Here is a 56,703-nt window from a genome sequence, read left to right as displayed (position 1 = left end):
ATGCCCCGGACGCCCCAGCACGCCAAGGGGATTCGCGCGCAATGGAAACACATGACCCGGCCTGGAAAGCTGATCGGCGGTGGTCCGGGGGTCGGCCAGCACCCGCATGGTCTGCGCGCGATCGGCGGCCGAAATCCCGGTGCCGACACCGGAAATCGCATCCACCGACACGGTATAGGCGGTGCCTTTCGGGTCCTGGTTCACCGCCGTCATCGGCGGCAACCGCAGCCGGTCACAGTCTTCCCCAGCCATGGGCACGCAGATCACCCCGCTGGTGTGCCGCACCAGGAACGCGATATTCGCCGCGGTCGCGTGCTCGGCCGCCAGGATCAGATCGCCTTCGTTCTCGCGATCCTCGTCATCCACGACCAGTACCATGCCGCCGTTGGCAAGGGCGGCAACCGCCATCGCGATGGTGTCGAGTTCACCGGTCATCGTCGACCGCTCGGTCATCATCGAGAACCTCCTCCGGCCGCACGGGCTGTCGGCCTATTTCCAATCGAAATATGACGGCCGAAGAACAACGAGGTGAGGTCCCGCTCAGTGGTCAGCGATGAGCACAGAACGGCCCGAAGACGAATCGCCTCCGGGCCGTCGCGACCGACCACTACAGCTAGTGTGCCGCACCGCCCGTCGCCGCAGTGCGTCCATGCTTCATGATCAGCGCCCCGACCAGCGCCACCGCCGCCGAGATCGCCACGAAGTAGAAGCTGACCTCATACCCCTTGTCCGAGTACAGCAGTGGAATGTCCTTGGTGACCGGCGCCGCGCCCGTCACCGACACCACCGCCTTGACCGGATTGGCATTCAGGAACGCCGTCGCCACCGCGAGCCCGATGCCCGCGCCCATGGCCTGCATGACACCCAGCATGCCCGCGCTGATGCCCTGCTGTTGGGCCGGAACACCTTCCACGATGAGGTTCGGCGTCGAGGCGTAATACAGCGCGAACGCGATGCCGTACACCGCGCTGATCAGCGCCTGCGTCTGCCAGCCGTGCGAGAGCGCCGCGTAGGCGAAACCGCTGCCCACGAAGATGACCAGCGCCGTCACCAGCGGCCACCGCGCACCCGAGCGTCGAATCCAAAGTCCGCCCAGGAAGCCGAACAGCATGGCGATCAACGACTGTGCCAGCGTCACATGCGTGGCGAACTTCAGCAGCGAGAAGTTGTCACCGTAGCTGTAGCCCGGCTGCAGATCCACCTTCACCATGTCCGGCGGCAGGTGTTGGTACACCGCTTCCGGCGGCACCTGCGCGTTCACGACCTCCGGGGTCACCTGTGCGTTCACGGTGTCGGTCAGCTGCTTGACCACCTCGGGCGGCAGTTCCACACCCGGCGGCATGGCGGCCTTGGCCTGCGCCTCGGCCTGGGCGAGCCCCTGGGCCCGTGCCTGGGTGAGGGCCTGCGCCTGCGCCTGGCTCAACGCACCGGCCTTCACCTGATCCCAGGTGGCCGACTTCACCTGCGCCACAACCTGATCCGACGGCGGCGACTGCGTCATGTACCCGGTCGCGTACGACTGGTAGCCGATCATGAACGAGGCCAGCAGGCCGATGAACAGCACCGCGCTCACCCGCGGCGTGAACAGCAGCTTCATATCCATGATCGGTTGCTTCGCACGCCGTTCCACGAGCGGGAACAGCGCCAGCAGCACCAGCCCGCCGATCAGCCAGGCCAGCGTGGCGGGCCTGGTCCAGCCCCAGTCCTGTCCCTTGTCCAGGTACAGCAGGGTGAGCGTCGCGCCCGCGCCGAGCAGCAGCGCGCCGACCAGGTCCAGTCGTTGCGGCGTGCGCAGCTTGGACTCCGGCACCACGATGATCAGCAGCGGAATCATGATCAGCGCAAAAACGAACAGGAACCAGAACAGTCCGCGCCAGCTGTAGTGATCGGTGATGTAGCCGCCGATCAGCGGACCCGCGAGAGCCGACACACCCAAACCCGTCGAGGCGATGCCGAGACCGATGGGCACCATCCGGCGCGGCATCAGATCACGAATCAGACCGTAGGACACCACGGTGGTCGCGATGGCAGTCGCCTCCAGCGCACGACCCACGAGGAACAGCGCCCAGTTGCTGGTGACCGCGCACAACACCGTGCCGAAGAGGAACAGCACCCCGCAGACCAGGAACATCTTCTTCTTGCCCCAGATGTCGCTGAGCTTGCCGATCAGCGGGGACACCGCGGCACCGAAAATGCCGAAAACGATGATGGCCCAGTTGATATTGGCGCCCTGGTCGGGGAAGGTGGGCGCGATCTGACGCAGGGCCGAGGCGACCATCACGTACTGCATCGGGGAGACCTCGGTGAACAGCACGATGACGGCGAGGACCGACCAGATCCTCAGATTCGACGCGCCATCGAGGCGGCCGCTTTCGTCAGGCGCGGCGCCGGGTGGCACCGCGGTGTCGACGGAGGTGGACATTGTGCGTCCTCCAGGGTGAGCAGTAACACGATGGTGTGAACCGTGTCACGACCGTTTCCCGTCGACTATGAGTAAGTCCGTTCAGTGGGAATCGTTGGAATTCTGCTTCTTCGCAGGTCTGCGGCGGCTACGCTGTCTCGCCAATTTGTCCAAATCCTTCAGCAGGTCCTCGGCGAATTCCTTTTCCGCCTCGTAATGCTTGACGCACCAGCGCAATACCGCGCTCGGATACGCCCAGTCCGGATTCACCTCCGCGCCGTCGGCGTCGGCCAGGGCGCGTCGCCGCATGGTCTCGGTGTATTCGATGTGCTGGGTGAGGATTTCACGCATGCGCTCGGGTTCGGCGAGGTGCCCGAGCCAGGCCCGCAGCATCACACTGTGTTTGAGCACCGGGGCCTCGACGGGGGAGTGATTGACCCACTGCGCGGCCGCGTCGCGCCCACTCTCGGTAATGGCGTACATGCGTTTGCCGCGCATGCCGTCCTCGGAGACGACGGTGCGCGAGGTCGCGTAGCCGTGCTTTTCCAAACGTTTGAGTTCGGCGTAGATCTGGCTGAACGACGGGCTCCAGTAGAAGAATTGCAAACTCCAGTCGGCCCATTTCTTCAGGTCGTATCCGGAGAGTTCGTCGGCGTGCGAGAGCATTCCCAGGACGGCCCACGCCGTGGTCGGCAGCTCCGGAATCGCCTGTGCCGCATCGGCGGGCCCGCCATCGGTCATCATCGAACTGTATCGCCCCCGCATGCCCCGACTCCCCTCAACGCCAGTGGGCGCGACGCGGGAACAGGGTGCGACCGGCCTCGTGCGCGACCTCGAGCACCACGCGGGCCAGCCGGTCGTAGCTCATGCCGTCGGCGCGACCGGAGAGCGAGAGCGCGGCGGGCGCGGTGCCCCGGCCCCGCAAGGGCGCTGCCACACAGGCGATTCCGGCCACGGCCTCCTCGCGGTCGATGGCCACGCCCTGACGCATGCGGATCTGGGTGAGCTCCCGGGTCAGCGCCTCGGGCTCGCAGATGGTGCGCGGGGTCAGGCGCGGCAGCCGGGTGCGCAGCGCGGCCTCGGCGATATTCGGCTCCAGACAGGCGAGCATGGCCTTGCCGAGAGCGGTTGCGTGCGCGGGCATTCGGCCGCCGAGGCGCGTGGGCAGGCTCGCGGCGAAGCGGCCGCCCGCCTTGTCCAGGTACACCACGTCGCGCCCGTCGAGCACGGCCAGGTGCCCGACCATGCCGGTGCGCTGGCTCAGCTCGTGTAGCAGCGGGGACACCGCGTCGCGAATCTCGTTGTGGTCGGCGGTGAGTCCGCCGAGTTCGAGGGCGCGCATGCCGAGCCGGTAGCCGCCCGAGGTGTGGGCCAGCCAGCGCAGCTTGATCATCTGGTCCAGGATACGGTGCACGGTGGACCGCGGCAGCCCGGTGCGCTCGACCAGGCCGAGCAGGGTGAGCGTGGGGGTGGAGGCATCGAAAGCGTCCAGGATCAAGGTCATCCGCTCGATCATCGAGACGGGGACTTCGGCGCTGGCGCGGGAATCCTTGGCGCGCATGGGGTTGTGGCTGGGTCGAGCTTCCGCCGGGGGCAGCAGGGCGACGGACATGGGTACCTCCGTTGGTCATATCCAGTCTAGGTCTATTCCGATTAGGCATGTGCCTGGTTCGGAGCGTGTGCTACCAGTCACAGTGCCCTGCGCCACACGCCGGGGAATCGGGGGAACTACGTAAAAGCTACGCATACGGGTCCCGATCACCGAACCACGGAGTTGACGGCTCCGGTCCACGACCTGCTGTCATGACTTCTAGCTATATTTCGGATCGAAATAAGGAGGGCCCGTGGACCCGGTCCTGGACCTGTCTCCGGCCATCGACGCGACGGCTTTCAAGACCGTGCTGGGGCGCTTCGCCTCGGGAGTCACCGTGATTACAGCCCTTGACGAGGGTGAACCCGTCGGCTTCGCCTGCCAATCGTTCGCCTCGCTGTCCATCGACCCGCCGCTGGTGAGCTTCTTCCCGGCGCGTACCTCGAGCACCTGGCCGAGAATCCGTGCGGCGGGCCGGTTCTGCGTGAACATCCTGGCCGATCACCAGGACGAGATCTGCCGTCAGCTCGGGCGGCCGGGGCCCGACAAGTTCGCCGGAATCGAGTGGACGGCTTCGGCGAACGGTTCGCCCCTGCTCGCCGGGGCCCTGGCCTCCATCGACTGCGACCTGCACGACGAGGTGGACGGCGGCGACCACACCATTGTCATCGGCCGCGTGACCGGCCTGAACGAGCATTCCGAGGCGCGCCCGCTGCTGTTCTACCGCGCGGCGTTCAACCGTCTCGCAGACCAGTAGCAACCTCCCGGCCAGTGAGACTGCGCTGTCGCCGCCGTCACCTCGGCCGCAACCATTTCAAGCAAGGCAAGGGAGAGGAATTCACATGACCACCGCGGAATCCGAAGTGCGCGTCATCGATTCGGGCAAGCCCCCGACGCGATTCGCGCGCGGCTGGCACTGCCTGGGTCTGGCCGAGACCTTCCGCGACGGAAAGCCGCACACCGTCAAGGCTTTCGGCACCGAGATCGTGGTGTTCGCCGCCGAGGACGGCACCCTCAATGTGCTCAACGCCTACTGCCCGCACATGGGCGGCAACCTGGCCGACGGCACCGTAAAGGGCGACTCCATCGCCTGCCCGTTCCACGACTGGCGCTGGAACGGCAAGGGCAAGTGCACCGGCATCCCCTACGCGCGCCGCGTGCCGCCGCTGGCCCGCACCAAGGCGTGGCCGACCATGGTCGAGAACAAGATGCTGTTCGTCTGGAACGATCCGGAGGGCAAGCAGCCCCCGGCCGAGCTGGCGATTCCGCGCATCGACGCCGCCTTCGACGACGAGTGGACCGACTGGACCTGGAATTCCATGATCGTGGACGCCAACTGTCGCGAGGTCGTCGACAACGTGGTGGACATGGCACACTTCTTCTACGTGCACTACGGCTTTCCGACCTTCTTCAAGAACGTCTTCGAGGGCCACACCGCCAGCCAGTTCATGACCTCGGTCTCGCGCGAGGACATGATGGGTGAGACCGCCAAGGCGCTGGGCGGCAAGAACGTGCTGCATTCGGAGGCCGCGTACCACGGGCCGTCCTACATGATCGATTACCTGAAGAGCGAGAGCCCGAACGGCCTTGTCGTCGAGGGTTATCTGATCAACTGCCACTACCCGGTCAACGAGAACCAGTTCGTGCTCATGTACGGCGCGATCGCCAAGAAGCCCTCGGGGGTGACGCCCGAGCAGGCGCAGGAGATCGCCGAGAAGTTCGTCGGCGGACTGGGCAGGGGCTTCGAGCAGGACGCGGCCATCTGGAAGCGCAAGTCCCGCATCAACAATCCGCTGCTGTGCGAGGAGGACGGGCCGGTCTATCAGCTGCGTCGCTGGTACGAGCAGTTCTATGTGGATGTGGCCGACGTCAAGGACGAGATGACCGATCGGTTCGAGTACGAGGTGGACACCACCCGCGCGGTCACCGCGTGGGAGGCGGAGGTCGCCGACAATCTCGCCAAGCGTGCCGCGAACGCCTGAGAGGCACTGCGATGGACAAGGTTTCGTGCGGGTCCTGCGGGACGTGTGTGCTGGTGGAGAAGTACAGCGATCAGCACACCAGCGTGCAATGGAACAAGACCGCGAGGGCGGATTGCACGGAGCTCGCCGGGAACGGCCCGCGACCGCACACCTGCGGCGCATTGCGGGCCAGCATCGATGGGGCGGTGGCGGCGGGCGCGGTGCATGTGAGCACCCGCGATGTGGATGTGCGTACCCGCGGCCGAACCCTGACCTAGAACGGGGCCGCTGCCCCGGGGGAGGCCGCCCGGCGTCGTCGGCGGTCGGCCCTTGGAAGGGGTTACCCGGGCCGTCCGTGAACAAAACGGAAACCCCTCCGAAACGACTGTGTCACAGGTCACATTCCGGCGGCGGTCGGTGTGCAAACAGCAAGTACAGGAATGGAACTGGTGGAGCGATGACGGTGACGGATATGGACGCGATCGCCGTGCCGGAAAAGGACGCTATCGCGTCGGCGCGGGCCGCGGGCGTCGCGACCGTGCGCATCGTGCGCGTGGTCCGGGAGACCGCGGACGCGGTGTCGCTCGAGCTCGCTCCCGAGTCCGCCGACGCCGAGCGGTTCGCCTATCGGCCCGGCCAGTTCCTGACCCTGCGCATCCCCAGCGACCTGACCGGTTCGGTGAGCCGCTGCTACTCGCTGTCGAGTGCGCCGCACGAGGACGGCCCGCTGCGGGTGACCGTCAAACGCACCGTCGACGGCTACGGCTCGAACTGGCTGTGCGACAACGCCGCCGAGGGCATGACACTGGACGTCCTGCCACCCGCCGGAATCTTCACCCCGGAGTCACTGGACACCGATCTGCTGCTCTTCGCGGGCGGCAGCGGCATCACCCCGGTGCTGTCCATCCTGAAATCCGTGCTCGCGCGGGGCACGGGCCATTGCACGCTGATTTACGCCAATCAGCACGAGAATTCGGTTATCTTCGCCGCACAGCTCGCGGAACTGGCGGCCACGCACCCGGATCGACTGCTGGTGCTGCACTGGCTGCAGTCGGTCCAGGGGCTGCCGAGCGTGGCCGGCCTGGCCGCGTTGGCCCGTCCGTGGGCGGGCCGGGAGGTTTTCGTCTGCGGTCCCGGCCCGTTCATGGACGCGGTCGCGGCGGCCATGGCCGAGCTCGGCGCGCCGCGCAAGCGCGTGCACATCGAGAGGTTCGTCTCGCTGTCGGGCAATCCGTTCGAGAGCGACACCGCCGCAGGCGATGTCGTGATCGACGACGGGGATGCCGCGATCGTGCGGGTCGAGCTGGACGGCGAGCAGCACGAGCTCACCTGGCCGCGGCGGCAAACCCTGCTCGACACCATGCTCGCCGAGGGCCTCGACGCGCCCTACTCCTGCAAGGAGGGCGCGTGCAGCGCCTGCGTCTGCCGGGTCGTCTCCGGTGAGGTGAGCATGCGCCGCAACGAGATTCTCGAAGCGGCCGACATCGCCGACGGCTATGTGCTTGCCTGCCAGGCCGTTCCGGTCACCGACGACGTCACCGTCACCTACGACTGATATTCGCGAGGAGTACACCATGGCCGCATTCGCCTCCCTCGGCTACGTGCGCGCCCACATCGCCGATGTGGACGCCTGGCGCGCATTCGCCTTCGACACCATCGGTTTCGCCGAGGGCACCGGGCCCAACCCGGACTCGATCTACCTGCGCGTGGACGAGCACACCTACCGCTTCGAGCTGGTGCCCGGTGAGCGCGACGCGGTCATCGCCGTCGGCTGGCAGGTCGCCGATCGCCGCTCGCTGCACCTGGTGCGCGAGACCCTGGAGAAGGCAGGGGTCGCGGTGGCCACGCTGTCGGTGGCCGAGGCCGCCAACCGGCATGTCGAGGAGGCCATCTCCTTCGTCGACCCGTCCGGGTTCACCATCGAGGTCTTCCACGGGCCGCTGCTGGATCACTCGCCCGTGGTCGGCAAGTTCGGAAACCGTTTCGTCACCGGCGATCTCGGGCTCGGCCACGTGGTGCTGCCGGTGCGCGACATCGAGGAGGCGCGGCAGTTCTACACCGACGTACTGGGCTTCGCCTCGCGCGGCTCGTTCCGCGTCGGCCCGCCCGAGCATCCCATCTGGATCCGCTTCCTGGGTGTGAACCCGCGCCACCACAGCCTGGCGCTGATTCCGGGCTCGCGGCCGGACGGGCCGGGCATCGTGCACGTCATGGTCGAGGTCGATGCGCTCGACGATGTCGGTCGGGCGCTGGATCGCGTGAACAAGGCGGGCTACCACCTGTCCTCCACGCTGGGCCGCCACACCAATGACAAGATGATCTCCTTCTACGTCCGCACCCCCGGCAACTGGGATCTCGAATTCGGTTGCGAGGGAATGCTGGTCGGCGACGACTATGTCGCCGAGGAAATGACCGCCGACAGCTACTGGGGCCACGAGTGGGCCCGGGGCTGACACCGCCTGCGTCCGGAACGGAAGGACACTCCTATGCGCGCCGTAGTCATGCGCAATCGCACACTCGTGGTGGACGAGGTGCCCGAGCCGGTGCCCGGGCCCGGGCAGGTGCTCGTCGAGACCATCGCCTGCGGGATCTGCGGATCCGATAAGCAGGCCCTCGATTACACCGACGAATTCCTGCAGGCCTCACGGGATTCCGGGGTGCCGACCTTCCTGTTCGACCCGCATCGGGATGTGGTGATGGGGCACGAGCTGGCCGCGCGGGTCATCGGCGCGGGACCGGACACGCCGTTCGTCGAGGGCCAGAACGTGGTCGCGCTGCCGTGGGCCCTCGATACGGCGGGCGGGATTCACGGCGTCGGCTACTCCAATGAGTTCCCCGGCGGCTACGGCGAGCGAATGGTGTTGCAGGCCATGGCCTTGGAACCCATCCCCGAGCACGTGCCGCCGCACGTGGCGGCCATGACCGAGCCGCTGGCCGTCGGCTTCGGCAATGTGGCCCGCACCGGCATCGGACCCGAGGGTACCGGCATCGTGATCGGTTGCGGCCCCGTCGGTTTGGGTGCGGTCGCGGCGCTGGCCGAGCGTGGCGTCGCCCCGATCGTGGCCTCGGATCCTTCCAAGCTCCGCCGCGAAGCCGCCCAGCGCCTGGGCGCGCACCGCATCGTGGATCCCGCCCGCGAGGACCCGATCGAGGTCTGGCGGGAACTCGCCGCACCCGGCCAGAAGCTGCACGTCTGGGTCTGCGCCTCGGTCCCCGGCCTCCTCAATGACCTCATGTACAAGGTCCCCCGCGAAACCGTCATCCTGCAGATCGGCGCCGTCATGACCGACGACGTCATCCGCCCGATCGTCGGCATCTACAAGGACATCTCCCTCCAGATGTGCATGGTCTACCCGCACGAGGAATACGCGAAGACCTTGCACCGCATAGCCGATGGCACCGTGGACGCCGCCTCGCTGATCACCGACGAGGTCGGGTTGGACGGCGTCGCCGGTGCCATCGAATCACTGCGCAATCCGGACGATCACATTCAGATCCTGGTCCGCCCGGAGTTGTGAGCCCGCACCAGTCGGCAGAAGTCGGCGGGGTGCAGGGCGTCGTCGCGCCGCCAGAGGGCGGCGTCGACGGCATCGCGTTGCGAAACATGTGCCGCCACTGTGAAACCGGTGCATTCGAGCAGCGCGGTCACGGTGTCGGGGGAGAAGAAGCTGAGCATGGGTTCGCCCTGCCCGGCGGTGGCGGCCAGGGCGAATTCGGCATAGACGCGGCCGGATTCATCGCGCAGTTCCGGAAGTACCGCGTATTCCATGACCAATTCCGTTCCGGGAGCGAAGCCGGACAGGGTCGAGAGGGTGGTCGCGATGGCAGACTCGGTGAGGTACATGGTGACGCCGAGCCAGCTCACCAGGGCCGGACGCTTCGGATCGAAGCCGTGGGCGGTTAGTTCGGCAGCCAGGTCGTCTCGTTCGAAATCCACACCGACGAATTCGACCGTGGCGGTGTCGATTCCGGCGGTGGACAGCAGCTCCCGTTTCCACGCCTGGGTGGCCGGATGGTCGACCTCGTACACCGCCACCCGCCCGGCCAGCGGTGATCGGTAGGCGAAGGTGTCCAGGCCCGCGCCCAGGATCACGTACTGCTCGAAACCCGCGGCCAACCGGGCCTCGGTGTAGTGGCTGCGGGCATTGACCTGGGCGCGAGTGCCGCTGAGCACCGGGTGATCGCCGGACTCGCGGTGGTAGGCGATGAGTTCGGCGGCCCGGTCGCCCAGCAGCGTCTCGGCCACGGTGTCTCGGAACAGGTGCGGTTCGCGGTCCACGATCAGATGCGCCGCGCGACCGGCCGCCGCCATCATCGCGGTCCGGCTCGGGCCGTTCTCCATCGAATTCTCCCTACGTCATCGGTCGGCTGAATTACCGCGAGAACCGATGGTAGGCAGGAAAATTCGAATTCGCTTTCACCATATCACACGAAAGTAAATTCTCGATTACGGTGAAACGGCTGTGAATTATCGATCCGTGAAGGTGATGCGGACCGTGACCGGGTCGCTCTCCAGGGCCGCGAAGACGCCGCGGGTGAAGGGGGCCAGGGCCGGGTGCGGGGCGAAGGTGCGGGTGCGGGCCACCACGTCGTCGTCGGGGAGTAGGACCGCGGTGCCGGTGCGCCAGCCATCGCCCTGGCGGACACGGACATTCGGGTTGGCGCTGATATTCAGGCCCCAGCCCGAGCGCATGCCGTGCTGGCAGATGGCCCACGCGCCCTCCTCGTCGAAGAGCAGTGACACCGGGACCCGGCGCGGCTCACCGGATTTGCGGCCGATGGTCTCGATCTCGCTGGCGAAGGCGGTGCGCACGCCGATCTTGTCGAGGGCGCGAATCGTCGGATTCATGACATAGCGACCCATGGCGCGCTCCATGCGGAACTTGCGGGCGGCCTTGTCGGCGGCCGACTTGGGAGCGGCGGCGCGCTTGCTGCGGAACGCGTCGAAACCATTGCGGCGCAGCATGGTTACCGCCGTGCGCCAGGGGGAGCGCTCGGGATCGGGATCATTGCCAGCTCCTATCAGATGCATTTGATCGGTGTGCCACTGCAGATCCAGCGCGCCGTCGAAGGACTTCATGCTGCCGTTGGCGGCCAGTCGCGGAGGTAGGCCGAGCGAGATCGCGCGCGGACGCAAGGCATCGGTGCGCTCGGTGAGCAGATCGTCGGCGGCCGAGGTGAACAGCACGGTCGGGCGGCCCAGGCCGACCACGTCGCAGGTGCCACCGGCGATGGCCTCCGACATGGCCTCGCGGGACCGGAACCCGCCCGTCACCGCGATCGGCACCGAACCCGCCGCCTGTCGCGCGGTCTCGGCGTAGTCGAGAAAGTACGCCTCGCGGGCGCGGGTACTGGCCGACACCGTGCGCGGTCGGCCCATCATGGCGGGGGATTCGTAACTGCCACCGCTGATTTCGAACAGATCGATGTGCTCGGCGGAGAGCTGCTCGATCACCGTGCGCGACTCGTCCTCGGTGAAACCGCCGCGCTGAAAATCGGCCGAATTGAGCTTGATGCCGAGCCCGAAGCCCGGACTCACCGCGGCGCGAATGCTGCGCGCGACCTCGATCACGAAGCGCCGCCGCCGCTCCGGGTCACCGCCCCAGGCGTCGGTGCGCCGATTCGACAGCGGCGAGAGGAACTGCGACACCAGATAGCCGTGCGCGCCGTGAATCTGCACGCCGTCGAAACCGGCGGCCTCCGCGACCCGGGCGGCCCGACCGAAGCGCGCGATGATGTCGAGGATCTCCTCCTCGGTCAGCGCGCGGGGCGCGGGGACACCCGGAATGCCCATGGCAATGGCCGACGGCGCGACCGACCGGGTGCGCGTGACAATCGGATTCGCCTGCCGCCCAGGATGATTCAGCTGCACCCAGACCTTGCTGCCGCCGTCCTTGGCGATCTTGGCCCAACGGGTCAGCGCGCCCAGGTGCCGTTCGTCCTCCATGGCCACATTGCCCGGCTCGCCGCAGTGGCGGCGGTCGACCATCACATTGCCGGTCACGATCAACCCGAACCCGCCGCGACTCCAGCGCCCGTACAGCCGTTCCAGCCGCGCGTCGGGCGCATTCTCGGCGTTCGCCAGACCCTCGCTGAGGGCGGATTTCATAATGCGGTTGGGTAGGACCTGACCACTGGCCAGCGGCAGGGGATCGTGCAGGGTCGGCATGACAGGGCCCCGTTTCTTTTCTTTCGGCACGGTCTCGTCGAAGGTCGAGCGGATGACTACACTAGGTAGACCAATTGGTATATCGACGACGGTAGTACACCGATCGGTATACAGCAAGGAGGAACCGTTCATGGGTGCCCGCGACCGCCTCATCGACAGCGCCATCGCCCTGATGCGCTGCAATGGCATCGCCGGGACCGGCATCGCCCAATTGCTCGACCACAGTGGCATCTCGCGCCGGTCCATCTACCTGAATTTCCCGGGAGGCAAATCCGAGCTGGTCGCCGAGGCCACCCGGGCCGCCGGTCAGGCCTCGAGCGCCCTCATGCGGACCGTCCTGGCGAGCACGGACCTGTCCAGTGCCATTGCCGCCTTCCCGGACATGTGGCGGGAGACGCTGGTTTCGACGGACTTCACCTCCGGATGCCCGATCGTGGCCGCGGCCCTCGGGCGCTCGGAGTCGCCGCAGGCCGCCGACGTGGCGGGGGAGACCTTCACCGAATGGGAGGGCATTCTCGCCGAGCGGCTCGAGGTCGAGGGCGTGGCGCCCGATACCGCGCGGTCGTTGGCGACCACCATCGTGGCCGCCGTCGAGGGCGCGGTCGTCATGTCGCTGGCGACCCGCTCCACCGCGCCCCTGGAACGCGCCGGAAAACAACTGTCCGAGCTGGTTGCCCTGCACACGGGCAAGACCTCGGTGGCCTGAGCCTCAGACCAGGCTGAGTCCGCCGTCGATCGTGACGACGGTGCCGGTGGTGTAACCCGACCGGTCCGACGCGAGAAACGCTGCCATATCCGCGATTTCGCGGGTGTGCGCCGGACGGCCGAACGGGAAGTCGGCGGCCATGTCGGCAAAGCGGGGATTGGTTTCGATGAGCGTGACGATGCGGTCGGTGGCGACCGGGCCCGGATTGATGCCCACCACCCGGATGCCGTCACGCCAGCTCTTGCTGCCCAGTGCCCGGGTGAAGGCCATGAGCGCGGCATTGCCGGTGCTGCCCGCGATGTACTCGGCGTCGGGTCGCTCGCCCGCGGAACCGATGACATTCACGATCACCCCGCGCCCCTGCTCCTTCATGCGCGCGTAGACCAGTCGGCTCAGGTCGATGTAGCCGAACACCTTGAGATCCCAGGCGTGCCGCCACGTCCGCGCGTCGATCGAGGCCAGGTTCCCCGCCGGGATATCGCCCGCATTGTTGACCAGAATGTCCGGTGCCCCAATGTCTTCCAGTAGCGCGTCGATATCCTCGGCCGAGCGCAGATCCACCGGATGGGTGAGGACCCGAACCCCGTGCGCGTCGCGCAATTGCTGGGCCAGCTCATCGAGGCGCTGCTTGTTGCGCGCCGCCAGGTGCAGCGCGCAGCCCTCGGCGGCGAGCACCCGCGCGATCTCCGCGCCGATACCCGCCGACGCGCCGGTCACGAGTGCGGTCCTGCCGCCGAGTCCCAGATCCATGCGGTCCATCTCCTGATTCCGTGATTGAACGTGCGTCCAGGTCAACGAGCGGCCGAATGCCGCCGGTTATTCCCGGGGCCGCCCTCGGGCACGAGAAGTCCGTTGTGCCGGTTCACCTGTCCGGCGAGCCGAGCGCTCGCCGAATCTCCTCGAACTCCGGAATCGAGGTGCTGGCACCCAGTTTCGTCGTGGCCAGTGCCCCCGCCGTGCACGCCCAGGCCAGCGCGGTCTCGGGGCCTTCGTGCCAGTGCGCGGCGAGCGCGCCGGTGAACGAATCACCCGCGCCGGTGGTGTCCACGACCCGCACCGGAACGCCGGGATGCGAGAGGGTGCGCCCGTCCGGGCCGCGATAGGAGGCCCCGGCGGCACCGAGCGTCGTGATGACATGGGGAACGTCGGCGAGGTCCGCCTTCAGCCGCGCCGCCTCACCCTCGTTCACGACCGCCACATCGACTTCCGCCCACAATTCGGCCGGAAGGTCTTGCGCCGGAGACGGATTCAACAGCACGACGGTCCCGTTCGCCCGTGCGTGCCGCGCCGCGGCGAGCACGGTCTCGACCGGAATCTCCAGCTGGCACATGAGCACATCGGCGGCCGCGATCGAATCCAGGTCGCCCGCGGTCAATTCCGTCATCCGCCCATTGGCACCTGCCACCACGATGATGGTGTTCTCACCGTCGCCGTCGACCACAATGCTCGCGATCCCGCTCGGACCGTCCACCGCCCGCAGCCGACCAACCCCGATCCCGGCGTCGCTCAACACTTTCCGCAGCGCGGCCGCGAACACATCCCCGCCGACGGCCCCCACGAACTCGACCTCACCCCCGGCCCGCCGCGCCGCGATCGCCTGATTCGAGCCTTTTCCGCCCGGCACCAGCGCGAATCCGTCGCCCGAGACGGTCTCCCCGGCCTCCGGCCGCCGTTCGACGGTCGTCACCAGATCCATATTGATGCTGCCCACCACCACAATCCGCGCTGCGGTCATGCGGGCTCGTTTCCAGCCGCGGGGGAGTGGCGCGGTTCCAGGGGCGGGCTGACGACGGCGGAGAAGGTGCGGCATTCGGGTTCGCACTCGGGTGGGGCGGTGCGCAGGGCGTCGTCGCGAACGGTGAGGAAGGCCAGGGCCGCGGCCGCGACCATGAGGATGACGGAGGTGACGATGGCGACGCGGAAGCCGTGATCGAAGTCGGCGGGGTTGGTGTAGGCGGCGCCGGTGAGTCCAGCCAGCGGCGGAATCGCGGCCACCGCGAGCAGACCGGCGGCGCGGGCCACGGCGTTGTTGACGCCGCTGGCCACGCCCGCGTGCCGCTCGTCGGCGGTGGCGAGGACGGTGGCGGTGAGCGGGGCGACCGCGAGCACCAGGCCGAGGCCGAAAACCAGTGCGGCGGGCAGGACATCGCGCAGGTAGGAGGTGTGCACGCCGATGCGGGTCATGAGCAGCATGCCCGCCGCGGCCACCAGCACGCCGACGGTGATCGGCCACCGCGGGCCGATGCGCTGGGCCAGCGCACCGGAACGGGCCGAGAACAACAGCATGAGCACCGTCACCGGGAGCATGGCCGTGCCCGCCGCGATCGGGCTGAAACCGGCCACCACCTGCAGGGTCAGCACCAGCAGGAAGAAGACCACGCTCATGGCCCCGTACATGACGAAGGTGACCACATTGATGGCGCTGAACTGCTTGGAGGCGAACACGTCCACCGGCAGCATGGCCGAGGGATCGTGCCCGGCGCGCGAGCGTCGCCGCTCCACCACCACGAAGGCCGCTCCGGCCACGACGCCCACAATGGCGCCGCCCCACACCAGTATTCGATTCGCGTCGTGCTCGGGAGCCATGGTCAGCGCATAGGTGATCCCGGCCAGGCAGGCGGCCGCGAGCACCGCGCCCAGCACATCGAATCGCCCGCGCGCCTGCGCATCCCGGGTCTCGGGCACATGCCGGGCCGTCACCGCGACCACCACCGCGGCCAGCGGAATATTGAGCAGGAACACCCACCGCCAGCCCGCCGCCTGCACCAGCCAGCCGCCCAGGAACGGTCCGATGGCACCGGCCACGCCGCCCAGCCCGGACCAGGCCCCGACCGCGCGGGCCCGCTCGTCGGGCCGGAACGAGGCCTGAATGATGGCCAGCGACCCGGGTGTCAGCAGCGCACCGCCGATGCCCTGCAGGGCGCGCGCCGCGATCAGCATCGAAACGTCCTGCGCCGCACCGCACAGGGCCGAGGCGATGGCGAACCACACCACGCCGATGAGGAATACCTTCCGCCGCCCGAACCGGTCGCCCAGCGATCCGCCGAGCAGGATCAGCCCGGCCAGGGTCAGCGTGTAGGCGTTCACAGTCCACTGCAGTCCGGCCATGGACGCGCCGAACTCGTCACCGATCTTCGGCAGGGCCACATTGACGACGGTCGCGTCCAGCATGGCCATCCCCGAACCGAGGACGGTCGCGAGAAGAACCCATCGGCCGGTGCCCGACGACAACCGGATGCTCGCGGTCATCTGCTCACCGTAGCAAGATCCGCAGCGTGCGACCGGCATCTGAAGGTGTCCTGAAGAAGAGACCGGATCGCTGGGGATCTCGCGGCCGTGGGATTTGAATCATGTTCGCGCTCCGCCACTTTCGGAGCGGTCCCCCGAGATGAAGGTGAATTCGGTATGACCACGACCGCCATTCGACGCACCACCACCCGAGGCCTGCTGGTTCTCGCGGTCCTGACCGCACCCCTGGCCACCACGGCCCTGGCCGCCGCCGATCCGGTACCCCTCACCCAGGGCCCGGCCGTGACCGCGCCGTCGGGGCAGTTCGTCGACGCCGACGACTGGCACTGGTGGCACTGCCACATCCAGCGCGAGTACTGGCGCGAGGGCTGCCGCGACTGGTGGGAGGACCACCACGACCGCGATGACAACCTGCCCCCGACCGGCAGCGGAATGTAGTCAGTAATCTGTTCCCATGACTGCTCCCACGACGACCGACCGGGACGCCGTCCGCGAGGTGGTACACGACTCGGCACGCCGGGCTCGAGTGGCGTCGCGGATCCTGGCTCAGCTCACCACCGCCCAGAAGGACGCCGCACTGCACGCCGCCGCCGACGCGCTGCTCGCGGCCAAGAGCGCGGTGCTGGCCGCCAATGCCGAGGACATCGAGACCGCCAAGGCGGGCGGCACCGCCGACTCGCTGCTGGATCGGCTGCGGCTGACCGAGGCCCGCATCGACGGGATCGCCTCGGGGCTGCGGCAGGTCGCGGGTCTGCCGGATCCGGTGGGCGATGTGGTGCGCGGGTCGACGCTGCCCAACGGTCTGGAGATCCGTCAGGTGCGGGTCCCGCTCGGCGTCGTGGGCATGGTGTACGAGGCGCGGCCGAATGTCACCGTCGACGCCTTCGGGCTGGCCCTGAAGTCGGGTAACGCGGCGCTGCTGCGCGGTTCGTCCTCGGCGGCCAAGTCGAACGCCGCCCTGGTGCAGGTGCTGCGGGAGGCGCTCGAGGCGCAAGGGCTCCCGGCCGACGCCGTGCAGCTGCTGCCGTCGGAGGATCGCTCCAGCGTCACCCATTTGATCCAGGCGCGCGGTCTGGTCGACGTGGTGATTCCGCGTGGCGGCGCGGGCCTGATCAACGCGGTGGTGCGCGACGCGCTGGTGCCGACCATCGAGACCGGCACCGGCAACTGCCACGTCTTCATCCACCGCGACGCCGATCTGGACATGGCCGAGTCCATCCTGATCAATGCCAAGACCCGGCGGCCCTCGGTGTGCAATACCGCCGAGACGGTGCTGATCGACCGTGCCATCGCCGATTTCGCGGTGCCGCGCATGATCAAGGCCCTCGAGGACAAGGGCGTCACCATTCACGGCGACCTGCCCGGGCTGGTGTCCGCCACCGAGACCGACTGGGCCGACGAATACCTGTCCCTCGACATCGCTTTGAAGGTCGTCGACGATCTGGACGCGGCCGTCGAGCACATCAACGAGTGGGGCACCGGCCACACCGAGGCCATCGTGACCGGTAACCTGAAGGCCGCCCGCGAGTTCACCTCTCGCGTGGACGCCGCGGCCGTCATGGTCAACGCCTCCACCGCCTTCACCGACGGCGAGCAGTTCGGCTTCGGTGCGGAGATCGGCATCTCCACGCAGAAGCTGCATGCCCGCGGCCCCATGGGCCTGCCCGAACTGACCTCCACCAAGTGGATCGTGTGGGGCGACGGGCAAATTCGCCCGGTTTAGCCCCGAGCTGTTGATGAAAGGACGGGGGCCCGTGGTCACCACCGCACCCAACCAGGAGCCGATCTTCTCGTCGGTCGACGATGTGATCGAGCGGCTGGGCCACACCGGCTACCTGGCCGACAAGGCCACCGCCACTTCGGTTTTCCTCGCCGATCGGCTCGGCAAGCCACTGCTCATCGAGGGTCCGGCCGGTGTCGGCAAGACCGAGCTGTCCAAGGCCGTCGCGCAGGTCGCGGGCGCGGAACTGGTGCGGCTGCAGTGCTACGAGGGCGTGGACGAGGCCCGCGCCCTCTACGAGTGGAATCACGCCAAGCAGATCCTGCGCATTCAGGCGTCCTCGGAGAACGATTGGGCCGAAACCAAGGCCGATGTCTTCACCGAGGAATTCCTGCTGGAACGCCCGCTGCTGACCGCCATTCGGCGCAGCGAGCCGACCGTGCTGCTCATCGACGAGACCGACAAGGCCGATGTCGAGATCGAGGGCCTGCTGCTCGAGGTGCTGAGCGACTTCTCGGTCACCGTGCCGGAATTGGGGACGATCACCGCCACCCGCAAGCCGTTCGTGGTGTTGACCTCCAACGCCACCCGCGAACTGTCGGAGGCGTTGAAGCGGCGCTGCCTGTACCTGCACATCGATTTCCCGGACGAGGAGCTCGAGCGGCGCATCCTGGCCAGCCGGGTGCCCGAGCTGAAGCCCGCCGTCGCCGCGCAGTTGGTGCGGATCGTGCACGTGCTGCGCGGGATGCAGCTCAAGAAGCTGCCGTCGGTGGCGGAGTCCATCGACTGGGCGCGCACGCTGTTGGCGTTGGGCGCGAAGGATCTCGACGACAAGACGGTGCGCGCGACGCTCGGCGTGGTGCTCAAGCATCAGGCCGATCACGTGCGCGCGCTCAACGAGCTGAAGCTGGCCTGATCGTGGCCGGGGCGTCAGGGCCATCGCAGCGCAGGGAGAGCCCGAAGGGCAGAGAGAACTCCTCGCGGGGGCTGGTTTCCGCTGCCATGCGGGCGATCTCGGGTGGGACACCGGCCAAGACCGTGACCGTGCCCGGGCCGACGGCCGAGCACGGGCTGCCCGGGCATCTGGTCGGTTTCGTGGAGGCATTGCGCGGGCGGGGAATTCCGGTCGGGCCGTCCGAAACCGTCGATGCCGGACAGGTTCTCACCGTCCTCGATCTCATGGATCGCGAGGCCCTGCGCGAGGGCCTGGCCTGCGCGCTGCTGCGCCGCACCACCCAGCGCGCCACCTTCGACGGCATGTTCGACCTGTGGTTCCCGGCCGCGCTCGGTGAGCGCATCGGGGCCGAGGAGGTCGAGCTGCCGGTCAAGCCGGACGGCTCGGTCGACATTCTCGAACTGCGGAAGATGTTGGCGGAGTTGCTGATGCAGGATCCGTCCGGGGAGCAGGCGCAGCAGTTGCAGGCGCTGGCCGCGCAGATGGTCGACCAGATGGGGCAGTATCAGGCGGCGGGCGGGCCGTCCTTCTCGGCGTATCAGACCCTGAAGGATGTGCAGCCGGAGCTGCTGGTCAGCAAGATTCTCGCCGGGCTGGCCCGGGGCATGGACACCTCCGATTTCGACCCGTCCGGATTCGACGCCGAAGTCGCCCGGCGCACGGCGCGCCAGCGCATCAAGGACTTTCGGGGCACCGTCGAGGCGGAGACCCGCCGCCGGGTGGCCGAACGGATCGGGCGCGACCGCGTCGCCACCTACGGCGTCGCCCGCCAGGCCGAAGACGCCGACTTCCTGCGCATCTCCCAGACCGAACTCGACGAACTGCGGCGCAGCAGCCAGCGGCTGGCGCGAGTCCTGGCCTCCCGCTTGGCCGCTCGCCGCCGTCGCTCCCGGCGCGGGGAGATCGATCTGCGCAAGACCATGCGCAAATCCATGTCCACCGGTGGCGTTCCGGTCAATCTGGTGACCCGCAAGCCGCGTCCCGGCCGGCCGGATCTCGTTCTGCTGTGCGACATCTCGGGCTCCGTGGCGGGATTCTCCAGCTTCACCATGCTGCTGGTGAACGCCCTGCGCGAACAGTTCTCGCGGGTGCGCATCTTCGCCTTCGTCGACCAGGTGGACGAGGTCACCGGGCTGTTCGACGCCAAGACGCCCTTGGATCAGCTGACCCGCCGCATCTTCACCGAATCCAAGGTGGTCGGCATCGAGGGCCACTCCGACTACGGTTCGGCCCTGGACGGGTTCGCCGACAACTTCCCCGACGCCGTCACCAGCCGCACCTCCCTGCTCATCCTCGGCGACGCCCGCACCAACTACCGCGATCCGGCGCTCGACACCCTGCGCCGCCTGGTCGGCACCGCCAAACACGCCTACTGGCTCAACCCCGAGGCCGAAAAGATGTGGGGCACCGGCGATTCCGCCGCCACCAAGTACGCCGACATCATCGAAATGCACGAATGCCGCTCCGCCCGCCAACTCACCGCCGTCGTAGGTCGCCTACTTCCCGTTTAGGAGAACCCATGGACGTCCTCGCCTACTGCCTGTCCAAACCCGGTGCCTGGGAAGACGAACCGTGGGAGGGCGACGTTGTCGCCAAGGTCGGCGACAAGATCTTCGCCTTCATCGGCAGCGGCGAATCCGTCGGCCTCAAATGCGGCCGGGACCGCGCCGAGGCCGATGAACTCGTCCGCGTCTATCCCGGCGATGTGGAGGCGTCGGCCTACATCGGCCGCTTCGGCTGGAACCGGGTTACCGTCGGCGGCAAGGTGCCCGAGGACGAACTGCGCGAACTCATCGACATCTCCTACGAGGCCATCGTCAGCAAGCTGCCGAAATCCAAACGGCCGCAGGGCTGATTCGCCCAGCCCGTGTCACTCAGCCCGCGAGAAACGACAGCCGCACCTGTCGCTCCGGGTTGTCGACATTGAGATCCACCATCGCGATCGACTGCCACGTCCCCAGCGCCAACTCGCCACCCAGCACCGGGATGGTCGCGTAGGGCGCGATGAGCGCGGGCATCACGTGGGAGCGTCCGTGTCCCCGCGACCCATGGGCGTGCCGCCAGCGATCGTCGGCGGGCAGCAGCTCCCGCAGCGCGGCCAGCAGGTCGTCGTCGCTGCCCGCCCCGAGTTCGATCAGCGCGATGCCCGCCGTCGCATGCGGCACGAACACGTGCAACAGCCCGTCACCGCCCTGCGCGGTCTCGCGCAGGAAGGCCGCACACTGCGGGGTCAGGTCATGAACGACTTCGCTGCGGCCCGTCTTCACTTCGATCAGTGTGCTCTGCATGGACACCATCGTCCCCCGCACCGGTGCGCGCCCGAGGCAATAGCCCCCGGTAAGCTCGCTTTTCGTGCATACGAACGGTCGCCGCAAGCTGGGCGTGATGGGCGGCACCTTCGACCCCATCCACCACGGGCACCTGGTCGCGGCCAGCGAGGTCGCGAATCGGTTCGACCTGGACGAAGTGATCTTCGTGCCGACCGGTCAGCCCTGGCAGAAGGGCGATCGGGCGGTCAGCGCGGCCGAGGACCGGTACCTCATGACGGTCATCGCGACCGCCTCCAATCCGCGCTTCTCGGTGAGCCGCGTGGACGTGGACCGCGGCAAGGAAACCTACACCGTCGACACCCTGCGCGACCTGACCGAACAGCATCCGGACGCGGATCTGTACTTCATCACCGGAGCGGACGCGCTGGCCAGCATCCTGACGTGGCAGGATTGGTCGGAGCTGTTCGAGCTGGCGAAATTCGTCGGCGTCACCCGTCCGGGGTACGAACTGAACATCGACCACCTGGCCGATTTCCTCCGCGATTATCCGGAGGGCACGGTCACGATGGTCGAAATCCCGGCCTTGGCCATCTCGTCGAGCGAATGCCGCCGACGGGCGGGGGAGGGTCGACCGGTGTGGTACCTCGTCCCGGACGGGGTCGTCCAATACATATCGAAACGGCACCTGTACGTGCCGCAAGACAGCGCATCGTAAATACGGACAGTGCATTGTGAGAGTGCGCAGGAAGAGGTAGCAGGGTGGCAGCATCGGCAGAAGCGGTCAAAATGGCGACGGTGGCCGCACTGGCCGCCGACGAGAAACTGGCCGCCGACGTGATCGTGCTCGATGTCTCCGAGCAGCTGGTCATCACCGACTGCTTCGTGATCGCGTCCGCGCCCAACGAACGCCAGGTCAACGCGATCGTCGACAATATCGAGGACAAGCTGCGCGAGGCCGGTTTCAAGCCGGTGCGCCGCGAGGGCACCCGCGAGGGCCGCTGGGCCCTGCTCGACTACGTCGAGATCGTGGTGCACGTCCAGCACGAGGACGAGCGTGACTTCTACGGCCTGGAGCGGCTGTGGAAGGACTGCCCGCAGGTGCCGATCGAGGGCCTCGGGGATCCGCGTGCCCGGGCCGCCGAGGGGACCGAGAACGACGCGACCGCGAACGAAGAGGCCGGGGACGACGAGTGAGCAAGATGGCCGGTGTCCGCCGGTTGATTCTGCTGCGACACGGGCAGACCGAATGGAATGCCACCGACCGCATGCAGGGCCAGATCGATACCGAACTCAGTGATGTCGGCCGACGCCAGGCCAAGGACTGCGCGCCGGAGATGGCGTGCAGCGACCTGATCGCCATCGTCTCCTCCGATCTCAAGCGCGCCCACGACACCGCCCTGGCCGTCGCCGAATGCGCGGCCATGCCGGTGGTCACCGATGCCCGCCTGCGGGAGACCAACCTCGGTGACTGGGAGGGCATGGACCACCGCGAGGTCGACGCGCAGTTCCCGGGCGCGCGCAAGGCATGGCGGCTGGACCCGAAATTCACCCCGCCCAATGGCGAATCCAAACTGCAGGTCGGCGCGCGGGCGCTGCCGGTGGTGCAGGAACTGCTCGCCGAGCGGGAGGACTGGCCCGGCCGTACCATCATCCTGGTCGCGCACGGCGGGCTGATCGCGGCGCTGACCGCGGCCCTGCTCGAGCTGCCCGAGGCGAACTGGCCCGCCCTGGGCGGGCTGGCCAATACCAGTTGGGTGCAGCTGACCAGCCACGGTCCGAGCATCGAGCGGCCCGGCTGGCGGCTCGACGTATGGAACGCGCTCGCGAAGGTAGCCCCCGATGTCCTCTGAGGATTCGACCGACCGACCGGCACCGGCCGCGCCGCAGCGCCGGGTGCTGGTGGTGGTCGCGGATTCGCTGTCCTACTTCGGACCCAAGGGCGGGCTGCCCGCCGACGATCCCCGCATTTGGCCGAATCTCGTTGCGGCCGAACTGGACTGGGATGTCGAGCTGATCGCGCGCATCGGCTGGACCTGCCGCGACGCCTACTGGGCGCTGATCGGCGATCCGCGCATCTGGGCGGCGGTGCCGCGGGCGGGCGCGGTGGTCTTTGCGACCGGCGGCATGGACTCGCTGCCCTCGCCGCTGCCGACCGCGCTGCGCGAGCTGATCCGCTATGTGCGACCGGCTTCCGTGCGCCGCCGGGTGCGCGAGGCCTACACCTGGCTGCAGCCCAAGCTGTCCCCGCTCGGCTGGCCGGTGGCCCTGCCGCCCGCGGTGAGCGTGGACTATCTGGAGCAGTCGCGGAACTCGTTGGCGCAGTTGCGGCCCGAGCTGCCGTTCGTGGCGGTGCTGCCGTCGGTGCATCGGTGCGATGCGTACGCGCGCGTGCATTCCGGGCGGGAACCCATGGTCCAGGCCGTGACGGCGTGGGCGGCGGAGAAGTCCGTGCCGCTGGTGGATCTCGGGGAGGCCGTGCGCGACAACGTGTTCAACGGGCCCGCCAATCCCGACGGTATCCATTGGGGCTGGGAGGGTCACAGTGCGGTCGCGCGGGCCATGGTGAAGGTGTTGACCGAGGCGACGGCATCGACCGAGGCGGCGGCGGACGAGGTTCACACTGCATGACCGTGGTGGTGGTGACCGATTCGTCGGCCAGTCTCCCGGCCGAGCTCACGGCCGATCTCCAGGTTTTGACCGTCCCGCTGCACGTCCTGGTCGACGATCGCGAGATCCGCGAGGGTCTCGACGAGTGCGGCGATATCGACTACGGCTCCTCGCAGGTCACCACGTCGGCCGCCTCGCCCGGTGATCTGCGGGCCGTCTACGAGCAGGCCCTGGAGCTGAGCGAGGGCGACGGTGTTGTCGCCGTGCACATTTCGCGGCAGCTGTCGGGCACCTGGGAGGCCGGTCGGCAGGCGGTTCGCGATATGGACGCCTCCGACCGCATTCGCCTGGTGGACTCGCTCAGCGCGGGCCTGGGCACCGGCCTGCCGGTGCTGGCCGCCGCGCGCCGGGCCAAATCGGGTGAGCCCCTCGACGTCGTCTACGACTCGGCCGTCGCCGCCGCCAGCCGCGGCCGCGCCTTCATCGTCGTCAACCGCACCGAGCAACTGCGCCGCGGCGGCCGATTGAGCAGCGCCGCCGCCTTTTTCGGCTCCGAACTGGTCACCAAGCCGATCCTGCAGATCGTCGACGGCCGTCTGGAACTGCGGGAGAAGGCCCGCACCCGCTCCAAGGCCTTCACCAAACTGGTTGCGGCGGCCGTGGACGCGGCCGGTGAGGACGGCGCGACCGTGGCCGTCCAACACCTCGGCGCCGCGGAGGCGGCCACCACCATCGCCGGTCAGCTCCGCGATCTGATCCCGGGCATCCGGGAGGTCATCATCGCCGAATTCGGCCCCACCCTGGGCGTGCACCTGGGCATGGGAGCCGTTGGCGCACTGGTCGTTCCGGGCGGCTGCGGGTAGCGCACGGTCCCCGCGTACCTAGTGGGGACCCTGCTGGGCCTGCCGATTCGCCAGCTCATCCACGAAAACCTTGGCGCACTGGGCCAATTGGGCCGGGGTCAGGCTCGCGATGTCCTTGCCGCAGTCGGCATTGGCCGGACCCTGCGGCTGGGTGCCCGGGACCGTATCCTCCAGCTTCACCAGCTGCGTCGGGACCGAGCGGCTGGCGCTGATATCGAGCCGGTAGGCCACCCGGCCGTTGAATTCCACGAAACCGCGCCACACATCGCCGTCGACGGGGGTGAATTCGACCAGCTTGCCGCCATTGGACATGACCGTGCCCGCATTGGTGGCCAGCCAGGAGCGCGCGTCGGCATCCAGATTGTCGATATTGATGCGGCGGCGGTCGGTGTCGTCGAGGGCGTAGACCGACTGCTGGTTCAGGTTGGCCCGGTGCACTTCGTCGGCCGGGGTCACCGAGTAGGCGACGAACAGCTCGGAAGTGCTGCCGCGCAACGTCATCGGCGTGACCCACTGCAGGCGGCCGGTGGTCTTGTCGCGGAGCAGGTACTCCGACACATTGCCGGTCTGCGCCTCCGAGGTCGCCGGATCGAAGCCGAAGTGGTTGCGGTTCATGTTCTCCCGGCCCGCCACCCACTTGGTCTGCTCGCGCTGGTAGGCGGTCAGCGACTTCGGGTACACCGGGCCGGGCAGGGTCCCGGCCGTCACATCGGTCAGGTAGTCGAGCTCGACGTGGCCGTGGTCGCCGCGCACGGTGATGACGCCCGCCGGGGCGGTGACGGTGCCGTGCGTCCAGGCCATGGGCATGGTGACCGGCACGACCACGATCGGCTCCTTGCCGTCGCAGTAGCCCCAGACATCGCTCGGGTCGTAGCCGATGAGCGGAAAGCGTTCGCGCAGCAGGTTCTTCAGGCTGTTGCGCCGGGCGCCGCCGAAGGCGCGGTCGATGCCGTAGTCGCCGGTGAACGTGCACTGGGTGGCATTGCCCTGGCCCGACCACATGGCCACCCCACCCAGCGGCACATTGATGCCGCTGCCGTCCAGCACGCCGCTCCACGCGCCGGGGGCGTCGCCCTTGCCATTCAGGTAGGTGATGGTCTCGGTGCGCAGGCTCACCGCCTGCTGGGCCCCGGTGGCGCGGGTGAGGGCGATGCGTGCGCCGTCCAGGGAGCCGACGCGCGGTTCCCATCCGGCGGCGGGCAGATCGCCCTGCCGAACGCAGCCGCGGACGTCGTGGCGGCCCTTGATGGCACAGCCGTCGGTGTTCTTGTCGCCGCCGTCCGTGAGCAGGTGCAGGGAGGCCGGAACCTGGCTCGGGTCATGGACATACAGGGTGGTCGCGCCCGCGTAGAAGCGGCCGACATCCTTGTCCAGGCCGATCGCGAATCGCGCGATCATGGCAATCGACACGATGAGCAACAGCAGCGGGACGGCCGTCCACCGGACGCGGTGGGTGGGTTCGTTCCAGGCCGCCACCGCCAGTGCCGTGATCGCGAAGACGTAGGCCAGCAGCCACCACGGTCCGCTGCCGTGCTGGACGACGTTGAAATACCAGGCCCGCAGGCCGTTCTGGTAGCCGAAACCCGGTGCGATCCATGCCCAGAACAGCCAGTACAGGCCGATCAGTGCCGGTGGCACCGCCCACAGCGCTACCAGGGTGACGACCCGCGACATGATTCGCACTATAGACCGGGTGGCATGTGTCGCGCCCACGGATTTTCCGTGCGATAACCAGCGGAAACGTGTTTGTTCACAATCGAAATCGGTATCCACAGGTTGGCCGAAAGCCCAGGTCGGTGGAGCGGCTCCGACGGGCCTCGCTCCTACCGTGAATCCCATGCCACGACTCGACGAACGCACCCCGCTGGACCGCCTCAGCGGCCGCCCCGGCGCCGAAACCCGCTCCGGAGCACACGAATCCGCCACCGAGTTCACGCCCGGCCGCCCGCATCCGGGCCGCTGGGACGAACCTTCCCTCGATCACCTGGCCGATGCCGATCCCGAGCCGGCACCCACCCCGCCCGCCTGGCTCTCCGAGCCGTGCGGCAGCGTCTCGCTGTGGCACGAACGGCTTGTGCCCGAACGGTTTCGCGGCACCCGCTGGGATCCCGGTCCGCGCGGGGTTCTCGTCATTGCCGCCATCGGTCTGCTGGCGATCCTTCTCGCGGGCTATGTCGCGCTGCGGGAAGAGCCTGTGACACAGCCTGTTCCACCCATCGCCTCGCTCAGCGACACGGTTGCCGCCGAGCCGGGCGCGCAGGCGGCCGACGGGACCGCCGCGTCCTCCGACGAACCCGTTGTGCCACCCGCGTCGCCCGTGGCGACCTCGGTCGCGCCCGCGCCGCCCGGTGCTCGGACCGCCTTGCCGCAGCCCGGTCGTAACCCGGTGGTGCCCACCGGGACCGCGTCAGCGGGCCCGTCGGCCCCGTCCGGTGAGTTGGTCGTGAGCGTCGTGGGCTTGGTGGAACACGGCGGTCTGCGCCGCCTGCTCGTCGGGGCCCGCGTGGCCGACGCCCTGCGCGCGGCCGCCCCGCGGCCCGAGGCCGACCTGTCGACCCTCAACCTCGCCCAGCTCCTCACCGACGGTGATCAGATCATTGTCGGCAAGGCCCCACCGCGTAGCGCCACCGGGCAGGTCGGCACCACCCTCGTGAATTCCGCCCACCCATCGCCGAATTCGCCCCCGACGTCCGGAACGCCGCGGCCCACCGGAACTCCCGCCAAGGTGAACCTCAATACCGCCACCGAAGCCGACCTCGACACCCTTCCCGGCATCGGACCGATCACCGCCAAGGCGATCCTCACCTGGCGCACCCGCCACGGCCGCTTCACCTCCATCGATCAACTCGCCGAAATCGCGGGCATCGGCCACTCCCGCCTCAACCGCCTCCGCGACCGGGTGACGTTATGAGTGGCCGTCTCGAATCGTGCTGCACCGGTATCGGATTGGACTGCGACCAGGAGATGGGAGGTGACGATGATGACTCGGGCCGAGGGGGATCGGGTGACGGCCGCGGACGGGGATGGGCGTGGTCTCGTCGAGACGCCCGAGGTGTTGGATGCGCGGTTGGTGCCGGGGGCCGTGTGCTGCTGGGCCGCCACGGCGGTGGCATTGGTCGCCGGTTGGCGCGGTGGGCTCGGCGTTGCGGTCGGCTGTCTCTTGATCGGATTCGGTGTCGCGGCGCTGATGGTCCGTCGGGTTCGGGCCGGGCGGCCCACCATGCTGGCCTGGGTCTTGTTGGGCGCGTTGCTCATCGGGGCCGGGTTCGGGCTCGCGGGGGCGTGGCACGCGTATCGGGTGGAGACGCATCCCTTGCGGGCGGTGCGGGCGGGGCAGCGGCTGGTCGCGGTGGTGGAGTTGAACGATGACCCGAAACGGGTGTCGGGCAGGCCGTTCGGTGGGCCGAAGGTGATGGTGCGGGCGGGGCTGGTCGAGTATCGGCTGGGTGGGCAGGTGGTGCGGGCCGGAGGGACGGTCATGGTGCTCGCGCCCGCCGGGGGCTGGAAGTCCCTGCTGCCGGGTCAGCGGGTGGAATTCCGTGCCCGCGTGGCTCGCCCGTGGCGGCCGGATCTCACCGTGGCCGTCCTGCGCGCCGATGCCGCGCCCGTCGCCGTGGGCGACCCACCCTGGTGGCAGCGGGTAGCGGGCCGGGTCCGAGGCGATTTCGGCGCATCCGCCCACCGCGCGCTCTCCGACGACGCCGCAGGATTGTTGCCGGGCTTGGTCATCGGCGACACCTCGGCGCTGACCGAGCACGTCCAGGAGAACTTCCGCGAAACCGACCTCACCCACCTCACCGCCGTCAGCGGCGCGAACGTGACGATCCTCCTTGGCGCGGTGCTGGTTTCGATGCGGGCGCTCACCGTCGACCCACGAATCGGCGCGATCGCGGCCGGTGTGGCACTGGTGATGTTCGTGATCCTGGCCCGCCCCTCACCGAGCGTGCTGCGCGCCGCCGTCATGGGAGCCATTGCGCTGCTCGCCTTGTGCACCGGTCGCCGCAAACAGGCACTACCCGCCCTGTGCGGTGCGATCATCGGCCTGCTGGCCTGGTCGCCGAACCTCGCGGTGGACGCCGGTTTCGCCCTCTCGGTCCTCGCCACGGCTGGCCTGATCGTCATTGCCCCGGGCTGGGCGGATTGGCTTCGCGCCCACGGCTGGTGGCGCATCCCGGCGGACGCCTTCGCCGTCGCGGCCGCCGCCTTCGTGGTCACCACTCCCCTGGTCATCGCCATGACCGGCCACCTGAGCCTGGTCGCCATCGCGGTGAACATGCTCGTCGAGCCGGTAATCGCCCCCATCACCATCCTCGGCGCAATCGGCGCCCTCCTCGCCTGCCTCTGGTCCCCACTGGCAACCCTGGTCCTGCACTGCACCGCCCCACCGCTGTGGTGGCTACTCACCGTCTCCGACCGAGCAGCCGCCCTGGGCGCCTCGGTCTCGCTCCCGACCGGCACCCGCTCGGGCCTGCTGGCGGCCATCGTGTGCGGCCTGGTGATCATCGCCCTGCGCCCCCGAGCACTACCACCGCTCCCGTCCCCCGACGCCGACGCATAGTCGATCGGGTGCGGGGTGGTGGGGGTGTCGGGGTGGACTCGTAGGATCGGGGCGTGAATCAGCGACTTGCGCCCCTGCATCTGGTGCTCGGTGAAGAGGAACTGCTGATCGAGCGGGCGGTGTCGGGGATTACCGCGCAGGCTCGGGCGGGGACTCCGGATCCGGATGCGTTGCCGGTGGATCGGCTGCGGGCGGGGGATGCGAGCACCGCGGAATTGGCGGAGTTGCTGAGTCCTTCGCTGTTCGCGGAGGATCGGGTGATCGTGCTGGAGTCGGCGGCCGAGGCGGGGAAGGACGCGGTCGCGGTCATTCAGGACGCGGCCGCCGCACCGCCCGAGGGTGTCGTGCTGGTCGTGCTGCACACCGGGGGTGGGCGGGCCAAGGCGCTTGCCCCGGCCCTGCAGAAGCTGGGTGCGGTGGTGCACAACTGCGCGAAGCTGACCAAGCCGGGGGAGCGGGTCGAGTTCGTGCGCAATGAGTTTCGGGCCGCCAATGTGAAGGTGTCGGCCGACGTGGTGCAGGCCATTATCGAGGCGGTCGGGTCGGACCTGCGGGAATTGGCCGCCGCCAGTTCACAGTTGGCGGCCGATACCGGCGGCAAGGTGGATGTCGCGGCCGTGCATCGGTACTACTCGGGCAAGGCCGAGGTGACGGGCTTCGATGTGGCGGATCTGGCCGTCTCGGGGGATCGGCCCGCGGCCATGGAGGCGCTGCGCTGGGCCATCGACCGTGGCGTTCCGGCCGTCCTGCTCGCCGACGCGTTGGCGGATTCGGTCCACACCATTGCCCGCGTCGGCTCGGCCGGGCGTGGGGACCCGTTCAAGATGGCGGGCGATCTGGGCATGCCGCCGTGGAAGGTGAAGAAGGCCCAGGGTCAGGCGCGCGGCTGGACCGGTGCCTCGATCGGCCAGGCCATGCGGGTGGTGGCGTCGCTCAATGCCGACGTCAAGGGCCAGGCCGCGGATACGAATTACGCTCTGGAGCACGCGCTCTCGCGCATTCTGGACCTGCGCGAGAGCGCCTCGTAGGCGGCGCGCGCCGAACTTGCAGCGCGCGGTCCGGGACTACTCCGAAGGCTTCCAGACGATCTTGCCGCCCTGGAAGTCCTGGGCCTTGCCGCCCTGGTAGTCGTACTCGTCGCCGGTCGGGTAGCCGTAGCGGCCGTTCTCCGCGCCATTGCGCACCCACTCGTCGCGGATGGCGCCCCACACGATGTGGGTGCCGGTCTTCTGCGTGGAGTAGATGGCCCCGCCCTCGAACAGCTGCTCGTGGGTGGTGGTGCTGTTGGTCTTGTTCTCATCGGCGATGGGGAAGCCCAGCGGGCTCGACTCCCAGCCGACCGAGGAGTACTTGTCGCGGACGACGCCGCTGATCACATGCGTGCCCGCGCCCACCGACCAGTAGATCGACCCACCCTGGAAGTGCTGGAAGCGGCCGGGTTTCGAGGTCTGCCCCTCATCGGTGACCGGGTACTTCAGCGAGCCCGACTCGGACCCGGTGCCGCGCCACTTGTCGCGAATCGAGCCGCCGATGGCGTGCGCGTCGGTGGCCGGGGTCCAGTAGATCGAGACATTGTTGGCGAAGTCCTGCTTCTTGCCGCCGCCCGCCGCATCGGTCTCGGGAGTGGTCGGATCACCGAAGAAGTCCGGCCCGCCCGCGGCGTCGTACTCGACCTCGATGGCCCCACCCACCTCGAACGGCCCAATGGGACGCGCGCTCGCCACGCCCATACCGGCGGTCAACGCGACCGCGGCGACGCTGATGGCCAGCGTGCCCCGAGTCCAGGAACGGTTGTCACGACGCAGCGATGCCAAGAGAGTTCTCCCGATACAGATTCCGATTGCCCCCGACGTTCGCCAGCCATCCTGCAGCCAACCGCTCGTCACGGCAAGTCAGCAGTTTTGCGGGCACGACAAAAGCCGCCGTGGTCGTCGTGGCCACGGCGGCTGTATGAAGCATGTTCCGGTAGTTACCGGGGTAGATCAGCCGAGCTTGTTGAAAGCCAGCGAGAGGGCCGACTTCTTGTTGGCGGCCTGGTTGGCGTGGATGACGCCCTTCGAGGCGGCCTTGTCCAGGCTCTTGCTGGCGGACTGCATGAGCTCGAGCGCCTTGTCCTTCTCGCCCGCCGCGGCGGCCTCGCGGAACTTGCGGATCGAGGTGCGCAGCGCGGACTTCACCGACTGGTTACGCTGACGCGCAAGCTCGTTGGTGCGGATCCGCTTCATCTGGGACTTGATGTTGGCCACGCCGGTTTCCTCGTGTTCCTTCGTTTGGTGGGTATGCAGGATGCAAAGTCTTCGTGCGCGCACTACGAGAGGGGAAGTGCCGCGCCGACCGTCGAGGTTACCAGGCAACGCGCGCAGGTATGAAATCGGGCCTGTCCGCTACATGGCTGAAACCAGAAATTTATCGCCGTCCAACTGCGTGTTGCCCCTGCGTGATGGACCATTTTCCCATGACCCCCGCCGCGCCCGCCACGGGTCTTTCGAAGACAGACAGATCCTCCGCCCCAGCCCCTCTCGCCCCCGACCCTGCCGGAATCGCGCGCCCGAAACCGGATAAAACGGGTGTCTTCGCCGGGTATCGGCCCGGGCGCTACGACCGGGCCTACGACGAGATGTTCGATCCCGCGGGCCGCGCGCGTGCGCCCTACCGGGGGATATTCAACGCCCTGGCCACCATTGACGCCCAAGATCTGGCCGCCCGCGCCGAGGCGCTGGACCGCGCCTTCGCCGATCAGGGCATCACCTTCTCCCTGTCCGGGCAGGAGCGCCCCTTTCCGCTCGACCTGGTGCCGCGGGTGATCGCCGCCACCGAATGGACCAAACTCGAACGCGGTATCAAGCAGCGCGTGCGCGCGCTCGAGGCGTTCCTGGCCGATGTCTACGGCGAACAGACCATCCTGCGCGACCGCGTGATTCCCAAGCGGCTCGTCACCTCCTGCGACCACTTCCACCGCGAGGCCGCGGGCCTGGTGCCGCCCAATGGCGTCCGCATTCACGTCGCCGGTATCGACCTGGTGCGCGACGAGCACGGGGATTTCCGTGTGCTGGAAGACAATTTGCGCTCGCCCTCGGGTGTGTCCTACGTCATGGAAAATCGGCGCACCATGGCGCGGGTCTTCCCGGACCTGTTCGCCTCCCACCGGGTGCGGGCCGTCGGCGACTATCCGACCCATCTGCTGCGGGCCCTGCGCGCCGCCGCCGCGCCGAACGAGGCCGACCCGACCGTGGTCGTGCTCACCCCCGGCGTCTACAACTCCGCCTATTTCGAGCATTCGCTGCTGGCCCGGCAGATGGGCGTGGAACTGGTCGAGGGCCGGGACCTGTTCTGCCGCGACAATGTCGTCTACATGCGCACCACCGCGGGCGAGCGGCAGGTGGACGTCATCTACCGGCGCATCGACGACACCTTCCTCGATCCCATGCAGTTCCGCCCGGACTCCATGCTGGGCGTGGCCGGGATCCTGAACGCGGCCCGCGCGGGCTCGGTGGTGCTGGCCAATGCGGTCGGCAACGGTGTCGGCGACGACAAGCTCATCTACACCTATGTGCCCGCCTTCATCGAGTACTACCTGGGCGAGAAGCCGATCCTGCCGAATGTGGACTCCTACCGCTGCTGGGAGCCCGCCGAGCGCGACGAGGTGCTCGACCGGATCGCGGAGCTGGTGATCAAACCGGTGGAGGGCTCGGGCGGGTACGGCATCGTGATCGGCCCGGCAGCGAGCGCGCGCGAGCTGGAGGCCACGCGGCGCAAGGTGCGCGCCAATCCGCGCGGCTGGATCGCGCAACCGGTCGTCCAATTGTCCACGGTGCCCAGCAAGATCGACGGCACGCTCGCGCCCCGGCACGTGGATCTGCGGCCCTTCGCGGTCAATGACGGCGACGACATCTGGGTGCTGCCCGGCGGTTTGACCCGGGTCGCGCTGCCCAAGGATTCCCTGGTGGTGAATTCCAGTCAGGGCGGCGGCAGCAAGGACACCTGGGTGCTGGCACCCAGAACCTCTGTGGCGGAACGGGAATTGGCGGGTTCGCAGTTGGTCAGCGAACTGCAGATCGCCCCCGAACGCGATCAGTCGCGGGAAGCCTCTTCCGCGCGAACCAATCAACAGCAACAGTAGTAATCGGACAGCGGCAGTAATTCCAGAAACATCGGCGGCAATGGTGCTCGGCAGGTGGTTGAAGCGTTAGGTGGTCGGATCATGTTGGCGCGCAATGCCGAATCCTTGTTTTGGATCGGGCGGTACATCGAGCGAGCCGAATATACGGCACGCATTCTGGATGTCGCGGTCCATCAGTTACTCGAGGACGCCACCGTCGATCCGGATCGCACCTCCCGGGTGCTGCTGCGGGTACTCGGCATCGAATCGCCCGAAGAGGAATTGGACGTCTGGTCGGTGACCGAGCTGGTGGCCTTCGGCCGCGACGGCGGTTCGATTGTCGATTCCATCAGCCGGGCCCGCGAGAATGCCCGGGGCGCAAGGGAAGTCACCTCCACCGAAATGTGGGAGTGCCTCAATGCCACCTACAACGGATTGGCGGCGGCCGAACGCGCGGCGCGGGCGCTGGGGCCGCACGAGTTCTGCCACTACATCACCGACCGGGCCGCCATGTTTGCCGGACTTTCCGATTCCACCCTGAGCCGCGACGACGGCTATCGCTTCCTACTGTTGGGCAGATCCATCGAACGCGTGGATATGACCGTGCGGCTCTTGCATTCACGGGCCGGTGATCGCACGTCCTCGCCCGCGTGGGTGACGGTATTGCGGTCGGCCGGTGCGCACGACCCGTATCTGCGCACCCATCGCGGCGTGCTCGACGCCAACCAAATCGCCGAATTCATTCTGCTGGACCGGCTTTTCCCGCGTTCGGTGTTCCATTCCCTGCGCGTCGCCGAGGCCTGCCTCCAGGAATTGGATCAGCGGCCCAACTCCCGATTCGCGGCCCGCTACGAGGCCCATCGTCTACTCGGCCGGGCGCGCAGCGAGCTGGAATTCATTCCGCCCGCGGGACTGCTCGAGGATCTGCCCAGCCGTCTGCTGTGGCTGCAACAGACGTGCCGCGAGGTCGGGGAGGCCGTGGCGCTCCAGTATTTCCACGCCGAATCCTGGGTGGCGTGGACCGGATTGCACGGCCGGGGCGCCGAGCGGGTGGAGGAGTTGGCGTGAGCTGGCGCATGCGGGTGGTGCACACCACGGGATATGTCTACGACGCGCCGGTCACCCGGTCGTTCAACGAGGCTCGGCTGACGCCGCGCGCCGACAGTCGGCAGAACGTGATTCTGAGCCGGGTGGACACGGTGCCGTCCACACGGTCGTATCGATATACCGACTACTGGGGGACGGCGGTCACCGCATTCGATCTGCACGCTCCCCATACCGAATTGGAGGTCACCAGCGCCTCGGTCGTGGAGACCGAGCCCTTCGCCGGACCCGCCGAGGAGCTGTCCTGGGAGGAACTGCGCGACGACGCGATCGCCGACCGCTTCGACGAACTGCTGAACCCCACCGACTACGTGCCCCGCGAACGGCGGCTCGCCCCGATCGCCCGGCAACTCGCACGCGGCGTGCCACCCGCGAAAGCGGTTGTCCGGGCCGCCGAATGGGTGCATCGGGAGATGAACTACCTGGCCGGAACCACCTCGGTGCACACCTCCGCCGTGCAGGCCTTCGCCGAACGGCAGGGCGTGTGCCAGGATTTCGCGCACCTGACCCTGCTGCTGTTGCGCACCATGGGGATTCCCAGCCGCTACGTCTCCGGCTACCTGCACCCCGATCCGGCCGCCGAGGTGGGCGACACCGTGGCGGGCCAGATGCACGCCTGGGTGGAGGCCTGGACCGGGCAGTGGTGGGGCTACGACCCGACCAACAACATTCCGGTCACCGAGCAACACGTATCCGTCGGTGTCGGACGTGATTACGCGGATGTGCCGCCGTTGAAAGGTATCTTCAGCGGGAGCGGCTCGACCGATCTCGAGGTCGTGGTGGAGATAACCCGCCTGGCCTGACATGTTCCGTCGGACAACACGAGCTCCCCTGCGAGCGGAAGGCAGCCGATGTCACCCACAGCTCAGGAAGTCGCCGAGGATCTGACCGACCTGCAACCGCCCAGCCTGATCCGCAAGGTGTTCGCCGAGTTTCTGGGCACCTTCGTGCTGGTCCTGGGCGGCGTGGGCACCATGGTGCTGGCGGGCGACAAGGTCGGCTCGCTCGGCGTCGCGCTGGCCTTCGGTCTGACCCTGCTGTTCCTGATCTACTCCATCGGTCCGATCTCCGGCTGTCACGTGAACCCCGCCGTCACCGTCGGACAGCTGCTGCTGGGCCGGGTGAGCATCGTGGTCGCCGCCGCCTACTGGGTCGCCCAGTTCCTCGGCGGACTCGCCGCGGGCACGGTCATCTACGCCGTCGCCAAGAACCTGCCCTCCTACGACCGCGCCAAAAACGGTCTGGGAGCGAATGGTTGGGGCGCGCACAGCCCGTCCAAGGTGGTGCTGGGCGAGGTCACCACCAATGGCTACGGCTTGGCGGCCGCCGTTACCGTCGAGGTCATCCTCACCGCGCTGCTGGTTTTCGTGGTGCTCGCCTCCACCGACCAGCTCTCGGATATTCCGCTGGCGGGCCTGTCGACCGGTGCCGCGCTGGCCGTGGTCTACCTGATCGCGATCCCCGTCGACAATGGCTCGGTGAACCCGGCGCGCAGCCTCGGCGTCGCGTTCTATCAGGACGGCGCGCCCGCGCAGCTGTGGATCTTCATCGTCTTCCCGCTGATCGGCGGCGTCCTGGGTTCCCTCGTGTACGGGATGATCTACGGCCGCTCCCGCAACATGATTTCCTGATAGCTCTCGATCCCGACCCCCGCTCCGTTCCGGAGCGGGGGTCGGCTGTGTATTGGAAGAGGGCTAGTGCCAGTGGTATTCGGCGCAGAGCCGGTGAGCCACCTTGTCGAAGGTCTTGCGGGGCAGGATCGCGCCCTCGCGGCGGATGCCCATTTCGGGGACGTCGAGGACGCGATCCAGCCGCACCCAGCTGTCGCGGCCCGCGCTGTCCCACGCGCCCGCGCCGATGCCGACCCAGTTGTGGTGGTGGGCGTGTTCGGCATTGGAGGACAGCATCAGTCCGAGCAGGGTTTTGCCCTCGCGGCCGACCACCAGGACGGGGCGGTCCTTGCCGTTGCTCGGGTCCTCCTCGTAGGGCACCCAGGTCCAGACGATCTCACCCGGATCGGCCCGCCCGTCCAATTGCGGGCTGTAGACGATCTGCCGCGCGCGCTCGTGTGAAGGCACACCCGCCGAGGAGGTCGGGCGCACCGAGACACCCGGACCCTGGCGCGGCGTCCCCATGGCGCGCAGCGCGCGATCCCACATGCTCGACTGCCGCACCCGTCCGATCAACTTCGGTGCCTGCTGCGTGACGAGCTGGGTCCCCTGTTCCTTGGCCACGATCCCCAACTGCTTCCCCAGAGCGTTCCACCTGCCAGCCATGCCCGGCAGCCTAACGGCGCGCCCCGGGTTTCTCATCCGCACCGGATCGCCTGCGGCCGGGTATCGGATTCGCCTGCGGCGATTGGCCGTTCGCGTCCGGGGAACGCCCGGGCGAGGACATCCGGTCCAGCACCGTAGACTGGCACGTTGACATGCCGCTGTTTCGCCATGCCGAGGAGTGACTCCGATTAGCAGCTTCGCCGACAAGACGTTCACCGATCCCAGCCGGATCAGGAACTTCTGCATCATCGCGCACATCGACCACGGGAAATCGACCCTGGCCGATCGCATGCTGCAACTCACCGGAGTGGTCGAGGAGCGTGCCATGCGCGCCCAGTACCTGGACCGCATGGATATCGAGCGGGAACGCGGCATCACCATCAAGGCGCAGAACGTGCGGCTGCCGTGGCAGGTCGACGGGGAGGACTACGTCCTGCACCTGATCGACACCCCCGGCCACGTCGACTTCACCTACGAGGTGTCGCGCGCGCTCGAGGCGTGTGAGGGCGCGATCCTGCTGGTCGACGCGGCGCAGGGCATCGAGGCGCAGACGCTGGCGAACCTGTACCTGGCCATGGAGCGCGATCTCACGATCATCCCGGTGCTCAACAAGATCGACCTCCCGGCCGCCGATCCCGACCGCTACGCCGCCGAGATCGCGCACATCGTGGGCTGCGAGCCCGAGGACGTGCTGCGGGTCTCCGGCAAGACCGGCGTCGGTGTGCCGGAACTGCTGAACAAGGTGATCGCCGAGATCCCCTCGCCGGTCGGCGATGCCGACGCGCCCGCCCGCGCGCTCATCTTCGACTCGGTCTACGACACCTACCGCGGCGTGGTCACCTACGTGCGTGTGGTGGACGGCAAGCTCACCCCGCGCTCGAAGATCAAGATGATGTCGACCGGCGCGCAGCACGAACTGCTCGAGATCGGCATCGTCTCGCCCGAACCCAAGCCCACCACGGGCCTCGGAGTCGGCGAGGTGGGATACCTCATCACCGGCGTGAAAGACGTGCGCCAGTCCAAGGTCGGTGACACCGTCACCACCGCGCGCGACGGCGCGACCGAGGCGCTGGCCGGATACCAGGACCCCCGGCCCATGGTCTACTCCGGCCTCTACCCGCTCGACGGCTCCGACTACCCGGATCTGCGTGACGCCCTGGACAAGCTGCAGCTCAACGACGCCGCGCTGACCTATGTGCCGGAAACCTCGGTGGCCCTGGGCTTCGGCTTCCGCTGCGGCTTCCTCGGACTGCTGCACATGGAGATCACCCGCGAGCGCCTGCAGCGCGAATTCGGCCTCGACCTGATCTCCACCGCGCCCAACGTGATCTACCGCGTGGTCATGGAGGACGGCACCGAACACGTGGTCACCAACCCGTCGTTCTGGCCGGAAGGCAAGGTGCGCCAGATCTTCGAGCCGATCACCAAGTGCACGGTGATCGCGCCGAGCGAATTCGTCGGCACCATCATGGAACTGTGCCAGTCCCGCCGCGGCGAGCTGCTCGGCATGGACTATCTGTCCGAGACCCGCGTGGAGATGCGGTACACGCTGCCCATGGCGGAGATCATCTTCGACTTCTTCGACTCGCTGAAGTCGCGCACCCGCGGATACGCCTCACTCGACTACGAGGAGGCGGGCGAGCAGCAGGCCGAACTGGTGAAGGTGGACATCCTGCTGCAGGGCGAGGCGGTCGACGCCTTCTCGGCCATCGTGCACAAGGATGCCGCGCAGGCCTACGGCCACAAGATGACCACCAAGCTGCGCGAACTCATCCCACGCCAGCAGTTCGAGGTGCCGATTCAGGCGGCCATCGGCTCGAAGGTCATTGCGCGCGAGAACATTCGGGCGATCCGCAAGGACGTGCTCGCCAAGTGCTACGGCGGTGACATCAGCCGTAAGCGCAAGCTGCTCGAGAAGCAGAAGGAAGGCAAGAAGCGCATGAAGACGATCGGTCGCGTCGACGTGCCGCAGGAAGCCTTCGTGGCGGCGCTGAGCACGGACTCGGCGTCCGACAAGTCGAAGAAGTAAAACCGAACTCTCGGGACTCTCGTGCCCCGCTGCCTGTCGGCAGCGGGGCACGGTGCTAGCTGGGGTGAGTTGGTGTGGGCCCGCCGATGGGGTCGGCGGTGGGGCACGGTGCTAGCTGGGGTGAGTTGGTGTGGGCCGCTGGTGGGGTCGGCGGTGGGGCACGGTGCTGGCTGGGGAGGTTTGGTGTGGGCCGCGGGTGCGAGCCGGTGGGGTTGGCAGCGGGGCACGGTGCTTGTAGGGTTCGGGAACTTGATCTTCGGCCGGTCAGGCTCCAGGTTCGGTATGCAGGCGGAAAATGGGGCTTCCGTACTGATATGCCGGGTGACAAGCTATGTGACGCACCGCTGTGCACACCGCCCCGGACCTGGTGGATGTGACAGACCGGTTATCCGGAAATAGGGTGTGAAACGAGTTTGGTTCGGTGAACCGCGTGTCGGATCGCCGGAGCCCTGAGAGCGGAGCCCTGTATGACACGTGATCTGCCCTTCGACGACGCCGCCGATACCGAGGACAACGGCGGAGATGCCGCCTATCGCATTGCCAACGGTGTCGCGCGCGTGGCCAGGGCGGGCGCGTATGTCACCGGTGGCGCTCTCATCGCGGCGGGCGGCAGCCGCGGCGGCACCCCGGCCATCACCCACGACTCCCAGAACACGGGACTGGTCAATGATCCGCAGCCGCAGACGCCCAGCCCGACCATCACCTTCCCGGACCTGACGCCGGACTCGATCCCCCCGCATCACGCGCCGACCCCGGTCCAGTCGGTCAACACCCCCTTCGCGCACCTGGACGGTGCCCAGCACGGCACCGACGCGGGCATGTTCCCGACCTCGTTCGACGCGATCCCGCAGCCCGAGGCCCCGGTCAACGGCTTCCACGGACTCGGCCTGCCCGACAACGATGCTCCGGCCATGGGTCTGCCCACCTACGGCACGCACCCGAACTTCACTCTGCCCACCACGGGCAACGAGCAGTCGGACACCGCGACGGCCCAGCCGCACCTGCCGAGCCTGGATCCGCAGCAACCGGCGTTCCAGTTGCCCGGCACCACGACCGGCGGCTTTCACCTACCCGGCACCGACGGTGTGCACCTGCCCGGTCTGCCGGGCGCGCCCTTCACGCCCGGCACGTCCTTCGCCCCCGGCATCGACACCGGCCACGCCTTCGACGGCATCGGCGGGACGCCGGGCCAGGGGACCGGTGTATTCGTCGGCACCGATTGGTCTTTCGACGCGCACGTCGGTCTGGACGGCGCGTGGGTGCACTCCAATCTGTCGGTGAATGTGGGCGTCGGCGCCGTCGGACATCAGCTCGATGCCTTCGGTCAGCAACTGGGACAGGGGATTTCGCACATCCCCGCGAACACGACGCTGCCCAACAATGGCGGCGCGCCCAGCCTGCCGGGCGCCACCACGCCCAAAGACATGGGGACGCCGTTCAATTCGCAGGGCACAAGCGCGCCCGCGAATGCCATTCCGGGACACGGCACCTCCGCCATCCCGGGTTCCGGTAGCCCCGAGTCGTCGACCGCGACCTCGCCGACTTCGGCTGTGCCGGGCGCGAATTCGCCGGTCGCGCCGGTGACCTCGACGGCCGCGCCGGTGACCTCGACGGCCGCGCCGCTGAGCTCGTCGACCTCCCCCGTGGGAGCGCTCGGTGCGTCGAGTCCGGCCGCCGCGCCGTCGAGCCCGCTGAGCCTCGGCACACCCGCGCCCGCGACTCCCGCCGCGCCCGTAACCCTCGCTCCCACACCGGCTCCGGTCGCCGCGCCCGTGGTGCCCGCACCGGTCGCCCCGGTCGCGGTGGCCCCCGTCGCCGTGGCCCAGCCGGTCACCGTGACCCCGCTGCAGACCACCATTCAGCCCGACGCCGCCAACCAGCCGATCGCGAATCTGCTGTCGACGCACGGTGGTCCGTCGCCGCTGACCGCGCCCGCCGCCGTCGCGCCCGCCCTCTTCGATCACGGCCGTCAGCCGGTGCTGGCCAGCAGCGAGCCGAACGCGCCCGGTCATCCGACGACGCCGGTGGACAAGTCCGTCCCGCTGACGGCCGCGCCGACGCCCGCGCCGCACGCGAGCACCCCGGAAAAGGTCGATCCCGTGCCGGTGCTCACCACCGTGCCGGTCCCGACCAAGATCCCGGGCCTGGACACCGACATCACCAAGCCCGGCGGCACCCCGGTGACCACGCCCGTCACCCCGCCGACCAACACCGGCGGCAAGGACGACATCACCACCAAGCCGCACAACCCGACCGACGACGCCGGAACCCGCGGCGGCACACCGACCGTCACCGTGCCGACCGATGACGGCGTGCCGACCCATCAGCCGACCGTCACCAACCCGGCGCACCCGACCCAGCCGGAGGTCTCGGTCCCGACGGTCGCGCCGACCGTGCCGGATTCCTCGGGTCACGGTGGGCAGCCGAGTGTTTCGGTCGCGCCCGTGCCGACCACGATCGCGCCGGTCCCGACGCAGGTACCCCTGACCACCGTGCCGCACGTCGACCCGGTACCGGCCAAACCCATAGCGGACCAGTTCGATTCGAGCCATCACGCGCTGCCGATCGCGGACGATGCGAGCACACATGCCCTCGGCCTGCACGATGGCGGTCTGCTGATGCACGATGCGGGTCTGTTCTCCGCCGTCGCGCCCGATGCGGCGGTCGTCGATACCCACTCCCCGGTGTTCGGTCCGGGCGATCACACGCTGCTGCTGTGAGCGCTGCCGAACGTCAGGTACTGGTGAAGAATCCCGATGCGCTGGGTCCGCTGGTCGAGCTGGTCGACCGGCTGCTCGAACTGACCCACGCCTCCGGCCGTCTCGATCTGTCCGGGCGCCTGGGCATCGCCCGCGCCCGCCTGACCGATCCGCGGGTGCGGCTGGTCGTGGTCGGCGAGTCCCAGAGCGGAATGAGCACGCTGGTCAACAGCCTGGTCGGGGTCGCGGTGAGTGCCACCGAGGGTCGGCCCAGCGTGCCCGTGATCGCGGAGTACGGCCCGAAGGCCGGGGCGACCCTGGTGAAGGCGGGCCCGGGCGGCACCGCCGAGCGCACGGCGGTCGATCCGCAGCAGGCGTTGGTCGAACTGGCCTCCGGTGAGGTGATCCGCGCCGAATTCACCCAGCCCAGCCCGCTCTTGGCGGAGGGCTTCGTGGTGTTGGACGCGCCGGGTTCGCCCGGTGACACCCCGGCCACCTGGTCGCTCATCGCCGCCGCGGACGCGGTGCTGTACGTCACCGACGCGCGCGCCCCGTTCACACCCGCGCAAATCGAACAGCTGCAACGCATTCGGCAGGTGTGCCCGACGGTCGTCTGCGTGCTCAACAAGATCGATCAGTACCCGCAGTGGCCGCAGGTGCAGCAGCACGACCGCCAGCTGCTCGACGACGCCGGACTGGCCTTCGCCGTCGCCCCGGCCTCGGCGCGCCTGCACGAGCACGCCGCCGCGCAGGGCGATGACCAGCTGGATCTGGAATCCGGTGTGCCGCAACTGCTCGAGCATCTGCGCTCGTACGTGCTGGGCCGTGCCGACACGGTGGCCATCCAGGCCGCGGTGCGCGATATCGCGCTCATCACCGACCATCTAGCGCTGGCGTTGCGCAGCGAGGCCGAGACGCTGCGGGATCCGCAGCGGCTCACCGTCATCACCGAACAGCTGCGTCGCACCCGCGAGGAGGCCGAGCAGCTGCGCCAGCGCACCGCCAACTGGCAGGTGACCCTGGCCGACGGCGCGGGCGAGCTGATGGCCGATACCGAACACGATCTGCGGCATCGGCTGCGCAGCCTCATTCGCGACGCCGAGGCCGACATCATGAAGGGCGATCCGTCCAAGGGCTGGGCGGATTTCGGCGCGGACCTGGACGCCAAGATCTGCGAGGCGGTGGAGGAGAACTTCGTCATCGCCCACTACCGCTCGGTGGAGCTGGCCGAGCAGGTGGCGGCCAAGTTCCCCGAGAGCGGCATTCCCACCCCGGACCTCAAGCTGGACAATCCCGGTGACGTGGGCGCGGTGCTGGAACCGGTGGCGGCGCTGGACAAGCTCGACAGCGCCAAACTCGGTATCACCCAACAGGTGCTGACCGCGCTGCGCGGCTCCTACGGCGGCCTGCTCATGGTCGGCCTGATCACCAGCCTGCTGCACATGTCGCTGGTGAACTGGTACTCCGGCGGTGCGGCCGTGCTGTTGGGCGTGAACGCGCTGTGGGACGACCGCAAGGCCCGCCGTCAGCGCCGCCAGACCGAGGCCAAGGTCGCCGTGGCGCGGCTCATGGACGATGTGATCTTCCAGGTGAGCAAGGAATCCCGCTACCGCCTGCGCGCGGTGCAGCGCAGCCTGCGCGATCACTTCACCGAGATCGCCACGGCCACACTGCGTTCGGTGGACGCCTCGCTGCGGGCCGCCGAGGAGGCGGCGACCGTGCACTCGGGTGCGGGTCGCGAGGCCCGGCTCACCGAGATCGAGCGGTCGCTGGTGCGGCTGCGCGAGATCCGGGAGAGCGCCGACGCCATCGGCGAAAGCCCCTCGTACTGAAGGAAATCGGCCGCCTCGGCGGCCGATTTCCTTTTCTCCGTCCTCTTTTCAGCGTCCCGGGTGGGCCGGGTTGAAGGTGCTCGCGGTGCGGGAGTCCTCGGCCCGGATGACGTGCATGACGGCATTGATCAACGCCAGGTGGGTGAACGCCTGGGGGAAGTTGCCCAGGTGCCGCCCGGTGCGCGAATCGATCTCCTCCGCGTACAGCTTGAGCGGGCTGGCGTAGCCGAGCAGCCGCTCGCACAGCTGCCGGGCGCGTTGCACCTCACCGATTTCCACCAGCGCCGACACCAGCCAGAACGAGCAGATGGTGAACGACCCCTCCTCGCCGGAGAGTCCGTCGTCGGTGGTGTCCGTGCGGTAGCGCAGCACCAGGCCGTTCTCGGTGAGGTCGTCGGCGATGGCCAGCACGGTGGCCCGCACCCGGTGGTCGGTGGGCGGCAGGAAGCGGGTCAGCACCACCAGCAGCAGTGACGCGTCCAGGGTGTCGCTGCCGTAGCTCTGGGTGAACACGCCCGCGGCGTTGACGCCATTGTCGAGGATGTCGGCGCGGATCTCGTCGGCGATGTCGTGCCACTTCTTGGCGTAGTCGAATTCCCCGTGCAGCTCAGCGAGTTTCGCGCCGCGGTCCAATGCCACCCAGCACATGACCTTGGAGGAGGTGAAGTGTTGCGGCTCGCCGCGCACCTCCCAGATGCCGCGATCGGGCTTGCGCCAATTCTCGATCGCCGCCTGCACCTGCCGTTCCAGCATGGGCCACAGGGTTTCCGGCACCTGCTGCCGCGATTTCACGTGCAGGTACACCGAATCCAGGATGGTGCCCCAGATATCGTGCTGGTCCTGGTTGTAGGCCCCGTTGCCGATGCGCACCGGCCGCGCGCCGTCGTAGCCGGACAGATGCGGCAGCTCGGATTCGGTGATCTCACGTTCCCCGCCGATACCGTAGAGCACCTGCAGTGGAACGGCTTTCCCGTCACCGTCGGTGGCCACGTCGTGCAGGAAGGCGAAGAAGTCGTCGGCCTCGCGATCCAGTCCGAGCGTGTAGAGGCCCCACAGCGCGAAGGTGGAGTCGCGCACCCAGGTGTAGCGGTAGTCCCAATTGCGTTCCCCGCCCGGGGTTTCCGGCAGCGAGGTGGTCGCGGCGGCCAGCAGTGCGCCCGTCGGCGCGTAGGTCAGACCCTTCAGGGTCAGTGCGCTGCGTTGCAGGAACCCCCGCCACGGATGATCCGGGAAGCGGCCCTGGGTGATCCACTGCCGCCAGTATTCGGTGGTCTGCCACATCTTGTCGGCCGCTTCGGCGAAGGTGCGCGGCGGCGGCAGATCCGACCAGGACAGCGCCACGAAGACCTGATCGCCCTCCTTCATGCGAGTGCGGGCCCGCGCCTCCCGGCCCTCCAGCCCGAGCCGCAGGTCGGTGGTGAGGGTCAGCGTGGGGCAGCCCTCGATATCGCAGGTGGCGCTGGCCCGTTCGTAGACGTCACCGCTGTAGTGCCAATTGGCCGGTCCGCGGTGGTAGTCGAAGGCGGGTTCGCAGCTCATCTCCAGCTCGACCACGCCGTTCACGCACTTCACCGTGCGCAGCAGCATGTGCTCGGCATCCCAGTCCATGGGGGTGCGCTTGTGGGTGCGGCTGCGGGCGCGATTGTTGTGCCACGGGCCCAGCACCAGCGCGTCGCGCACGATGAGCCAGCCGGTCTCGGTCTGCCAGGTGGTCTCCACGATCAGCCCGCCCGGCAGGTACCGGCGGGCGGCGGGCACATTGCGGCCGTAGGGGCCGAGGCGGAAGTGCCCGGCGCTGCGGTCGAGCATGGCCCCGAAGATGCTGGGGGAGTCCGGCCGCGGCACGCACATCCACTCCACCGAGCCATTGCGGGCGATGAGGCAGTTGGTCTCGCAGTCGGACAGGAAGGCGTAGTCGTCGATGGGGGGAAACACCGAATGATGCATACCACCGGTGGCCGACGGCAGATAGTTGTCCGAGAGCGAGGGATCGGTGCGATCGATACCCTCGCGCGGGGCGTCTACCGGGGACGGATCGTCATAATCCGTGCTGGGATCGACCCCGAGTTCGCTGCCGAGCGGGCGCTCGGCAGATTCCGGTTCGTCGTACGAATCCATACGAACATGATCTGCCGTACCGGCCCGAATCGTCCACTACCGGTCCGTCGGCGTAGGTTGGGTTCGTGCATGCGATTGCTAATTGGTGGGACAGCGTCGAACTGTGGGTAGCGGGCCTGCCCTTCATTCCCCAGTTCGCCGTGGTGCTGGCCGCCATGGTGCCGGTCTGCCTGGCCATCGCCTACGTGCTGGATCGGACGCTGCGGGTGGTGCTGCGCGCGCTGGGCCGCGATCGGATCGCCGCCCGCGAGGCCACCGTGCCCGCCGCCGCGCAGCCGCGTCGCATCCGGAAGGAAGCCGCCTGAGATGCCGCGTTCTCGTGTCCAGCTTGCCCTGATCGCACTTCTTGTTCTCGTAGTCGTCGCCTGGTTGTTCACTCGCTGAATCGGTTTCGGTACCGCCGCGGCGAATTCTCCGCGTACTGTGCAGACCCATGTCAACAACCGATGAAGGCCTGGAAGTGGAGACCCTGTTGTCCGAAGAGGACTTCGACGACGAGCCCCGTCTGATCGCCACCCACTACTGCGGCCCGGAAGAGGCCATCGAGATGGTGAAGGCCGCTCAGCTGCTCGGCCTGGGCGTCAAGCTCAGCAACCGCATCCGCCCCGACGAGGAAGATGCCGAGAGCGCCACCGAAGAGTGGCTCCTCGACATCTTCGAAACCCCGCCGGTCATCGACGCCGAGGACTAATCGTCCGATCCTCGGATTCGCTTGCCGAGCTTCGAGAGTGTTTCGCTGACTTCCTGACCCACCGTGCCGACCGTCTCGCCGAAATCGCGGCCCAGGTTGCGCACGGTGCGGATCAGGGGGTCCTCGGACTGCTCGAAATTCTCCCGGTACGCCCGCGCCGCGTGTTTGATCTCCTCGCTGAGGCGGGCTTCCTTGTCCTGCTCCCGGCGCGGGTACTGGCCGTCGAGCATGCGGTCGTAGTCGCCGCTGGCGATCCAGCGCCGCAGTTCCGCGGCCCGCAGCACCGAGAACGGGTGGGTCTGCAGCTCCAGGTTGAGCAACTTGAGGACGCCGTCGCGCAGGTCGCCCGCGCGGTCGTAGGCGTCGGCCTGCTCGAGGAAGGCGGCATGGCTCATCTGGTCCACCCGCGACCCGCCCGCCAGCTTCATGTGCACCCGGACCGAGGCCTCGACGTCCTGTCCGACGAGCAGTCCCGCGCGGTCGCCGGAGAGTTCGGACTTGCGGCTCCACTCCATCAGCGCCGCCACGATGGCGCGTAATGCCCAGCCGCCCACCGGCATCCAGCCGATATTGGCCGCCAGCCGCATCAGGTGCATGAGCATGGTCCGGTACACCGCGTGCCCGGACAGCGCGTGCCCGAGTTCGTGACCGACCACGAACCGCAGCTCCTCGGGATCAAGCAGATCCAGCAGCCCGGTGGTGAGCACGATGAAGGGCCGGTCCATGCCGATGGTGAAGGAATTGGCGCTCGGGTGCTGCAGCACGAACATCTCCGGCGAGCGCGGCGCGTCCAGGATCTTGACCGCGTCCTCGCGCAGCTGATGAATGTTCTTGAACTGCCGCTCGTCGACCCGGACCGCGGTCGCCAGATACATGAGCCGGTGCTGCCGCTCCTGCAGCAGTCCCGACAGCGTGCGCAGCAGGGTGTCGAATCCGCTCAGTTGTCGCAGCCCGACCAGCGCGGTGCGGTCGGCCGGATGCTCCCAGGCGCGGGTGGAGATGCCGGGGAACTCCCGGCGGATGCGAGCGGGTGTGGTCATGGATTTCCCCCGTAGGTTTCGGTGCGGCGGCGCGGCGGCGGGCCGCTCGCTACAGTCTGCCGGGTTCTCGCGCGGGCGTCTCGCAGGTTCTCGCGAGGCTTGTGCTCGAGGTGATTCCAACCTCGGCCGGGATTCGCCGCCTGACGTGCCGCTCTGCTAAAGTCGCCGCGTGTCGTCGAGTGTTCTGCCCCGGGTCCGCCATGAATTGGCGTTGATCGCTGTGGGCTGCCTCGCGGTCGCCGACATCCACTGTCGTTGATGGCCGATCGGGCACTGCTGCACGTCTGAGTAGACTTGGCGCGCATTCTTTTCGCAGTTCGTGTTCGTCCCCCCGGCGGCCCTCGGGCCGAGCGCCACCGTCGCGGAGAACAGTCGCGGCGGGTCTACGACAGTCACGTCACTTCCGCCGGACGATGTCCCCCCTCCGGCGGATCGCTCGAAAGGTCCACGCCGATGTCCCGCAATATCCGCCTGTCTCGCCGATCTAGCTTCGCCGTCGCCCTGACCGCGGTCGCCGCCACCGTGCTCACCGCCTGCAGCGGTGGCGCCAGCGACACCAAGGACAGCGGCCCGGCGGCCTCCGGCGGCGGCAATATCAATCTCTACGCCTACTCGGTGGCGAAGGCCGCCTACGACAAGGTGATCCCGGTCTTCAACAACACCGACGCGGGCAAGGGCACCCAGTTCCAGGCGTCCTACGGCCCGTCGGGCGATCAGTCCCGCAAGGTGAAGGACGGCGCGGAGGCCGACGTCGTGAGCTTCTCCGTCGAGCCCGACATCACCCGCCTGGTGGACTCCGGTCAGATCGACCCGAGCTGGAACGCCGACGCCAACAAGGGCGTCCCGTTCGGTTCGGTGGTGGCCATCGCGGTCCGCAAGGGCAACCCGAAGGGCATCAAGACCTGGGACGACCTGCTCAAGCCGGGCGTCGAGGTGGTCACCCCCAACCCGTTCTCCTCGGGTTCGGCCAAGTGGAACCTGCTGGCCCCCTACGCCGCCAAGAGCGAGGGCGGCAAGAACCCGCAGGCCGGTCTGGACTACCTGACCCAGCTGCTGGGCCACGTGCACGTGCAGCCGAAGTCGGGCCGCGAGGCCACCGACGCCTTCCTGCAGGGCACCGGCGACGTGCTGATCAGCTACGAGAACGAGGCCATCTTCTCCGAGGCCAAGGGTGATCCCATCGAGCACTTCGTGCCCGACACCACCTTCCGCATCGACAACCCGGTCGCGGTGCTCAAGAACGCCAAGAACCTGAAGAACGCCACCGCTTTCCGCGACTTCCTCTACACCAAGGACGCCCAGCAGGCGTTCGCCCAGGCCGGGTTCCGCCCGGTCGACCCGCAGGTGCGCGCCGATCACGCCAAGGACTTCCCGACCCCGCAGAAGCTGTACACCATCGACGATCTGGGTGGCTGGAAGGCCGTGGACAAGGAGCTGTTCACCCCGAACACCGGTTCGGTGGCGCAGATCTACGACAAGGCCACCAAGTAGTCGGGTGACCTGCGACACAAGCGATACTCGAAACCGTGAGTGACAGCGAATCGAGCGCCGGGACCGATCTTGGTCCCGGCGCTTCGGTAGACGACAACCCGCCCTCCTCGGCGGGTCGAGGCCGCCTCGGGTCCTGGCTGCGGGTCAGCGGGTCGGTGGGTCCGCTCGGCATCGGCACCTCTGTGCTGTGGCTCAGCATCATCGTGCTGCTGCCGCTGGCCGCGCTGACCGCCAAGTCCTTCGAGAACGGCTGGTCCGGCTTCTGGGACGCGATCACCGCGCCCGGCGCGCTGGACGCGCTGAAGGTGACCGTCCTGGTGTCGATCGTCGTGACGGTGATCAACGTGGTGATGGGCACCCTCATCGCCTGGGTGCTGGTGCGAGACGAGTTCCCGGGCAAGGGTTTCGTGAACGGGCTCATCGACCTGCCCTTCGCCCTGCCCACCATCGTGGCCAGCATCGTGCTGTTGGCGCTGTACGGTCCGCAGTCGCCGTTCGACATTCACCTCAATGCCACCCAGCCCGGTCTGGTGGTGGCGCTGGCGTTCGTGACGCTGCCGTTCGTGGTGCGCTCGGTGCAGCCGGTGCTCATCGAGGCCGACAAGGATGTGGAGCAGGCCGCCGCGTCGCTGGGCGCGGACAACTGGACCACGTTCCGGACCATCATCCTGCCGACGCTGGCCCCCGCCATTGTGAGCGGTTCGGGTCTGGCGTTCGCGCGCGCCATCGGCGAGTACGGGTCGGTGGTGCTGATCGGCGGTGGCATCCCGAAGAAGACGCAGATGGCCTCGCAGTACATCCAGCAGCAGATCGAGGTGGACCGGCCGGTGAACGCGGCCGCGGTTTCCGTGGCGCTGCTGGCGATTTCGCTGGTCACCCTGTTCGTGCTGCGCGTTGCCTCCGACCGCCTGGCGCGCCGGGAGCGGGAGGCGTAGATGAAACTCGGTGTCTGGACCAGGATCTCGCTGCGCACGGTGGCGCTGGCGTACCTGTTCATCCTGTTGCTGGTGCCGCTGGGCATCATCCTGTGGCGCACCTTCGAACGCGGTCTCGGCGCGTTCTTCGATTCGATCTCCACGCCCGCGGCGATCTCGGCGTTCAATCTGACGCTGACCATCGTGGCCATCACGGTGCCGGTGAACGTGATCTTCGGTGTGATCATCGCGATCGCGCTGGTGCGCGGGAAGTTCCCGGGCCGCAATCTGCTGCAGGCCGTGGTGGATCTGCCCATGGCGACTTCGCCGGTGGTGGTAGGTGTTTCGCTGATCCTGCTGTGGGGCGCGAACGGCTGGTTCGGCGGCCTGGACCACCACGGTCTGAAGATCATCTTCAATCTGCCGGGCATGGTGATCGCCACCATCTTCGTGACGCTGCCGTTCGTGGTGCGCGAGGTCGAACCGGTGCTGCACGAGATCGGCGACGATCAGGAGCAGGCCGCGGCCACCCTGGGCGCGTCGGGCTGGCAGACGTTCTGGCGCATCACGCTTCCGGCGATCCGCTGGGGCCTGACCTACGGCATCGTGTTGACCGTGGCCCGCGCGCTGGGCGAATTCGGCGCGGTGATCATGGTGTCCACCGGTCTGCCCGGCAAGTCGCAGACGCTCACGCTGCTGGTGAACGGGCGATACGTCAACGATCACAACACCTTCGGCGCGTACTGCGCGGCGACCCTGCTCATGGGCATCGCCCTCGTTGTTCTTCTGCTCATGACCCTTCTAGAACGCAAGCGGGGCACTGCCAAATGATCACCGTGACCAATGCGAACAAGCGCTACGGCACCTTCGCCGCCCTGAACAACGTCAGCATCGACATCCCGTCGGGCGAGCTGACCGCGCTGCTGGGCCCGTCCGGTTCGGGCAAGTCGACGTTGCTGCGCTCGATCGCGGGACTCGAGACCCTCGACACCGGTGTGGTCACCATCGCGGGCAAGGACGTCACCAATGTGTCGCCGCAGAAACGCGATATCGGTTTCGTGTTCCAGCATTACGCCGCGTTCAAGCACATGACCGTGCGCGACAATGTGGCCTTCGGGCTCAAGATCCGCAAGCGGCCCAAGGGCGAGATCAAGAAGAAGGTCGACGACCTGCTCGAGATCGTCGGCCTGGACGGCTTCCAGCACCGGTATCCCGCGCAGCTCTCGGGCGGCCAGCGTCAGCGCATGGCCCTGGCCCGCGCGCTGGCCGTGGATCCGCAGGTGCTGCTGCTGGACGAGCCGTTCGGCGCGCTGGACGCGAAAGTCCGTGCGGACCTGCGCACTTGGCTGCGTCGGCTGCACGAGGAGGTGCACGTCACCACCGTGCTGGTCACCCACGACCAGGAGGAGGCCCTGGATGTGGCCGACCGCATCGCGGTCATGAACAAGGGCCGCATCGAGCAGGTCGGCAGCCCGGAGGACGTGTACGACCGGCCCGCCAATGAATTCGTCATGTCCTTCCTGGGCGCGGTGGCCAAGCTCAACGGACACCTGGTGCGCCCGCACGACATTCGCGTCGGCCGGGATCCGAGCATGGCGCTGGCCGCGCACGAGGGCACCGCGCAGTCCGCGGGCGTCACCCGGGCGACGGTGGAGCGGGTGGTGCACCTTGGCTTCGAGGTGCGGGTGGAACTGCGCAACGCGGCGACCGGTGATCTGTTCACCGCGCAGGTCACCCGGGGTGACGCCGAGGCCCTGCACCTGGCCGAGGGCGAGACCGTCTACGCCCGCGCCACCCGCATTCCGGAGCTGCCCGTCTCGTAAGTTCGTCCCGTTCAAGCGATTCGACCGGATATCACGACACGCCCATACCGACCGCGATTTGGCGAGTCGCCTCGAGCCGTGTACGCCGGGCCCCGCGCTGCCGTAGCGTGAGGCCGGGAACGTGCAGGTCCAGAGGGGATAATCGGACGTGACGAGTGCGGGCGGCAGGGACAATTTCACGGGCGGACGCGTCGGCGTCATCGGCGCGGGCATCGCGGGACTGGTGACCGCGAAGGTGCTGCGGGACGACGGTTTCGAGGTCGTCGTCTTCGACAAGGAGGACGCCCCGGGCGGTGTGTGGATCGAGGCGCGCACCTATCCGGGGTTGCGCACCAACAATTCCCGGGACACCTACGCCTACACCGACCATCCGTATCCGGAGTCGGCCGATGTGTTCCCGACCGCCGGACAGGTGCGCGAGTATCTCGCCTCGTACGTGGACCGGTTCGGATTGGCCCCGATGCTGCGGCTGTCCACCGAGGTGATTCGGGTGTCCGAGGTGACCGACGGCTTCGAGTTGAAGGTGTGCGGGCCGGACGGCGTCGAGGATCTGCGCTTCGATTTCGTGGTGGTGTGCGCGGGGGTGTTCTCCACACCGCAGGTTCCGGATATCGAGGGCGGCAACGAGTTCGGTGGCGTGCTGCTGCATTCCAGCCAGGCCATCGATCCGGGGCTGGTCGCGGGGCGTCGGGTGATCGTGGTCGGGGCCGGGAAGTCGGCGCTGGACTGCGCGGCGTGGGCGGGGGAGCACGCGCGGGAGACCACGCTGGTGTTCCGCAAGGCGCATCCCATGCTGCCGCGGTTCCTGCCGGGCGGGACGCCGTCGGATCGGACGATTCTGAATCGCTTCGCCGAGTCGTTCTTTCGGTATCACCGGCAGAGCCGGATCGAGCGGTTCCTCCACGGGCCGGGGAAGAAACTCACCGAAAGGTATTGGCGCGTGGTCTCGGCCGTCATGCGCCTGCTGCTGCGGTCGCCGAAGATCATGACGCCCGACGCGCCGCTGCCCGCCGGGATCGAGAACCTCGGTGTCGGCGACGAGTTCTTCCGCATGGCCCGGCGCGGGCGAATCGCCTTGCGGCGCGACAGTATTGCCGCGTTTCCCGGCGGCAGGACGGTCGAGCTCGTCGGTGGTCAGCGCCTCGAGGCCGACGTGGTGGTCTTCGCCACCGGCTGGCGGCAGGAACTGGAATTCCTCGCGCCGGACCTGGAGAAGACCGTTCGGGTCGAGGGCCGCTTTCGGCTGTACCGCCATATTCTGCCGCCGACCCTGCCTCGCCTCGGCTTCATCGGCTACGGGTCCTCCGACGCCTGCCAGCTCAGCGCGGAGGTCTCGGCGCACTGGCTGTCTCAGCATTTCCTCGGCGAGCTGGACCTGCCCACCGCCGACGACATGCACGGCGAGATAACGCGTGTCGGCCAATGGCTCAGTGAGGTCATGCCCGCCCGCCCGGAGGGCTACTACCTCGGTCCCTACCTGGCCCACCACATCGACGACCTCATGCGCGATATGGGTCTGCCCGTGCGCCGCACCGACAACTTCATCTCCGAATACTTCGACACCTTCCTCCCCGGCCGCTACGCCGACCTCACCGAGGAACGCCTGCAGGCCCGAGTGCGCGGCGCACGGCGTCGCCGCTACGTGAGCGCCGGGGGATCCCTCGGGGGAGTAGCGGCAATCACCCTGGCCTACGCGCTCTACCGCCGCCTGCGCGCATCGACGTGACTCACAGGGTGCGAATCCAGCGGCGCGTGTCGGCGGGGTCGATGACGTCGTCGAGTTCGAGAACCGTTGCGGCGGTGAGGGCTTTGCCCGCGTCGTAGGCGGCCTTGACGAGGGCGTCGAAGGCGGCTTGGCGTTGGAGGGGGTCTTCGAGGGCGGCCAGTTCCTTGGCGAAGCCCAGGCGGACCGCGCCTTCCAGGCCCATGCCGCCGATTTCGCCGGTGGGCCAGGCGATGACGAAGCGGGGTGCGCGGAAGGAGCCCGCGGCCATGGCCTGTGCGCCCAGGCCGTAGCCCTTGCGCAGGATGACGGTGCCGAAGGGGACGTCGAGGGCGGCGGAGTCGATGAACAGGCGGCTGAACTTGGTGACGGTCGCGTCCTTCTCGGCGTCCGGTCCGACCATGAAACCCGGTGTGTCGCAGAGGGATACGATGGGCAGGCTGTGCGCGCCGCACAGCTGGAGGAAGGCCGAGAGCTTGTCGGCGGCCGGTGCGTCGATCGCGCCGCCCAGATGGTGGCAGTCATTGGCGATGAGCCCGAACGGGCGGCCCTCCACGCGCACCAGCGCGGTGACGATGCCCACGCCCCAGTCGCGGCGCAGTTCCAGGAACGAGCCGAGATCCACGATGGACTCGATGGCGTCGCGAATCTCGAAGGCCCGCAGGCGATTCTCCGGAACGACATGGCGTGCCAGCCTCGGGTCGGGGGCCTCCCAATCATCCACGGCCCCTTGGAAGTACGACAGGTACCGTCGGGCGACCGACACGGCTTCGGCCTCGTCGGCGGCGACCACATGGATCACCCCGTTGCGCCGCTGCACGTCGACGGGCCCGATGTCCTCGGGCGCGTACACCCCGAGCCCGCCGCCCTCGATCATGGCCGGTCCGCCCATACCGATATTCGCATCGGGCGTGGCGATCACGACATCGCACATGCCCAGCAGTGCGGCGTTTCCGGCGAAGCAGCGGCCGGAGGCAATGCCGATCAGCGGCACCTTCCCCGCGAGCGCGCCCATGGCCCGGAAGGTGGTGACGTCGAGTCCGGAGATGCCGCCGTGGTCGGTGTCGCCGGGCCGTCCGCCGCCGCCCTCGGTGAAGAAAACCACCGGAAGTCGTTGTTCGCGAGCCAGTTCCAGCATGCGGTCGGTCTTGGCGTGATTGCGCATGCCCTGGGTGCCCGCCAGCACCGTGTAGTCGTAGGACATGACGAGGGCGCGCGAGCGGTCCGGGCCGAAGCGGTCGGCATTGATGGTGGCGACCCCGGCGATGAGACCGTCGGCGGGGGTGTTCGCGATCAGGTCCTCGAGACTGCGCCGACTGCGCTGCGCGGCCACGGCCAGGGCGCCGTATTCGACGAAGCTGTCGGCATCGACGAGATCGGTGATGTTCTCGCGCGCCGTGCGTCGCCCGAGCCGGTGCCGCTTGGCGACCGCGGACGCGCGCCGGGCGTCCAGGGTGGTCTCGTGGCGGTCCAGCACCTCGGCCAGGTCGGGACGGATCGAATCCAGGTCCACCACGGTCGATTCCGTCGCCGGACCGTCGTGGTCGGCCGCCGCCCAGGTCACCAGCACGGCATGCGGATCGACGACATCACCGGGCGTGACGGCGTGGCGCAGTACCCGCAGCGGTTCGGTCGCGCGCACCACGTGCTGCATCTTCATGGCTTCCAGCACCGCGACCTCCGCGCCCGCCGCGAGCACGCTGCCCGGCTCGGCGAGCGCGACGACCGTGGCACCCATCGGGGAGCGCAGGGCCTGTTCGCCTTCGGAGAGCTCGAGGGCGGTCGCGGTGGCCCGCTCGGTCGGCTCCGGCGCGGTCGGGTCCTCGAAAGACTCCGCCCGCGAACGCAATTCGTCGAGGTTCTGCTCGAACCACGCGGTGGTGACCGGTTCGCCGCCGCTCAGCTCGGCGAGCGCGGCGCGCAGCAGGTGCAGGTTGGTGTCCACGCCGCGGATCACCGTCTCGGCCAGCGCATCCGAACACCGTTGCAGCGCGGCACGATACGTCGGCGCGGCGGCAATGACCTTGGCGAGCAGCGAATCGAAGCCGACACCCTGCCGCATGCCCACCTGGGCGGCGGTGTCGACTCGCACGCCCGGGCCGGTCGGGGCGTCGAATCGGGCGATCACCCCGGTGCTCGGCAGCACCGAGCCGTCCGCCGCCAAGTGCTCCGCGTTCACCCGCGCCTGCACGGCGTAGCCGCGCGGCTCCTGTTTCGGCAGTTCCAGTTCGGCCAGTGTCGCGCCCCGCGCCAGCTCCAGTTGCAGCGCGACCAGATCCACGCCGGTCACCGCCTCGGTCACGGTGTGCTCGACCTGGAGTCGCGGATTCACTTCCAGGAACCAGACATCCGTGCCGTCCACCAGGAATTCCACGGTGATGACGCCGCGGCAGCCGACGGCCTCGGCGATCCGCACCGCCTCCCGCTGCACCCGATCCCGCACGCCCGCGGGCAGATTCGGGGCGGGCGCGATCTCGATCAGCTTCTGCCGCCGACGCTGCACACTGCAATCGCGATCACCGACCGCCACCGCCGCGAGCCCGTCGGCCACCACCTGCACCTCGATGTGGCGGGCCCGGGTCACGAGCGCCTCCGCGTAGAGGCTGTCGTCGCCGAATCCGGCCAGGGCCTCGGCCCGGCAGCGTTCGACGACCTCGGCCACCTGGGCGGCGTCGAGAACCGTGCGCATGCCGCGGCCGCCGCCACCCGCCGCGGCCTTGACCATCACCCCGTTCGGGTGATCGGCGAGGAAGGCCGCGACCGCGTCGGCGGAGATGCCGGATGCGGTGGCGGGCAGGACCGTCGCCCCGGCCCGTTCGGCCGCCTCGCGCGCGGCGACCTTGTCCCCGAACACCCGCAGCGCCTCCGGGGACGGCCCGACGAAGGTCAGTCCCGCCGCCGCGCAGGCCGTCGCGAATTCGGCGCTCTCACTGAGGAACCCGTAGCCCGGGTGCACGAGCGCCCCCGGCCCGCAGGCCGCGGCGGCCGCGACCACCGCCGGGATGTCGAGATAGCCTGCCGCGCCGCTGCCGGGCGTCACGTACGCCTCGTCCGCGAGCCGCACGGCCAGGCTCCCGTAGTCCTCCGCGGTGTGCACCACCGCGGTCCGGTATCCGAGCTCCCGCGCCGTCCGGATCACCCGGACCGCGACCTCACCACGATTCGCCACCACTACTCGCACGCCGCCAGGCTATGACACCGATCACGCGAGGCGTAAGGCACCGATCACCTGCGGCGTAAGGAACGAATCATTCGCAGAGGTCAGAACTTGGTGAGGTAGCAGTCGTAGTTGCGCTGCGCGCGGATCAGACCGTCGCGAATGGTGAGGAAGGTGGCGATCTCGGCCCGCAGCTCCGCGCCCGCCGCGAGCGCGCCCAGCGGGATCGCGAGCACCCCGGTCCAGGTCACTTCGAGGGCCACCTCGTCACCGGTGGCGACGGCATTGTGAATATCGAAGCGTTGCTCGCGGATGACCCGCTGCCCGCGTTCGGCCGCGTCGAGGATCTCGGGCAGACTCCGGGTCGCCCCGTTGGGCAGCAGGGCATTCGGCAGTTCCCGGTGGACGGCGTCGGGATGGAAGAAGCGGGCGAGGTCGTCGCCGGTGGCTCCGGCCGCGACGGCCTCGTGGTACCGCACCGCCAGTTCGATGTTCGGGTGTACGGGCAGTTCGGCCATGGGCCGATTCTTTCATGGCTGCACCGGCGCGGGTGTCGCTGTCGGTGCGGGAGTGCTTGTGCCCCGGGCGATATCGCCGAGCCGGGTGTGGTTGAAGATCAGGTTCAAGGTGAATGCCGTGACGGCCGCGAGGCTGATG

54 protein-coding genes (2 of these 54 running past the window's edge) are annotated in these 56,703 nt (G+C 68.3%); 35 read left to right on the top strand and 19 right to left on the bottom strand.

The window, feature by feature from the left end; all coding sequences use genetic code 11:
• The 4 genes from VMT40_RS11980 to VMT40_RS11965 all read right to left on the bottom strand — a co-directional run.
• Positions 1-456: the beginning of a bifunctional 3,4-dihydroxy-2-butanone-4-phosphate synthase/GTP cyclohydrolase II gene (locus VMT40_RS11980; RefSeq protein ID WP_326358041.1), read on the bottom strand. 792 nt of this gene lie to the left of the window's left edge; 456 of the gene's 1,248 nt are visible here — the first part of the coding sequence; its start codon is at positions 454-456; the stop codon falls past the left edge of the window.
• A gap of 157 nt (positions 457-613) precedes the next feature.
• Positions 614-2,422, bottom strand: coding sequence for an MFS transporter (locus VMT40_RS11975; protein WP_326358040.1), 1,809 nt, complete (start codon positions 2,420-2,422; stop codon positions 614-616).
• A gap of 81 nt (positions 2,423-2,503) precedes the next feature.
• On the bottom strand, positions 2,504-3,142 hold the full coding sequence (locus VMT40_RS11970; protein ID WP_326358039.1) for a PadR family transcriptional regulator: 639 nt from the start codon (positions 3,140-3,142) through the stop codon (positions 2,504-2,506).
• A gap of 37 nt (positions 3,143-3,179) precedes the next feature.
• Complete coding sequence (locus tag VMT40_RS11965; protein ID WP_326358038.1) at positions 3,180-4,013, bottom strand: IclR family transcriptional regulator; 834 nt, start codon at positions 4,011-4,013, stop codon at positions 3,180-3,182.
• Between the two features lie 232 nt (positions 4,014-4,245).
• On the opposite strand from VMT40_RS11965, the gene VMT40_RS11960 reads away from it, so the two are divergent.
• The 6 genes from VMT40_RS11960 to VMT40_RS11935 all read left to right on the top strand — a co-directional run bounded on the left by VMT40_RS11960 (position 4,246) and on the right by VMT40_RS11935 (position 9,471).
• Positions 4,246-4,749 (top strand): flavin reductase family protein, encoded by a 504-nt coding sequence (locus tag VMT40_RS11960; RefSeq protein WP_326358037.1) that lies wholly within the window; start codon positions 4,246-4,248, stop codon positions 4,747-4,749.
• A gap of 85 nt (positions 4,750-4,834) precedes the next feature.
• Positions 4,835-5,974 carry a Rieske 2Fe-2S domain-containing protein gene (locus VMT40_RS11955; protein ID WP_326358036.1) on the top strand — a complete coding sequence of 380 codons (1,140 nt, stop codon included), beginning with the start codon at positions 4,835-4,837 and terminating at the stop codon, positions 5,972-5,974.
• 11 nt (positions 5,975-5,985) lie between these two features.
• Positions 5,986-6,231, top strand: a complete 246-nt coding sequence (locus VMT40_RS11950) for a hypothetical protein (protein WP_326358035.1) — start codon at positions 5,986-5,988, stop codon at positions 6,229-6,231.
• Positions 6,232-6,425: 194 nt separating this feature from the next.
• Positions 6,426-7,508: a 2Fe-2S iron-sulfur cluster-binding protein gene (locus VMT40_RS11945; protein ID WP_442789976.1), complete on the top strand. Its 1,083-nt coding sequence runs from the start codon at positions 6,426-6,428 to the stop codon at positions 7,506-7,508.
• Positions 7,509-7,527: 19 nt separating this feature from the next.
• Complete coding sequence (locus tag VMT40_RS11940; RefSeq protein ID WP_326311838.1) at positions 7,528-8,406, top strand: VOC family protein; 879 nt, start codon at positions 7,528-7,530, stop codon at positions 8,404-8,406.
• Between the two features lie 33 nt (positions 8,407-8,439).
• Positions 8,440-9,471: a zinc-binding dehydrogenase gene (locus tag VMT40_RS11935; RefSeq protein ID WP_326358033.1), complete on the top strand. Its 1,032-nt coding sequence runs from the start codon at positions 8,440-8,442 to the stop codon at positions 9,469-9,471.
• Here VMT40_RS11935 and VMT40_RS11930 read toward each other — a convergent pair.
• Positions 9,444-10,295 carry a class I SAM-dependent methyltransferase gene (locus tag VMT40_RS11930; protein WP_326358032.1) on the bottom strand — a complete coding sequence of 284 codons (852 nt, stop codon included), beginning with the start codon at positions 10,293-10,295 and terminating at the stop codon, positions 9,444-9,446. The two genes, VMT40_RS11935 and VMT40_RS11930, sit on opposite strands and share 28 nt — an antisense overlap.
• Before the next feature lie 126 nt (positions 10,296-10,421).
• Positions 10,422-12,122, bottom strand: coding sequence for a nitroreductase family deazaflavin-dependent oxidoreductase (locus VMT40_RS11925; RefSeq protein ID WP_326358031.1), 1,701 nt, complete (start codon positions 12,120-12,122; stop codon positions 10,422-10,424).
• A 130-nt stretch (positions 12,123-12,252) separates the two neighbouring features.
• Here VMT40_RS11925 and VMT40_RS11920 point away from each other — a divergent pair, with 130 nt between their 5' ends.
• Positions 12,253-12,828, top strand: coding sequence for a TetR/AcrR family transcriptional regulator (locus VMT40_RS11920; protein ID WP_326358030.1), 576 nt, complete (start codon positions 12,253-12,255; stop codon positions 12,826-12,828).
• Positions 12,829-12,831: 3 nt separating this feature from the next.
• Here the strand turns inward: VMT40_RS11920 and VMT40_RS11915 are convergent, their stop codons facing one another.
• The 3 genes from VMT40_RS11915 to VMT40_RS11905 all read right to left on the bottom strand — a co-directional run bounded on the left by VMT40_RS11915 (position 12,832) and on the right by VMT40_RS11905 (position 16,077).
• A complete protein-coding gene (locus tag VMT40_RS11915; RefSeq protein WP_326358029.1) occupies positions 12,832-13,578 on the bottom strand; it encodes a short-chain dehydrogenase/reductase in 747 nt (248 codons plus the stop codon).
• 112 nt (positions 13,579-13,690) lie between these two features.
• Positions 13,691-14,563, bottom strand: coding sequence for a ribokinase (locus VMT40_RS11910; protein WP_326358028.1), 873 nt, complete (start codon positions 14,561-14,563; stop codon positions 13,691-13,693).
• A complete protein-coding gene (locus VMT40_RS11905; RefSeq protein ID WP_326358027.1) occupies positions 14,560-16,077 on the bottom strand; it encodes an MFS transporter in 1,518 nt (505 codons plus the stop codon). Before VMT40_RS11905 ends, VMT40_RS11910 begins: the two co-directional genes overlap by 4 nt.
• A 156-nt stretch (positions 16,078-16,233) precedes the next feature.
• Here VMT40_RS11905 and VMT40_RS11900 point away from each other — a divergent pair, with 156 nt between their 5' ends.
• The 5 genes from VMT40_RS11900 (at position 16,234) to VMT40_RS11880 (ending at position 20,607) form a co-directional block, all read left to right on the top strand.
• Positions 16,234-16,515: a hypothetical protein gene (locus VMT40_RS11900; RefSeq protein ID WP_326358026.1), complete on the top strand. Its 282-nt coding sequence runs from the start codon at positions 16,234-16,236 to the stop codon at positions 16,513-16,515.
• Positions 16,516-16,531: 16 nt separating this feature from the next.
• Positions 16,532-17,800, top strand: coding sequence for a glutamate-5-semialdehyde dehydrogenase (locus VMT40_RS11895; protein ID WP_326358025.1), 1,269 nt, complete (start codon positions 16,532-16,534; stop codon positions 17,798-17,800).
• 31 nt (positions 17,801-17,831) lie between these two features.
• A complete protein-coding gene (locus VMT40_RS11890) occupies positions 17,832-18,713 on the top strand; it encodes an AAA family ATPase (RefSeq protein ID WP_326358024.1) in 882 nt (293 codons plus the stop codon).
• A gap of 86 nt (positions 18,714-18,799) precedes the next feature.
• Positions 18,800-20,263, top strand: coding sequence for a vWA domain-containing protein (locus VMT40_RS11885; RefSeq protein WP_326358023.1), 1,464 nt, complete (start codon positions 18,800-18,802; stop codon positions 20,261-20,263).
• A gap of 8 nt (positions 20,264-20,271) precedes the next feature.
• Positions 20,272-20,607, top strand: coding sequence for an MmcQ/YjbR family DNA-binding protein (locus VMT40_RS11880; protein ID WP_326358022.1), 336 nt, complete (start codon positions 20,272-20,274; stop codon positions 20,605-20,607).
• Positions 20,608-20,626: 19 nt separating this feature from the next.
• Here the strand turns inward: VMT40_RS11880 and VMT40_RS11875 are convergent, their stop codons facing one another.
• Positions 20,627-21,040: a secondary thiamine-phosphate synthase enzyme YjbQ gene (locus VMT40_RS11875; RefSeq protein ID WP_326358021.1), complete on the bottom strand. Its 414-nt coding sequence runs from the start codon at positions 21,038-21,040 to the stop codon at positions 20,627-20,629.
• 64 nt (positions 21,041-21,104) lie between these two features.
• Between VMT40_RS11875 and nadD the strand changes: the two genes are divergently transcribed.
• The 5 genes from nadD to VMT40_RS11850 are packed head-to-tail and all read left to right on the top strand — an operon-like array spanning position 21,105 to position 24,492.
• On the top strand, positions 21,105-21,737 hold the full coding sequence (nadD, locus tag VMT40_RS11870; RefSeq protein WP_326311851.1) for a nicotinate-nucleotide adenylyltransferase: 633 nt from the start codon (positions 21,105-21,107) through the stop codon (positions 21,735-21,737).
• A 44-nt stretch (positions 21,738-21,781) separates the two neighbouring features.
• The gene (gene rsfS, locus VMT40_RS11865) at positions 21,782-22,216 is read left to right on the top strand and encodes a ribosome silencing factor (RefSeq protein WP_326358020.1); all 435 of its coding nucleotides are present in this window, start codon (positions 21,782-21,784) and stop codon (positions 22,214-22,216) included.
• A gap of 5 nt (positions 22,217-22,221) precedes the next feature.
• Entirely contained in the window at positions 22,222-22,872 is a 651-nt protein-coding gene (locus VMT40_RS11860) for a histidine phosphatase family protein (protein ID WP_326358595.1), read from the top strand.
• Positions 22,862-23,650, top strand: a complete 789-nt coding sequence (octT, locus tag VMT40_RS11855) for a diglucosylglycerate octanoyltransferase (protein ID WP_326358019.1) — start codon at positions 22,862-22,864, stop codon at positions 23,648-23,650. Before VMT40_RS11860 ends, octT begins: the two co-directional genes overlap by 11 nt.
• Positions 23,647-24,492, top strand: a complete 846-nt coding sequence (locus tag VMT40_RS11850) for a DegV family protein (RefSeq protein WP_326358018.1) — start codon at positions 23,647-23,649, stop codon at positions 24,490-24,492. The genes octT and VMT40_RS11850 overlap by 4 nt, the downstream gene beginning before the upstream one ends.
• An 18-nt stretch (positions 24,493-24,510) precedes the next feature.
• Here the strand turns inward: VMT40_RS11850 and VMT40_RS11845 are convergent, their stop codons facing one another.
• Positions 24,511-26,166, bottom strand: a complete 1,656-nt coding sequence (locus VMT40_RS11845; protein ID WP_326358017.1) for a hypothetical protein — start codon at positions 26,164-26,166, stop codon at positions 24,511-24,513.
• Positions 26,167-26,329: 163 nt separating this feature from the next.
• Between VMT40_RS11845 and VMT40_RS11840 the strand changes: the two genes are divergently transcribed.
• The 3 genes from VMT40_RS11840 to holA all read left to right on the top strand — a co-directional run bounded on the left by VMT40_RS11840 (position 26,330) and on the right by holA (position 30,078).
• Complete coding sequence (locus VMT40_RS11840) at positions 26,330-27,403, top strand: helix-hairpin-helix domain-containing protein (RefSeq protein ID WP_326358016.1); 1,074 nt, start codon at positions 26,330-26,332, stop codon at positions 27,401-27,403.
• Positions 27,404-27,469: 66 nt separating this feature from the next.
• Positions 27,470-29,050, top strand: a complete 1,581-nt coding sequence (locus VMT40_RS11835) for a ComEC/Rec2 family competence protein (RefSeq protein ID WP_326358594.1) — start codon at positions 27,470-27,472, stop codon at positions 29,048-29,050.
• Between the two features lie 53 nt (positions 29,051-29,103).
• Positions 29,104-30,078, top strand: a complete 975-nt coding sequence (gene holA / locus VMT40_RS11830) for a DNA polymerase III subunit delta (protein ID WP_326358015.1) — start codon at positions 29,104-29,106, stop codon at positions 30,076-30,078.
• Positions 30,079-30,114: 36 nt separating this feature from the next.
• Here the strand turns inward: holA and VMT40_RS11825 are convergent, their stop codons facing one another.
• Both VMT40_RS11825 and rpsT read right to left on the bottom strand, forming a co-directional pair.
• The gene (locus tag VMT40_RS11825; RefSeq protein WP_326358014.1) at positions 30,115-30,864 is read right to left on the bottom strand and encodes an LGFP repeat-containing protein; all 750 of its coding nucleotides are present in this window, start codon (positions 30,862-30,864) and stop codon (positions 30,115-30,117) included.
• 168 nt (positions 30,865-31,032) lie between these two features.
• Positions 31,033-31,296 (bottom strand): 30S ribosomal protein S20, encoded by a 264-nt coding sequence (gene rpsT, locus VMT40_RS11820; protein WP_033086444.1) that lies wholly within the window; start codon positions 31,294-31,296, stop codon positions 31,033-31,035.
• A 209-nt stretch (positions 31,297-31,505) separates the two neighbouring features.
• Between rpsT and VMT40_RS11815 the strand changes: the two genes are divergently transcribed.
• From VMT40_RS11815 to VMT40_RS11800, 4 genes are all read left to right on the top strand, one after another.
• Positions 31,506-33,170 carry a circularly permuted type 2 ATP-grasp protein gene (locus VMT40_RS11815; protein ID WP_442789952.1) on the top strand — a complete coding sequence of 555 codons (1,665 nt, stop codon included), beginning with the start codon at positions 31,506-31,508 and terminating at the stop codon, positions 33,168-33,170.
• Between the two features lie 81 nt (positions 33,171-33,251).
• Positions 33,252-34,217, top strand: coding sequence for an alpha-E domain-containing protein (locus VMT40_RS11810; protein ID WP_326358013.1), 966 nt, complete (start codon positions 33,252-33,254; stop codon positions 34,215-34,217).
• 8 nt (positions 34,218-34,225) lie between these two features.
• Entirely contained in the window at positions 34,226-35,056 is an 831-nt protein-coding gene (locus VMT40_RS11805; protein WP_326358591.1) for a transglutaminase family protein, read from the top strand.
• A gap of 48 nt (positions 35,057-35,104) precedes the next feature.
• Complete coding sequence (locus VMT40_RS11800) at positions 35,105-35,884, top strand: aquaporin (protein ID WP_326358012.1); 780 nt, start codon at positions 35,105-35,107, stop codon at positions 35,882-35,884.
• 63 nt (positions 35,885-35,947) lie between these two features.
• Here the strand turns inward: VMT40_RS11800 and VMT40_RS11795 are convergent, their stop codons facing one another.
• Positions 35,948-36,529: a type II toxin-antitoxin system PemK/MazF family toxin gene (locus tag VMT40_RS11795; RefSeq protein ID WP_326358011.1), complete on the bottom strand. Its 582-nt coding sequence runs from the start codon at positions 36,527-36,529 to the stop codon at positions 35,948-35,950.
• A gap of 178 nt (positions 36,530-36,707) precedes the next feature.
• Between VMT40_RS11795 and lepA the strand changes: the two genes are divergently transcribed.
• The 3 genes from lepA (at position 36,708) to VMT40_RS11780 (ending at position 43,089) form a co-directional block, all read left to right on the top strand.
• Positions 36,708-38,558, top strand: a complete 1,851-nt coding sequence (gene lepA, locus VMT40_RS11790; protein ID WP_326358010.1) for a translation elongation factor 4 — start codon at positions 36,708-36,710, stop codon at positions 38,556-38,558.
• Between the two features lie 467 nt (positions 38,559-39,025).
• On the top strand, positions 39,026-41,278 hold the full coding sequence (locus VMT40_RS11785) for a hypothetical protein (protein WP_326358009.1): 2,253 nt from the start codon (positions 39,026-39,028) through the stop codon (positions 41,276-41,278).
• A complete protein-coding gene (locus tag VMT40_RS11780) occupies positions 41,275-43,089 on the top strand; it encodes a hypothetical protein (protein ID WP_326358008.1) in 1,815 nt (604 codons plus the stop codon). The genes VMT40_RS11785 and VMT40_RS11780 overlap by 4 nt, the downstream gene beginning before the upstream one ends.
• Positions 43,090-43,137: 48 nt before the next feature.
• On the opposite strand, the gene VMT40_RS11775 is transcribed toward VMT40_RS11780, so the two are convergent.
• The gene (locus VMT40_RS11775; RefSeq protein WP_326358589.1) at positions 43,138-45,036 is read right to left on the bottom strand and encodes a glycoside hydrolase family 15 protein; all 1,899 of its coding nucleotides are present in this window, start codon (positions 45,034-45,036) and stop codon (positions 43,138-43,140) included.
• 236 nt (positions 45,037-45,272) lie between these two features.
• Here VMT40_RS11775 and VMT40_RS11770 point away from each other — a divergent pair, with 236 nt between their 5' ends.
• Together VMT40_RS11770 and VMT40_RS11765 are read left to right on the top strand one after the other, a co-directional pair.
• The gene (locus VMT40_RS11770; protein WP_326358007.1) at positions 45,273-45,512 is read left to right on the top strand and encodes a hypothetical protein; all 240 of its coding nucleotides are present in this window, start codon (positions 45,273-45,275) and stop codon (positions 45,510-45,512) included.
• A gap of 128 nt (positions 45,513-45,640) precedes the next feature.
• Positions 45,641-45,898 carry a hypothetical protein gene (locus tag VMT40_RS11765; protein WP_326358006.1) on the top strand — a complete coding sequence of 86 codons (258 nt, stop codon included), beginning with the start codon at positions 45,641-45,643 and terminating at the stop codon, positions 45,896-45,898.
• Here VMT40_RS11765 and VMT40_RS11760 read toward each other — a convergent pair.
• The gene (locus VMT40_RS11760) at positions 45,895-46,938 is read right to left on the bottom strand and encodes a M48 family metallopeptidase (RefSeq protein WP_326358005.1); all 1,044 of its coding nucleotides are present in this window, start codon (positions 46,936-46,938) and stop codon (positions 45,895-45,897) included. The genes VMT40_RS11765 and VMT40_RS11760 overlap by 4 nt on opposite strands.
• Positions 46,939-47,107: 169 nt before the next feature.
• Here VMT40_RS11760 and VMT40_RS11755 point away from each other — a divergent pair, with 169 nt between their 5' ends.
• From VMT40_RS11755 to VMT40_RS11730, 6 genes are all read left to right on the top strand, one after another.
• Positions 47,108-47,197, top strand: a complete 90-nt coding sequence (locus VMT40_RS11755) for an Ms4533A family Cys-rich leader peptide (RefSeq protein ID WP_310736047.1) — start codon at positions 47,108-47,110, stop codon at positions 47,195-47,197.
• Between the two features lie 194 nt (positions 47,198-47,391).
• Entirely contained in the window at positions 47,392-48,429 is a 1,038-nt protein-coding gene (locus VMT40_RS11750) for a sulfate ABC transporter substrate-binding protein (RefSeq protein WP_326358004.1), read from the top strand.
• Between the two features lie 137 nt (positions 48,430-48,566).
• A complete protein-coding gene (cysT, locus tag VMT40_RS11745; protein ID WP_326358588.1) occupies positions 48,567-49,364 on the top strand; it encodes a sulfate ABC transporter permease subunit CysT in 798 nt (265 codons plus the stop codon).
• Positions 49,365-50,174, top strand: coding sequence for a sulfate ABC transporter permease subunit CysW (cysW, locus tag VMT40_RS11740; protein WP_326358003.1), 810 nt, complete (start codon positions 49,365-49,367; stop codon positions 50,172-50,174).
• Positions 50,171-51,166, top strand: coding sequence for a sulfate/molybdate ABC transporter ATP-binding protein (locus VMT40_RS11735; protein ID WP_326358002.1), 996 nt, complete (start codon positions 50,171-50,173; stop codon positions 51,164-51,166). Before cysW ends, VMT40_RS11735 begins: the two co-directional genes overlap by 4 nt.
• 148 nt (positions 51,167-51,314) lie before the next feature.
• Positions 51,315-52,892, top strand: a complete 1,578-nt coding sequence (locus VMT40_RS11730; protein ID WP_326358001.1) for a flavin-containing monooxygenase — start codon at positions 51,315-51,317, stop codon at positions 52,890-52,892.
• 1 nt (position 52,893) lies between these two features.
• Here the strand turns inward: VMT40_RS11730 and VMT40_RS11725 are convergent, their stop codons facing one another.
• The 3 genes from VMT40_RS11725 to VMT40_RS11715 form a co-directional block, all read right to left on the bottom strand.
• On the bottom strand, positions 52,894-56,070 hold the full coding sequence (locus VMT40_RS11725; RefSeq protein WP_326358000.1) for an acetyl-CoA carboxylase family protein: 3,177 nt from the start codon (positions 56,068-56,070) through the stop codon (positions 52,894-52,896).
• An 80-nt stretch (positions 56,071-56,150) separates the two neighbouring features.
• Positions 56,151-56,564, bottom strand: a complete 414-nt coding sequence (locus VMT40_RS11720; protein WP_326357999.1) for a nuclear transport factor 2 family protein — start codon at positions 56,562-56,564, stop codon at positions 56,151-56,153.
• A 12-nt stretch (positions 56,565-56,576) separates the two neighbouring features.
• Positions 56,577-56,703 carry the 3' portion of a uracil-xanthine permease family protein gene (locus VMT40_RS11715; RefSeq protein ID WP_326357998.1) on the bottom strand. It continues 1,232 nt past the right edge of the window, so only the last 127 of its 1,359 coding nucleotides appear in the window; the start codon falls outside the window, past its right edge; the stop codon is at positions 56,577-56,579.

It is taken from the genome of Nocardia sp. CDC160, assembly GCF_035818795.1.
Lineage (GTDB): Bacteria > Actinomycetota > Actinomycetes > Mycobacteriales > Mycobacteriaceae > Nocardia.
This window is presented reverse-complemented; position numbering and strand designations above follow the sequence as displayed.

Excerpts from the sequence above, each read along its gene's own strand:
- VMT40_RS11975 (WP_326358040.1), bottom strand. The coding sequence starts at position 2,422 with ATGTCCACCTCCGTCGACACCGCGGTGCCACCCGGCGCCGCGCCTGAC.
- VMT40_RS11970 (WP_326358039.1), bottom strand. The coding sequence starts at position 3,142 with ATGACCGATGGCGGGCCCGCCGATGCGGCACAGGCGATTCCGGAGCTG.
- VMT40_RS11965 (WP_326358038.1), bottom strand. The coding sequence starts at position 4,013 with ATGTCCGTCGCCCTGCTGCCCCCGGCGGAAGCTCGACCCAGCCACAAC.
- VMT40_RS11955 (WP_326358036.1), top strand. The coding sequence starts at position 4,835 with ATGACCACCGCGGAATCCGAAGTGCGCGTCATCGATTCGGGCAAGCCC.
- VMT40_RS11950 (WP_326358035.1), top strand. The coding sequence starts at position 5,986 with ATGGACAAGGTTTCGTGCGGGTCCTGCGGGACGTGTGTGCTGGTGGAG.
- VMT40_RS11945 (WP_442789976.1), top strand. The coding sequence starts at position 6,426 with ATGGACGCGATCGCCGTGCCGGAAAAGGACGCTATCGCGTCGGCGCGG.
- VMT40_RS11940 (WP_326311838.1), top strand. The coding sequence starts at position 7,528 with ATGGCCGCATTCGCCTCCCTCGGCTACGTGCGCGCCCACATCGCCGAT.
- VMT40_RS11935 (WP_326358033.1), top strand. The coding sequence starts at position 8,440 with ATGCGCGCCGTAGTCATGCGCAATCGCACACTCGTGGTGGACGAGGTG.
- VMT40_RS11930 (WP_326358032.1), bottom strand. The coding sequence starts at position 10,295 with ATGGAGAACGGCCCGAGCCGGACCGCGATGATGGCGGCGGCCGGTCGC.
- VMT40_RS11925 (WP_326358031.1), bottom strand. The coding sequence starts at position 12,122 with ATGCCGACCCTGCACGATCCCCTGCCGCTGGCCAGTGGTCAGGTCCTA.
- VMT40_RS11920 (WP_326358030.1), top strand. The coding sequence starts at position 12,253 with ATGGGTGCCCGCGACCGCCTCATCGACAGCGCCATCGCCCTGATGCGC.
- VMT40_RS11915 (WP_326358029.1), bottom strand. The coding sequence starts at position 13,578 with ATGGATCTGGGACTCGGCGGCAGGACCGCACTCGTGACCGGCGCGTCG.
- VMT40_RS11910 (WP_326358028.1), bottom strand. The coding sequence starts at position 14,563 with ATGACCGCAGCGCGGATTGTGGTGGTGGGCAGCATCAATATGGATCTG.
- VMT40_RS11905 (WP_326358027.1), bottom strand. The coding sequence starts at position 16,077 with ATGACCGCGAGCATCCGGTTGTCGTCGGGCACCGGCCGATGGGTTCTT.
- VMT40_RS11900 (WP_326358026.1), top strand. The coding sequence starts at position 16,234 with ATGACCACGACCGCCATTCGACGCACCACCACCCGAGGCCTGCTGGTT.
- VMT40_RS11895 (WP_326358025.1), top strand. The coding sequence starts at position 16,532 with ATGACTGCTCCCACGACGACCGACCGGGACGCCGTCCGCGAGGTGGTA.
- VMT40_RS11885 (WP_326358023.1), top strand. The coding sequence starts at position 18,800 with ATGCGGGCGATCTCGGGTGGGACACCGGCCAAGACCGTGACCGTGCCC.
- VMT40_RS11880 (WP_326358022.1), top strand. The coding sequence starts at position 20,272 with ATGGACGTCCTCGCCTACTGCCTGTCCAAACCCGGTGCCTGGGAAGAC.
- VMT40_RS11875 (WP_326358021.1), bottom strand. The coding sequence starts at position 21,040 with ATGCAGAGCACACTGATCGAAGTGAAGACGGGCCGCAGCGAAGTCGTT.
- VMT40_RS11860 (WP_326358595.1), top strand. The coding sequence starts at position 22,222 with ATGGCCGGTGTCCGCCGGTTGATTCTGCTGCGACACGGGCAGACCGAA.
- octT (WP_326358019.1), top strand. The coding sequence starts at position 22,862 with ATGTCCTCTGAGGATTCGACCGACCGACCGGCACCGGCCGCGCCGCAG.
- VMT40_RS11850 (WP_326358018.1), top strand. The coding sequence starts at position 23,647 with ATGACCGTGGTGGTGGTGACCGATTCGTCGGCCAGTCTCCCGGCCGAG.
- VMT40_RS11845 (WP_326358017.1), bottom strand. The coding sequence starts at position 26,166 with ATGTCGCGGGTCGTCACCCTGGTAGCGCTGTGGGCGGTGCCACCGGCA.
- VMT40_RS11840 (WP_326358016.1), top strand. The coding sequence starts at position 26,330 with ATGCCACGACTCGACGAACGCACCCCGCTGGACCGCCTCAGCGGCCGC.
- VMT40_RS11835 (WP_326358594.1), top strand. The coding sequence starts at position 27,470 with ATGATGACTCGGGCCGAGGGGGATCGGGTGACGGCCGCGGACGGGGAT.
- VMT40_RS11815 (WP_442789952.1), top strand. The coding sequence starts at position 31,506 with ATGACCCCCGCCGCGCCCGCCACGGGTCTTTCGAAGACAGACAGATCC.
- VMT40_RS11810 (WP_326358013.1), top strand. The coding sequence starts at position 33,252 with ATGTTGGCGCGCAATGCCGAATCCTTGTTTTGGATCGGGCGGTACATC.
- VMT40_RS11805 (WP_326358591.1), top strand. The coding sequence starts at position 34,226 with ATGCGGGTGGTGCACACCACGGGATATGTCTACGACGCGCCGGTCACC.
- VMT40_RS11800 (WP_326358012.1), top strand. The coding sequence starts at position 35,105 with ATGTCACCCACAGCTCAGGAAGTCGCCGAGGATCTGACCGACCTGCAA.
- VMT40_RS11795 (WP_326358011.1), bottom strand. The coding sequence starts at position 36,529 with ATGGCTGGCAGGTGGAACGCTCTGGGGAAGCAGTTGGGGATCGTGGCC.
- VMT40_RS11785 (WP_326358009.1), top strand. The coding sequence starts at position 39,026 with ATGACACGTGATCTGCCCTTCGACGACGCCGCCGATACCGAGGACAAC.
- VMT40_RS11775 (WP_326358589.1), bottom strand. The coding sequence starts at position 45,036 with ATGCATCATTCGGTGTTTCCCCCCATCGACGACTACGCCTTCCTGTCC.
- VMT40_RS11765 (WP_326358006.1), top strand. The coding sequence starts at position 45,641 with ATGTCAACAACCGATGAAGGCCTGGAAGTGGAGACCCTGTTGTCCGAA.
- VMT40_RS11760 (WP_326358005.1), bottom strand. The coding sequence starts at position 46,938 with ATGACCACACCCGCTCGCATCCGCCGGGAGTTCCCCGGCATCTCCACC.
- VMT40_RS11750 (WP_326358004.1), top strand. The coding sequence starts at position 47,392 with ATGTCCCGCAATATCCGCCTGTCTCGCCGATCTAGCTTCGCCGTCGCC.
- cysW (WP_326358003.1), top strand. The coding sequence starts at position 49,365 with ATGAAACTCGGTGTCTGGACCAGGATCTCGCTGCGCACGGTGGCGCTG.
- VMT40_RS11735 (WP_326358002.1), top strand. The coding sequence starts at position 50,171 with ATGATCACCGTGACCAATGCGAACAAGCGCTACGGCACCTTCGCCGCC.
- VMT40_RS11720 (WP_326357999.1), bottom strand. The coding sequence starts at position 56,564 with ATGGCCGAACTGCCCGTACACCCGAACATCGAACTGGCGGTGCGGTAC.